Origin of the sequence: Bradyrhizobium sp. NDS-1, assembly GCF_032918005.1 — a bacterium.
Classification (GTDB): domain Bacteria; phylum Pseudomonadota; class Alphaproteobacteria; order Rhizobiales; family Xanthobacteraceae; genus Bradyrhizobium; species Bradyrhizobium tunisiense.
On sequence record NZ_CP136628.1, the window covers coordinates 340,418 to 395,566 of the forward strand.

General features: G+C 64.7%; 57 protein-coding genes (2 of these 57 only partly in view). 26 read left to right on the forward strand and 31 right to left on the reverse strand.

The window, feature by feature from the left end:
• Positions 1–1,274, reverse strand: the 5' portion of a protein-coding gene (locus RX330_RS01620) for a malonate--CoA ligase (protein ID WP_317241857.1). It extends 256 nt beyond the left edge of the window; the window shows 1,274 of its 1,530 coding nt (coding positions 1–1,274); its start codon is at positions 1,272–1,274; its stop codon lies beyond the left edge, outside the window.
• Between the two features lie 115 nt (positions 1,275–1,389).
• Here RX330_RS01620 and RX330_RS01625 point away from each other — a divergent pair, with 115 nt between their 5' ends.
• The 4 genes from RX330_RS01625 (at position 1,390) to RX330_RS01640 (ending at position 4,708) form a co-directional block, all read left to right on the forward strand.
• Positions 1,390–2,151, forward strand: coding sequence for an SDR family oxidoreductase (locus tag RX330_RS01625; RefSeq protein ID WP_317241858.1), 762 nt, complete (start codon positions 1,390–1,392; stop codon positions 2,149–2,151).
• Positions 2,152–2,546: 395 nt separating this feature from the next.
• A complete protein-coding gene (locus RX330_RS01630; protein ID WP_212082246.1) occupies positions 2,547–3,101 on the forward strand; it encodes a fasciclin domain-containing protein in 555 nt (184 codons plus the stop codon).
• Positions 3,102–3,282: 181 nt separating this feature from the next.
• The gene (locus RX330_RS01635; RefSeq protein ID WP_317241859.1) at positions 3,283–3,912 is read left to right on the forward strand and encodes a cytochrome b/b6 domain-containing protein; all 630 of its coding nucleotides are present in this window, start codon (positions 3,283–3,285) and stop codon (positions 3,910–3,912) included.
• A gap of 13 nt (positions 3,913–3,925) precedes the next feature.
• Positions 3,926–4,708 carry a molybdopterin-binding protein gene (locus tag RX330_RS01640; protein WP_212082240.1) on the forward strand — a complete coding sequence of 261 codons (783 nt, stop codon included), beginning with the start codon at positions 3,926–3,928 and terminating at the stop codon, positions 4,706–4,708.
• A gap of 133 nt (positions 4,709–4,841) precedes the next feature.
• Here the strand turns inward: RX330_RS01640 and RX330_RS01645 are convergent, their stop codons facing one another.
• Positions 4,842–6,029 carry a YbfB/YjiJ family MFS transporter gene (locus RX330_RS01645; protein ID WP_317241860.1) on the reverse strand — a complete coding sequence of 396 codons (1,188 nt, stop codon included), beginning with the start codon at positions 6,027–6,029 and terminating at the stop codon, positions 4,842–4,844.
• Between the two features lie 245 nt (positions 6,030–6,274).
• On the opposite strand from RX330_RS01645, the gene leuB reads away from it, so the two are divergent.
• Together leuB and RX330_RS01655 are read left to right on the forward strand one after the other, a co-directional pair.
• Positions 6,275–7,387: a 3-isopropylmalate dehydrogenase gene (gene leuB / locus RX330_RS01650; RefSeq protein WP_212082233.1), complete on the forward strand. Its 1,113-nt coding sequence runs from the start codon at positions 6,275–6,277 to the stop codon at positions 7,385–7,387.
• 164 nt (positions 7,388–7,551) lie between these two features.
• Positions 7,552–8,187 carry a DapH/DapD/GlmU-related protein gene (locus tag RX330_RS01655; protein ID WP_212082231.1) on the forward strand — a complete coding sequence of 212 codons (636 nt, stop codon included), beginning with the start codon at positions 7,552–7,554 and terminating at the stop codon, positions 8,185–8,187.
• 181 nt (positions 8,188–8,368) lie between these two features.
• Here RX330_RS01655 and RX330_RS01660 read toward each other — a convergent pair whose 3' ends face one another.
• Positions 8,369–8,758 (reverse strand): hypothetical protein, encoded by a 390-nt coding sequence (locus RX330_RS01660; protein WP_212082228.1) that lies wholly within the window; start codon positions 8,756–8,758, stop codon positions 8,369–8,371.
• Between the two features lie 156 nt (positions 8,759–8,914).
• A complete protein-coding gene (locus RX330_RS01665; protein WP_317241861.1) occupies positions 8,915–9,703 on the reverse strand; it encodes a hypothetical protein in 789 nt (262 codons plus the stop codon).
• Positions 9,704–9,819: 116 nt separating this feature from the next.
• Here RX330_RS01665 and RX330_RS01670 point away from each other — a divergent pair, with 116 nt between their 5' ends.
• Positions 9,820–10,854: an aspartate-semialdehyde dehydrogenase gene (locus tag RX330_RS01670; RefSeq protein ID WP_212082221.1), complete on the forward strand. Its 1,035-nt coding sequence runs from the start codon at positions 9,820–9,822 to the stop codon at positions 10,852–10,854.
• A gap of 54 nt (positions 10,855–10,908) precedes the next feature.
• On the opposite strand, the gene RX330_RS01675 is transcribed toward RX330_RS01670, so the two are convergent.
• A complete protein-coding gene (locus tag RX330_RS01675) occupies positions 10,909–11,547 on the reverse strand; it encodes a carbonic anhydrase (protein ID WP_317241862.1) in 639 nt (212 codons plus the stop codon).
• Positions 11,548–11,649: 102 nt separating this feature from the next.
• Here RX330_RS01675 and RX330_RS01680 point away from each other — a divergent pair, with 102 nt between their 5' ends.
• Entirely contained in the window at positions 11,650–12,531 is an 882-nt protein-coding gene (locus RX330_RS01680) for an HpcH/HpaI aldolase/citrate lyase family protein (RefSeq protein ID WP_317241863.1), read from the forward strand.
• 64 nt (positions 12,532–12,595) lie between these two features.
• Here the strand turns inward: RX330_RS01680 and RX330_RS01685 are convergent, their stop codons facing one another.
• A complete protein-coding gene (locus tag RX330_RS01685; protein ID WP_317241864.1) occupies positions 12,596–13,567 on the reverse strand; it encodes an AraC family transcriptional regulator in 972 nt (323 codons plus the stop codon).
• 468 nt (positions 13,568–14,035) lie between these two features.
• Here RX330_RS01685 and RX330_RS01690 point away from each other — a divergent pair, with 468 nt between their 5' ends.
• On the forward strand, positions 14,036–15,712 hold the full coding sequence (locus RX330_RS01690) for a PAS domain-containing methyl-accepting chemotaxis protein (protein ID WP_317241865.1): 1,677 nt from the start codon (positions 14,036–14,038) through the stop codon (positions 15,710–15,712).
• 81 nt (positions 15,713–15,793) lie between these two features.
• Here the strand turns inward: RX330_RS01690 and RX330_RS01695 are convergent, their stop codons facing one another.
• The 4 genes from RX330_RS01695 to RX330_RS01710 form a co-directional block, all read right to left on the reverse strand.
• The gene (locus RX330_RS01695; protein ID WP_212082187.1) at positions 15,794–16,213 is read right to left on the reverse strand and encodes a DUF6455 family protein; all 420 of its coding nucleotides are present in this window, start codon (positions 16,211–16,213) and stop codon (positions 15,794–15,796) included.
• Positions 16,214–16,342: 129 nt separating this feature from the next.
• On the reverse strand, positions 16,343–17,128 hold the full coding sequence (locus RX330_RS01700) for a hypothetical protein (RefSeq protein ID WP_317241866.1): 786 nt from the start codon (positions 17,126–17,128) through the stop codon (positions 16,343–16,345).
• A gap of 113 nt (positions 17,129–17,241) precedes the next feature.
• A complete protein-coding gene (leuD, locus tag RX330_RS01705) occupies positions 17,242–17,847 on the reverse strand; it encodes a 3-isopropylmalate dehydratase small subunit (RefSeq protein WP_027573022.1) in 606 nt (201 codons plus the stop codon).
• A 152-nt stretch (positions 17,848–17,999) separates the two neighbouring features.
• Complete coding sequence (locus tag RX330_RS01710) at positions 18,000–18,398, reverse strand: metallopeptidase family protein (protein WP_317241867.1); 399 nt, start codon at positions 18,396–18,398, stop codon at positions 18,000–18,002.
• Between the two features lie 157 nt (positions 18,399–18,555).
• Between RX330_RS01710 and RX330_RS01715 the strand changes: the two genes are divergently transcribed.
• Together RX330_RS01715 and RX330_RS01720 are read left to right on the forward strand one after the other, a co-directional pair.
• On the forward strand, positions 18,556–18,837 hold the full coding sequence (locus tag RX330_RS01715; RefSeq protein WP_212084544.1) for a hypothetical protein: 282 nt from the start codon (positions 18,556–18,558) through the stop codon (positions 18,835–18,837).
• Positions 18,838–18,871: 34 nt separating this feature from the next.
• Positions 18,872–19,129, forward strand: coding sequence for a hypothetical protein (locus RX330_RS01720; protein ID WP_317241868.1), 258 nt, complete (start codon positions 18,872–18,874; stop codon positions 19,127–19,129).
• Between the two features lie 4 nt (positions 19,130–19,133).
• Here the strand turns inward: RX330_RS01720 and RX330_RS01725 are convergent, their stop codons facing one another.
• Complete coding sequence (locus tag RX330_RS01725) at positions 19,134–19,430, reverse strand: DUF1330 domain-containing protein (RefSeq protein WP_317241869.1); 297 nt, start codon at positions 19,428–19,430, stop codon at positions 19,134–19,136.
• 178 nt (positions 19,431–19,608) lie between these two features.
• On the opposite strand from RX330_RS01725, the gene RX330_RS01730 reads away from it, so the two are divergent.
• Complete coding sequence (locus RX330_RS01730; RefSeq protein WP_317241870.1) at positions 19,609–20,178, forward strand: hypothetical protein; 570 nt, start codon at positions 19,609–19,611, stop codon at positions 20,176–20,178.
• Positions 20,179–20,338: 160 nt separating this feature from the next.
• Here the strand turns inward: RX330_RS01730 and RX330_RS01735 are convergent, their stop codons facing one another.
• The 7 genes from RX330_RS01735 to ffh form a co-directional block, all read right to left on the reverse strand.
• On the reverse strand, positions 20,339–20,539 hold the full coding sequence (locus RX330_RS01735) for a hypothetical protein (RefSeq protein WP_212082163.1): 201 nt from the start codon (positions 20,537–20,539) through the stop codon (positions 20,339–20,341).
• A 94-nt stretch (positions 20,540–20,633) separates the two neighbouring features.
• Entirely contained in the window at positions 20,634–22,040 is a 1,407-nt protein-coding gene (leuC, locus tag RX330_RS01740; protein ID WP_317241871.1) for a 3-isopropylmalate dehydratase large subunit, read from the reverse strand.
• Between the two features lie 325 nt (positions 22,041–22,365).
• Positions 22,366–22,746, reverse strand: coding sequence for a 50S ribosomal protein L19 (rplS, locus tag RX330_RS01745; RefSeq protein WP_092233923.1), 381 nt, complete (start codon positions 22,744–22,746; stop codon positions 22,366–22,368).
• A 110-nt stretch (positions 22,747–22,856) separates the two neighbouring features.
• A complete protein-coding gene (gene trmD, locus RX330_RS01750; protein ID WP_317241872.1) occupies positions 22,857–23,612 on the reverse strand; it encodes a tRNA (guanosine(37)-N1)-methyltransferase TrmD in 756 nt (251 codons plus the stop codon).
• Between the two features lie 126 nt (positions 23,613–23,738).
• The gene (rimM, locus tag RX330_RS01755; protein WP_317241873.1) at positions 23,739–24,296 is read right to left on the reverse strand and encodes a ribosome maturation factor RimM; all 558 of its coding nucleotides are present in this window, start codon (positions 24,294–24,296) and stop codon (positions 23,739–23,741) included.
• A 9-nt stretch (positions 24,297–24,305) separates the two neighbouring features.
• Positions 24,306–24,638, reverse strand: a complete 333-nt coding sequence (gene rpsP / locus RX330_RS01760; RefSeq protein WP_212082134.1) for a 30S ribosomal protein S16 — start codon at positions 24,636–24,638, stop codon at positions 24,306–24,308.
• A gap of 85 nt (positions 24,639–24,723) precedes the next feature.
• Entirely contained in the window at positions 24,724–26,271 is a 1,548-nt protein-coding gene (gene ffh / locus RX330_RS01765) for a signal recognition particle protein (RefSeq protein WP_317241874.1), read from the reverse strand.
• Positions 26,272–26,612: 341 nt separating this feature from the next.
• Between ffh and RX330_RS01770 the strand changes: the two genes are divergently transcribed.
• On the forward strand, positions 26,613–27,677 hold the full coding sequence (locus RX330_RS01770; RefSeq protein ID WP_317241875.1) for an MBL fold metallo-hydrolase: 1,065 nt from the start codon (positions 26,613–26,615) through the stop codon (positions 27,675–27,677).
• 162 nt (positions 27,678–27,839) lie between these two features.
• Here RX330_RS01770 and RX330_RS01775 read toward each other — a convergent pair whose 3' ends face one another.
• Together RX330_RS01775 and RX330_RS01780 are read right to left on the reverse strand one after the other, a co-directional pair.
• The gene (locus RX330_RS01775; protein ID WP_317244037.1) at positions 27,840–28,556 is read right to left on the reverse strand and encodes an SIMPL domain-containing protein; all 717 of its coding nucleotides are present in this window, start codon (positions 28,554–28,556) and stop codon (positions 27,840–27,842) included.
• 5 nt (positions 28,557–28,561) lie between these two features.
• Entirely contained in the window at positions 28,562–29,353 is a 792-nt protein-coding gene (locus tag RX330_RS01780) for a GyrI-like domain-containing protein (protein ID WP_317241876.1), read from the reverse strand.
• Positions 29,354–29,590: 237 nt separating this feature from the next.
• On the opposite strand from RX330_RS01780, the gene dapF reads away from it, so the two are divergent.
• Both dapF and mtaB read left to right on the forward strand, forming a co-directional pair.
• On the forward strand, positions 29,591–30,466 hold the full coding sequence (gene dapF / locus RX330_RS01785; RefSeq protein ID WP_212082118.1) for a diaminopimelate epimerase: 876 nt from the start codon (positions 29,591–29,593) through the stop codon (positions 30,464–30,466).
• Positions 30,466–31,719: a tRNA (N(6)-L-threonylcarbamoyladenosine(37)-C(2))-methylthiotransferase MtaB gene (mtaB, locus tag RX330_RS01790; RefSeq protein ID WP_317241877.1), complete on the forward strand. Its 1,254-nt coding sequence runs from the start codon at positions 30,466–30,468 to the stop codon at positions 31,717–31,719. The genes dapF and mtaB overlap by 1 nt, the downstream gene beginning before the upstream one ends.
• A 215-nt stretch (positions 31,720–31,934) precedes the next feature.
• On the opposite strand, the gene RX330_RS01795 is transcribed toward mtaB, so the two are convergent.
• Together RX330_RS01795 and RX330_RS01800 are read right to left on the reverse strand one after the other, a co-directional pair.
• Positions 31,935–33,044 (reverse strand): DUF2336 domain-containing protein, encoded by a 1,110-nt coding sequence (locus RX330_RS01795; RefSeq protein WP_317244038.1) that lies wholly within the window; start codon positions 33,042–33,044, stop codon positions 31,935–31,937.
• Between the two features lie 220 nt (positions 33,045–33,264).
• Positions 33,265–33,966: an RluA family pseudouridine synthase gene (locus RX330_RS01800; RefSeq protein WP_317244039.1), complete on the reverse strand. Its 702-nt coding sequence runs from the start codon at positions 33,964–33,966 to the stop codon at positions 33,265–33,267.
• 47 nt (positions 33,967–34,013) lie between these two features.
• Between RX330_RS01800 and ftsY the strand changes: the two genes are divergently transcribed.
• From ftsY to RX330_RS01815, 3 genes are all read left to right on the forward strand, one after another.
• A complete protein-coding gene (gene ftsY, locus RX330_RS01805) occupies positions 34,014–34,958 on the forward strand; it encodes a signal recognition particle-docking protein FtsY (protein ID WP_317241878.1) in 945 nt (314 codons plus the stop codon).
• A 2-nt stretch (positions 34,959–34,960) separates the two neighbouring features.
• A complete protein-coding gene (locus RX330_RS01810) occupies positions 34,961–35,563 on the forward strand; it encodes a septation protein A (protein ID WP_317241879.1) in 603 nt (200 codons plus the stop codon).
• 226 nt (positions 35,564–35,789) lie between these two features.
• Complete coding sequence (locus tag RX330_RS01815) at positions 35,790–36,986, forward strand: hypothetical protein (protein ID WP_317241880.1); 1,197 nt, start codon at positions 35,790–35,792, stop codon at positions 36,984–36,986.
• 64 nt (positions 36,987–37,050) lie between these two features.
• Here RX330_RS01815 and RX330_RS01820 read toward each other — a convergent pair whose 3' ends face one another.
• From RX330_RS01820 to ccmA, 5 genes are all read right to left on the reverse strand, one after another.
• Complete coding sequence (locus tag RX330_RS01820) at positions 37,051–37,644, reverse strand: DsbE family thiol:disulfide interchange protein (protein ID WP_317241881.1); 594 nt, start codon at positions 37,642–37,644, stop codon at positions 37,051–37,053.
• Positions 37,641–37,823: a heme exporter protein CcmD gene (gene ccmD / locus RX330_RS01825; RefSeq protein WP_317241882.1), complete on the reverse strand. Its 183-nt coding sequence runs from the start codon at positions 37,821–37,823 to the stop codon at positions 37,641–37,643. Before ccmD ends, RX330_RS01820 begins: the two co-directional genes overlap by 4 nt.
• A complete protein-coding gene (locus tag RX330_RS01830; RefSeq protein WP_317241883.1) occupies positions 37,820–38,614 on the reverse strand; it encodes a heme ABC transporter permease in 795 nt (264 codons plus the stop codon). The genes ccmD and RX330_RS01830 overlap by 4 nt, the downstream gene beginning before the upstream one ends.
• A 106-nt stretch (positions 38,615–38,720) precedes the next feature.
• Positions 38,721–39,389, reverse strand: coding sequence for a heme exporter protein CcmB (gene ccmB / locus RX330_RS01835; protein WP_061880182.1), 669 nt, complete (start codon positions 39,387–39,389; stop codon positions 38,721–38,723).
• Positions 39,390–39,669: 280 nt separating this feature from the next.
• Entirely contained in the window at positions 39,670–40,272 is a 603-nt protein-coding gene (gene ccmA / locus RX330_RS01840; protein ID WP_317241884.1) for a heme ABC exporter ATP-binding protein CcmA, read from the reverse strand.
• A gap of 242 nt (positions 40,273–40,514) precedes the next feature.
• On the opposite strand from ccmA, the gene acnA reads away from it, so the two are divergent.
• From acnA to RX330_RS01855, 3 genes are all read left to right on the forward strand, one after another.
• Positions 40,515–43,235, forward strand: a complete 2,721-nt coding sequence (acnA, locus tag RX330_RS01845; RefSeq protein ID WP_317241885.1) for an aconitate hydratase AcnA — start codon at positions 40,515–40,517, stop codon at positions 43,233–43,235.
• A gap of 234 nt (positions 43,236–43,469) precedes the next feature.
• On the forward strand, positions 43,470–44,246 hold the full coding sequence (locus RX330_RS01850; protein ID WP_317241886.1) for a DUF1223 domain-containing protein: 777 nt from the start codon (positions 43,470–43,472) through the stop codon (positions 44,244–44,246).
• A gap of 586 nt (positions 44,247–44,832) precedes the next feature.
• On the forward strand, positions 44,833–45,201 hold the full coding sequence (locus RX330_RS01855) for a DUF2794 domain-containing protein (protein WP_212082082.1): 369 nt from the start codon (positions 44,833–44,835) through the stop codon (positions 45,199–45,201).
• A gap of 113 nt (positions 45,202–45,314) precedes the next feature.
• On the opposite strand, the gene RX330_RS01860 is transcribed toward RX330_RS01855, so the two are convergent.
• From RX330_RS01860 to RX330_RS01875, 4 genes are all read right to left on the reverse strand, one after another.
• The gene (locus tag RX330_RS01860; RefSeq protein WP_212082080.1) at positions 45,315–45,842 is read right to left on the reverse strand and encodes a GNAT family N-acetyltransferase; all 528 of its coding nucleotides are present in this window, start codon (positions 45,840–45,842) and stop codon (positions 45,315–45,317) included.
• A gap of 227 nt (positions 45,843–46,069) precedes the next feature.
• Entirely contained in the window at positions 46,070–46,861 is a 792-nt protein-coding gene (locus tag RX330_RS01865; RefSeq protein WP_212082078.1) for a Bax inhibitor-1/YccA family protein, read from the reverse strand.
• Between the two features lie 280 nt (positions 46,862–47,141).
• The gene (locus RX330_RS01870) at positions 47,142–49,712 is read right to left on the reverse strand and encodes an ABC transporter permease (protein WP_317241887.1); all 2,571 of its coding nucleotides are present in this window, start codon (positions 49,710–49,712) and stop codon (positions 47,142–47,144) included.
• Complete coding sequence (locus tag RX330_RS01875; protein WP_212082074.1) at positions 49,709–50,428, reverse strand: ABC transporter ATP-binding protein; 720 nt, start codon at positions 50,426–50,428, stop codon at positions 49,709–49,711. Before RX330_RS01875 ends, RX330_RS01870 begins: the two co-directional genes overlap by 4 nt.
• 55 nt (positions 50,429–50,483) lie before the next feature.
• Here RX330_RS01875 and RX330_RS01880 point away from each other — a divergent pair, with 55 nt between their 5' ends.
• The 5 genes from RX330_RS01880 to sucC form a co-directional block, all read left to right on the forward strand.
• Positions 50,484–51,128: an arylesterase gene (locus tag RX330_RS01880; RefSeq protein ID WP_212082072.1), complete on the forward strand. Its 645-nt coding sequence runs from the start codon at positions 50,484–50,486 to the stop codon at positions 51,126–51,128.
• Positions 51,129–51,301: 173 nt separating this feature from the next.
• Positions 51,302–51,838 (forward strand): RNA 2',3'-cyclic phosphodiesterase, encoded by a 537-nt coding sequence (thpR, locus tag RX330_RS01885; protein WP_194405433.1) that lies wholly within the window; start codon positions 51,302–51,304, stop codon positions 51,836–51,838.
• Positions 51,839–52,047: 209 nt separating this feature from the next.
• Positions 52,048–53,232 carry a cell division protein ZapE gene (zapE, locus tag RX330_RS01890; RefSeq protein ID WP_212082063.1) on the forward strand — a complete coding sequence of 395 codons (1,185 nt, stop codon included), beginning with the start codon at positions 52,048–52,050 and terminating at the stop codon, positions 53,230–53,232.
• Positions 53,233–53,482: 250 nt separating this feature from the next.
• Positions 53,483–54,451, forward strand: coding sequence for a malate dehydrogenase (gene mdh / locus RX330_RS01895; protein ID WP_008145224.1), 969 nt, complete (start codon positions 53,483–53,485; stop codon positions 54,449–54,451).
• 205 nt (positions 54,452–54,656) lie between these two features.
• Positions 54,657–55,149 carry the start of an ADP-forming succinate--CoA ligase subunit beta gene (gene sucC, locus RX330_RS01900; RefSeq protein ID WP_212082061.1) on the forward strand. Its footprint extends 707 nt past the window's final position, so the window shows 493 of its 1,200 coding nt (coding positions 1–493); it begins with the start codon at positions 54,657–54,659; the stop codon falls past the right edge of the window.

Below are 55,149 nucleotides of genomic sequence, written 5' to 3' on the forward strand. Positions count from 1 at the left end.
ATGGCGTCAATCTCGCTCTCGATCTCCTTGGGATAGACGTTGAAGCCGCCCGATATGACCAGATCTTTGCCGCGTCCGAGAATGTGGACGTAGCCCTTGGTGTCGATCTTGCCGAGGTCGCCCGTGATGAAGAAGCCGTCGTCGCGGAATTCGGCCTTGGTCTTCTCCGGCATGCGCCAATAGCCCTTGAAGACGTTCGGGCCCCTCACCTCGATCATGCCGATGTTTTCGCGCGGCAGCTCCTTCCCCGTCTCGGGGTCGGTCACGCGCACGGAGACGCCGGGCAGCGGAAAGCCGACGGCGCCGGGTACACGCTCGCCGTCGTAAGGGTTCGACGTGTTCATGTTGGTCTCGGTCATGCCGTAGCGCTCGAGCACCGCATGCCCGGTGCGCGCCGACCATTCGCGATGGGTCTCGGCCAGCAGCGGCGCCGAGCCCGAGATGAACAGCCGCATGTGTTTGGTGGTGTCGCGCGACAGTGCGGGATGTTGCAGAAGTCGCGTGTAGAAGGTCGGCACGCCCATCAGCACGGTGGCGCGCGACATCAGCTTGATGATCAGATCCGGATCGAGCTTCGGCAGGAAGATCATCGAGGCGCGTGCGAACAACGTCACGTTGGTCGCCACGAACAGCCCGTGGGTGTGATAGATCGGCAGCGCGTGGATCAGCACGTCCTTGTCGGTGAAACGCCAGTAGCCGACGAGCGAGAGCGAGTTCGACGCCAGATTGTCGTGGCTTAGCATCGCGCCCTTGGAACGCCCTGTGGTGCCCGAGGTGTAGAGGATCGCGGCGAGATCGTCGTTCGCCCGCGCCACGGTCGCGAACTCGTGGCTGGCCTTGTCGGCGGCCTCCGTCAGCGAGCCTTTGCCGTCCGGCCCGAGCGTCTCGACCCTGGCCTTCACCTTGGCGGCGATCGGGGCGAGCCCTTCCGCCTTCGAGGGATCGCAGACCACGAGTGACGGCTCCGCATCGCCGATGAAGTAGTCGAGCTCGTTCAGCGTGTAGGCCGTATTCAGCGGCAGATAGACCGCGCCGGCCCTGACCGTGCCGAGATACAGCACGATGTTGGCGACGGACTTCTCCACCTGCACCGCGACGCGGTCGCCCGGCTTCACGCCGCGCGCGACCAGCACATTCGCCATCTGCCCCGCCCGCGCGATCAAATCGCCATAGCTGATATGAGCGCCGTCATGCGTCTCGATCGCGAGGCGCCTTGGATCGTCCAGGCCGTCGAACAGGCGGGAAAACAGATTGGCGTTAGCTGCAGGGTTCATGCAAGATTTCCTCGACCGCAGGGACTTGTACGACAAGGCTTGTTGGACAAGGCCGGTCAAAACCGAGGGCTGGATTAGCAAAAACCGCCCCGACGAAGCAACGGAGACAGTTTGCATGACCAAGAACGGGAAACGCGTGGCCTGGGTGACGGGCGGTGGCAGCGGGATCGGGGAGGCCGGCGCCGAGGCGCTGGCTGCCGACGGCTGGACGGTGGTGGTCTCGGGCCGGCGAAAGGACGCCCTGGATACCGTGGTTGCGAAGATCACCAAGGCCGGCGGGGCGGCCGAGGCCATTGCGCTGGATGTGTCCAACGCCAGTGCGGCCCAGAAGGCCGCCGATCAGATCGTCGCAAGGCACGGCCGCATCGACCTCCTGGTCAACAATGCCGGCATCAATGTCCCCAAGCGGAGCTGGCAGGACATGGAACTGGAGGGCTGGGACAGGCTGGTCCAGGTCAATCTCAATGGCGTGCTCTACTGCATGCGCGCGGTGCTGCCGACGATGCGCAAGCAGCAGGACGGCGCGATCATCAACGTCTCGTCCCGGGCCGGCCGCCACGTCTCCAAGATGCCGGGCCCGGCCTACACCACGACCAAGCATGCGGTGCTGGCGCTGACCCATTCGTTCAACATGGACGAATGCGTCAACGGCCTGCGCGCCTGCTGCCTGATGCCGGGCGAGGTGGCGACGCCGATCCTGAAGCTGCGTCCGGTGGTGCCGAGCGAGGACGAGCAGGCCAGGATGCTGCAATCCGAAGATCTCGGCCGCACCATCGCGTTCATCGCCAGCATGCCGGCGCGCGTTTGCATCAACGAGGTGCTGATCAGCCCGACGCATAATCGCGGTTTCATTCAGACGCCGAACAACAGGGATTGAGGCGGGCAGATCCCTCGTCAAACTCTATTCGTCGTCCCGGGGCGCGACGCAAGTCGCGAACCCGGGACCCATAACCACAGGGAGAAGTCGTCGCACACGACGGGTCACTCCGAGTCTTCGCCAAACATTTTCCTGTGGTTATGGGTCCCGGATCTGCGCTGCGCTTGTCCGGGACGACGGCTGAGCGCGCCGCGCGCTCGCCCGCGTCACACGAACACGCCGGCCCATAGTTTCACGCATCACAAAGAATTTTTCTCCGAAACCGCATCGCGAACCCTCTCGTAGTTCGGTCCAACGACGGCACTGCTGCATCACTCCTCAACTGTCGCAGTCGCCGTTGTTGCCCCAACTCAACGCCGGCGATCGCCGGCGCCAATTCAATCGGGAGATCCTCCATGTCGAAGCGCATTGCCTATCTCGCTGCCGCCGCCTTCAGCGCCCTGGCCATCACCGCGACCGTCGTCGCGCCCGTCAGCGCCGAGGAGAAGACCGTCATGGTCGGCGGCGCCGCGATGTTCCCGTCCAAGAACATCGTCCAGAACGCGGTCAACTCGAAGGACCACACCACGCTGGTCGCGGCGGTCAAGGCCGCGGGCCTGGTGCCGACGCTGGAAGGTAAGGGTCCGTTCACGGTGTTCGCGCCGACCAACGCCGCCTTCGGCAAGCTGCCGGCCGGCACCGTCGACAATCTGGTCAAGCCCGAGAACAAGGCGACTCTGACCAAGATCCTCACCTACCATGTCGTGCCCGGCAAGCTCGCGGCCTCCGACCTCACCGAGGGCAAGAAGCTGAAGACCGCCGAGGGGGAGGAGCTGACGGTCAAGAAGATGGACGGCAAGACCTGGATCGTCGATGCCAAGGGCGGCACCTCCATGGTGACGATCTCCAACGTCAACCAGTCCAACGGTGTCATCCACGTGATCGACACCGTGCTGATGCCGGCGACGTAACCCCGCGCGATCCCGTTTCATCCCCGACAGGATGCTTCGAGACGGCGAGCCGGGGGTGCCCGGCTCGCTTTTTTGTGACCACGATGGCCTCACGGTATCGATTCGATGCCGGACAGGGCGTAACGAAAGCCGGAATATCGGCGTATAATTGCCGTCACACGACGTTCAGGACGGAACCACCATGGCGAGCCTCACAGTCTCCGACGAGCAGGTCAGGGCGACCCCGGCCAAAGTGATCCAGCCGGCCTGGGTCCGCATCATGCACTGGGTCAACGCGTTTGCCATGATCCTGATGATCCTGTCGGGCTGGCAGATCTACAACGCCTCGCCGCTGTTCGGCTTCACCTTCCCGCGCGAATACACGCTGGGCGGCTGGCTCGGCGGCGGCCTGCTCTGGCACTTTGCGGCGATGTGGCTGCTGATGATCAACGGCCTCGCTTATCTCGTCACCGGTTTCGCCACCGGCCGCTTCGCCAAGAAACTGCTCCCGATCACACCGTCAGGTGTGCTCCACGACGTCAGGGCGGCCCTGACCTTCAAGCTCGGCCATGACGATCTCACCGTTTACAATTACGTGCAACGCCTTCTCTATGCCGGCATCATCGTGGTCGGCGTGCTGATCGTGCTGTCGGGCCTTGCGATATGGAAGCCGGTGCAGCTCTATTATCTCGTCATGCTGTTCGGCGACTATCCGGCCGCGCGCTACGTGCACTTCTTCTGCATGGCCGCGATCTGCGCTTTCCTTGTCATCCACGTCCTGCTCGCGCTGCTGGTGCCGAAGAGCCTGCGTGCGATGATCATCGGTCGTTGAGCGGAGAAGAGCCATGGCCAAGCGTTCATTTCTGATCCCCGGCGTCGACAAGCGGCTCCTGATCAAGGATTCCATCAAGACCATGCCCGACGTCACCCGCCGCCGCTTCATCGCGGGCGGCGCCAGTCTGGGGGCGCTGACCCTGCTCACCGGCTGCGACGTGATTGATTCCTCTTCGGCGGAAACCATGCTGGCGAAGGTCTCGAAGTTCAACGACGCGGTGCAGGCCTTCATCTTCAATCCCGACGCGCTGGCGCCGACCTTTCCCGAAAGCGCGATCACGAAACCGTTCCCGTTCAACGCCTATTACGATCTCGACGACGCGCCCGACATCGACGGCAAAGACTGGAAGCTCGAGGTGCGCGGTCTCGTCGACAACAAGAAGTCATGGACGCTGGACGAGCTCCATAAGCTTCCGCAGGTCACGCAGATCACGCGTCACATCTGCGTCGAGGGCTGGAGCGCGATCGGCAGCTGGACCGGCACGCCCATGCGCGATTTCCTCAATCTGATCGGCGCCGACACGCGCGCCAAATACGTCTGGTTCCAGTGCGCCGACAAGGACGGCTACAATTCGCCGCTCGACATGCGCAGCGCGCTGCATCCGCAGACCCAGATGACGTTCAAATATGCGGGCGAGATTTTGCCGCGCGCCTACGGCTTCCCGATGAAGATCCGCGTGCCCACGAAACTCGGCTTCAAGAACCCGAAATACGTGGTCTCGATGGAAGTCACCAACGACTACAAGGGCGGCTATTGGGAAGACCAGGGGTACAATTCGTTTAGCGGGAGCTGATTGAGGCAGTCATTCCGGGGCTCGCGAAGCGAGAGCCCGGAATCCATCGGGCCGCAGTACCGGTGGATGAATGGATTCTCGGATGCGCAATTGCGCATCATAGTTCGCGCTACGCGCGCCCCGGAATGACAACCTAGCCCGGCCCCACCTTCCGCTGGCACAGCGCCGCCACCGCGCCGAGCGCCAGCAGTGCCGCCGAGACATTCAGCGCGTAGCTAAGGCTCCCCAGTGCATCCGTGATTGCGCCGACCGCGATCGGTCCGAGCGTCTGGCCGACACCGAACGAGATCGTCATCGCCGCGATTGCGGTCGGCCACACCTCCGGCGGGTAGTTGAAGCGGACGAAGGCGGTGGTCGAGCCGACCACGGCGAAGAAGGCGACGCCGAACACCACCGCGGAGATCGCGAGCAAGGCCGGCGAATGTCCTAACATCGGCAGGGCCGCACCCAGCGCGTTGGTGCCGAGAATGATGGCCGTGGCAAGCCCGCCGCGATCGAGCGCCAGCACGCCGCGCCAGGCCCAGGGCGTGACGAAAGCGCTGAGCCCGATCAGGCCCCAGAACGCGGCCTGCGCCGCGGCCCCACCGCCGCCGTCGCGGACATAGGCGATCATGAAAGTCATGTAGGCAATGTAGCCGGCGCCGAACAGGAAGTAGGCGGCCAGATAAATCAGCACCGGCAGGATCGCGAACGAGGCGTTGCTGCCTTCGGAAAAGCGGACGCTGCTCTCGATGCGGATCAGAAACAGCGGGATCGTCATCGCGACAGACAGCAGCGTCAGCGCCCACCACACGATCCACCACGAGCCCGGACCGAAATATTGCAGCGTGAACGGCGCGATCAATCCGGAGGACAGAATCCCGATGCCCGGCCCGGCATAGAACAGGCTCAGCAGGAAATTGGCCCGCGCGGGCTGCGACTGCGCAATGGTGGCGGCCAATGCGCCGCCGGCGACGAAACCGGCCGCGGCGCCGAGACCCAGCACCAGGCGCGCCAGGCTCAGCGCGACGAAATTCCCGGTCAGCGCGCAGGTCGCGAGCGCGGCGACGCAGGCCACGGTTCCCAAGCGGATGGCCGCCGCCCAGCCGACGCGCTGGATCAGGCGGGACGCGATGAGCGCGCCCACGAGATAGCCGACGGCATTGATGGTATTCATGAATCCGGCCGCCGAGTAGGACCAGCCGAGGTCCTCCCGCATGTCCGGCAGCACCAGGGCATAGGCAAAACGGCCGATACCGAGCCCAACGGTGGCGGCCAGCGACAAGGTCAGGATCAGCCGCGCGGGATGCGCCTGTAGCGGGGGGCGGTCAGGGGCGTGCAAGGGAGGTACTCCGGCGGCTCGCAGTGTGGCAGGCCCCGCTCGCCTTGCACAGCCGCGCGGCGGCAATGGTGTCTTGCCAAGCGCGCAACGCCGCTCTAGCACTCCGGCCGAACCGTCATTCCGGGGCGCGCGAAGCGCGAGCCCGGAATCCATTTCCCCGCTTGCGCTGTGGCCTGATGGATTCCGGGCTCGCTCGCTTTGCTCGCGCCCCGGAATGACGAGAGAGGATCGAAAAGGAAACGACCATGGCGACCCACAAACTGCTGCTGCTTCCCGGCGACGGTATCGGCCCCGAGGTGATGGGCGAGGTGAAGCGGCTGATCGACTGGCTCAATTCGGCCGGGATCGCCAGGTTCGAGACGGATAGCGGCCTCGTCGGCGGCTCCGCCTATGACGCGCACAAAGTGTCGATCTCCGAGGGCGACATGGCCAAGGCCAGGGACGCCGACGCCGTGATCTTCGGCGCGGTCGGCGGCCCGAAGTGGGATGCGGTGCCTTACGAAGTGCGTCCCGAAGCCGGCCTGCTGCGCCTGCGCAAGGATCTCGCTCTGTTCGCGAACCTGCGCCCCGCCGTGTGCTACCCGGCGCTGGCCGAGGCTTCGAGCCTGAAGCGCGAGGCGGTCGAAGGCCTCGACATCATGATCGTGCGCGAGCTCACCGGCGGCGTCTATTTCGGCGAGCCCAAGACCATCACCGATCTCGGCAACGGCCAGAAGCGCGCCGTCGATACCCAGGTCTACGACACCTATGAGATCGAGCGCATCGGTCGCGTCGCCTTCGAGCTTGCCAGGAAGCGCAAGAACAAGGTGACGTCGATGGAGAAGCGCAACGTCATGAAGTCGGGCGTGCTCTGGAACGAGGTCATGACCCAGGTCCACAAGCGCGAATATCCCGATGTCACGCTCGAGCATCAGCTCGCCGATTCCGGCGGCATGATGCTGGTGAAATGGCCGAAGCAGTTCGACGTCATCGTCACCGACAATCTGTTCGGCGACATGCTGTCCGATATCGCGGCGATGCTGACGGGATCGCTCGGCATGCTGCCCTCGGCTTCGCTGGGCGAGGTCGACGTCAAGAGCAAGAAGCGCAAGGCGCTGTACGAGCCCGTGCACGGCTCGGCGCCCGATATCGCCGGCCAGGGCCTCGCCAATCCGATCGCGATGATTTCGTCCTTCGGCATGGCGCTGCGCTATTCCTTCGACATGGGCGATCTCGCCGACAAGGTCGATGCCGCGATCGCCGCCGTGCTCGCCAGCGGCCTGCGCACCGCCGACATCAAGTCGGAAGGCACCACTTCCGTCTCGACCACGCAGATGGGCGAGGCGATCCTGAAGGAATTGCAGAAGCTGCACGCGTAGCCACAAGCACCGCTATCGCAGGGTGGGCAAAGCGACTTGTCCGGCGTAGCTCGAAGAGCGAAGACGGAAGCGTGCCCACGCATTTCTAGCGATCGAGAGAGATGGTGGGCACGGCGCAAGCGCCTTTGCCCACCTTACGGCATCCGCTCTTGGAGTCTCGCCTCATGGACACGCCCCGCCCCAAGATCGCGGAAACCATCGTCCATGAAACGGTGCGGCTGCGCGAGGCGCAGATCGGCCGCCGCTGCGAGGTGCTCGCCAACACCCGCGTCGAATATGCCTCGCTCGGCGACTATTCCTATCTCGGCGAAAATTGCGACGTCGCCGACGCCGTGATCGGCAAGTTTACGGCGATCGCCAATGCGGTGCGCATCGGCGCGCCGAATCATCCGATGGGCCGTCCGTCCCAGCACCGCTTCACCTATGTCCCGGAATATTACGAGACGGGCGTGACGCGCGACCGCGACTTCTTCGCGGACCGCCGCGGCGACCGCGTGATCGTCGGCAACGACGTTTGGATCGGTCACGCCGCCATCCTGTTGCCGGGCGTGAACGTCGGCGACGGCGCGGTGATCGCCGCAGGCGCAGTCGTCAGCCGCGATGTCGCGCCCTACACCATCGTCGGCGGCGTTCCGGCGCGTCCGATTCGCAAGCGCTTTGACGATGCCGTCGCCGAAAGCCTGCGCCGTATTGCCTGGTGGGATTGGCCGGACGAGTTGATCTTCGAACGCCTCGCCGATTTTCGCTCCGAGGCGATCGACGATTTTTGCCGGCGCTATGACCCGGCAGCCAACGCGTAGCCTCAAGCCGTCATTGCGAGGAGCGAAGCGACGAAGCAATCCAGAATCGGTCCGCAGAGAGATTCTGGATTGCTTCGCTGCGCTCGCAATGACGAGGGAGAGGCAGGTGCCCTACGGCACCTCGCAAAAATAAAAAAGGCCGGGCGAGAGCCCGGCCTTTTGATTCGAAGATATGTCCGCCTCAGTACAGCGGGAAATTCTGCGGATAGCCCCCGACATCCTGCGGCGGCGAGAGCGGCTGGCGGTCGATCGGGCGGTTGAGATTCTCGCGGGCGAAGGACGGGTAGCCCACGGCCGGCGGGAAGGCATAGTCGGTGAACTTGCGGTCGCCCGGATTGACCTCGGTGCCGCCGTCGAGCCAGGAGCGCTTGCTGACATAGATGCGGGTGCGGCCCTGCTGGTACACCGCGTTGGGTCCGCTCGGGCCGTAATAGTGCCGGCCGCGCTCGTCAAAGCGCTTGGTCTTGGTATCGGCGGAGGCCGGCGTCGCCAAACCAATGGCAGAGGACATGGCAATCACAGCGCCTGCTGCAAACAAGGTCGCCAATTTGGCAGAGAATTTCGAGCTCATCACGTCCCCTTCAAGCGGCGCACCGCCAGTCGATTTCACCCCATACTAGCCCGGCCGGGGTGAGCGCAACTAGGTCTATTGGGTCACACCAGCTCGGAATAATCGAGCGCGGGGGCAAAAGTTGCATCAATACCAGCCACTTGGGCTTGATGCGGCTCAAAGCGCCCCGCGCAATTGCGCGTTCGCGGCGCCCAGCAGCCAGTCCGGCGACCCCGCGAGGTCGCAAGCACGGCGCTTCAGCTCGGCACGGGCGAACAGGTCCGCCAGCTTCGGCTCGTTGCCCGAGACCAGCAGCGTCAGCCGGTTCAGCGTGCAGGCAATCGCCGCGCGCCGGGCGGGCAAGGTGTCGCCTTGGCAGGAGAATCCGGAGATCTGCAATGCGGGCTCCTCGCTGCGCTTGAGGTAGCCGAGGCACGCCCGCGCTCCCTCCGTTGCGGCGACCGGCCGGAACAGGGCGACGGGGCCGAATTTTGTCTCGATCAGGCCGGCTTGCTCAAGCGGAGTGGCCGCGCTCAGGCCCATCTGCACGGCGAGGTCCGCGGTTGCCGGACGTGTGACGTCGAATTCGCTGCCTTCCCGGTAAATCTCGAGCTCGGCCAGCACCAGCTCCGCCGCGCCCGTCCAGCGCATGATGTCCCTGCGGCCGCCCTCGGGGTGCCTGAGAATAGTGTAAGATACTGTTTTCTCTGAAGAATCGAGCCTTCTGAGGGCGAAAGCCGGATGAGAGCGGTCGGCTGCGCTCCAGCCCGGTCTCGGCGCCGGCTCATCGCCGCGCCACTCAGGCAGTTGGCCGAGCGCCGCAAGGCCGAGGATGGAAAGCAGGGCGAGCGCCCCCACATAAGCGAACAGGCGCGCCAGCGTGCCGACGACCTCGTCGGCGAAGGCTGCAAGCGCCAGATGGATCTGGGTGGGGCTAACGGCCGTGCTGGCCTCAGGCGACTGCATCCACGTCCCTAAGGAATGGTCCAACGTTGTCTTGAGGCCGGTTCTCGCATAGAAGCGCTGCTCTTCCTGTTTAAGCGTCAGCTTCAGGAACGGGCTTTTTCGTCGGAGAGTGAACGATGGGTTACAAAGTCGCAGTCGTCGGCGCGACCGGCAATGTCGGACGGGAAATGCTCAACATCCTGGATGAGCGCAAATTTCCCGCGGACGAGGTCGTGGCCCTGGCATCACGCCGCAGCATCGGCGTCGAGGTCTCCTATGGCGACCGCACCCTGAAGTGCAAGGCCCTCGAGCACTATGACTTCTCCGACGTCGACATCTGCCTGATGTCGGCGGGCGGCGAGGTGTCGAAAGAATGGTCGCCCAAGATCGGCGCCGCCGGCGCCGTCGTCATCGACAACTCCTCCGCCTGGCGCATGGACCCGGACGTGCCGCTGATCGTGCCGGAAGTGAACGCGGGCGCGACCGAAGGCTTCAAGAAGAAGAACATCATCGCCAACCCGAACTGCTCGACCGCGCAGCTCGTGGTCGCGCTGAAGCCGCTGCACGACAAGGCGACCATCAAGCGCGTTGTGGTCTCGACCTATCAATCGGTGTCCGGCGCCGGCAAGGACGGCATGGACGAGTTGTTCTCGCAGACCAAGGCCGTCTACACCAACCAGGAGCTGGTCAACAAGAAGTTCCCGAAGCGCATCGCCTTCAACGTCATCCCCCACATCGACGTCTTCATGGAGGACGGCTACACCAAGGAAGAGTGGAAGATGATGGCGGAGACCAAGAAGATCCTTGATCCCAGGATCAAGCTCTCCGCCACCTGCGTGCGCGTGCCCGTGTTCGTCGGCCACTCCGAGGCCGTCAACATCGAGTTCGAGAATCCGATCAGCGCGGACGAAGCCCGCGACATCCTGCGCAAGGCGCCCGGCTGCCTCGTCATCGACAAGCAGGAGCCCGGCGGTTACGCCACGCCGTACGAGGCGGCCGGCGAGGACGCCACCTATATCAGCCGCATCCGCGAGGATGCGACGGTGGAGAATGGCCTCGTGCTGTGGTGCGTGTCCGACAATCTGCGCAAGGGCGCCGCGCTCAACGCGATCCAGATCGCGGAAGTCTTGATCAACCGCAAGCTGATCAGCGCGAAGAAGCAGGCGGCGTAAGGCAGGCGAATAGGGAGTAGCGAATGGCGAATGGGGATTTCCACTCGTCCTTCGCTATTCGCGCACGCTCCTGAATTCCTTCGCGACCTTGTCCAGCACGAACAGCGATCCCTCCGCGACGCCGAAATAGGCGCCGTGGGTCTGCATCTGGCCGCTCTCCACGGCCTTGCGCACGAACGGGAAGGTCATCAGGTTCTCGAGGCTGCGGAACACGGCGGCCTTCTCGATGCGCTCGACGAACTGCGCCATCGTTTCGTGGTCGCGCTGCTCCACCACCTCGCCCGGCTTGATGAACATCTGCATCCATTTGCCGATGAAGTCGCCGGGCGTGAGCGGCTCGATCTTGTCGACGAAGGCGCGGATGCCGCCGCATTGCGCGTGGCCAAGCACCACGATGTGCTTCACTTTCAGCACCGTCACGGCATATTCCAGCGCCGCCGAGACACCATGGGCGGTGCCGTCGGGCTGATACACCGGCACGAGGTTGGCGATGTTGCGGACCACGAACAATTCGCCCGGGCCGACGTCGAAGATCACCTCGGGCGAGACGCGGCTGTCGCAGCAGCCGATCACCATCACTTCCGGCGACTGCCCCTTCACCGACAGCTCGCGAAAGCGGGTCTGCTCGGTCGGCAGCCGCTGGGTGGCGAAGGCCTTGTAGCCTTCCAGCAAATGCTTCGGGAATGTCATCATACCTATGCCTAATCATAGACCGCTTGGGCGAACAAGCCTTTCGAATGGGCAGGCCGGATGCTATCGGCTGGGCTCGGAATATTGACGAGGAAGGAACGCAGCATGACCCGCCCGCGCCGCAGCCATCTGTTCATGCCCGGCTCAAATCCCCGCGCGCTGGAAAAGGCCCGCAATCTTGCCGCCGATGGCCTGATCCTCGATCTCGAGGATTCCGTCGCACCCGACGCCAAGGCGGCGGCACGCGACGGCATCGCCGCCGCGATTGCGGCCAAGGGTTTTGGCAGGCGCGAGATTTTGATCCGCACCAACGGCCTCGATACGCCGTGGTGGGCCGATGACGTCGCGATGGCCGCCAAGGCGTCGCCGGACGGCATCCTGGTTCCAAAAGTTTCAAGTATCGAAGATCTCGATACGATCGGCTTCCGTCTCACCGAGCTCGGCGCGGCGCCGACGGTGAAGGTCTGGGCCATGATCGAGACCGCGCGCGCCGTGCTGCATGCGGAGGAGCTGGCCGAGGCTGGGCGCGATCCATCGCGGCGTCTTTCCGGCTTCGTGTTCGGACCCAACGACATTTCGCGAGAGACCCGCATCAAGATGCTGCCCGGCCGTGCCGCGATGATCCCGATGATCACGCATTGCATCCTGGCGGCGCGCGCTCATGGCCTCGAAATTCTCGATGGTCCCTACAGCGACATCGCCAATTCCGACGGCTTTGCCACCGAATGCGCGCAAGGACGCGATCTCGGCTTCGACGGCAAGACGCTGATCCACCCCTCGCAGATCGACGCCTGCAACGCGATCTTCACCCCGCCCGAGGAGGAAGTCGCGCGCGCACGAAAGATCATCGCCGCGTTCGAGCTGCCGGAAAACGCTTCGCGCGGCGCGATCCGCCTCGACGGCGCCATGGTGGAGCGCCTGCACGCCGACATGGCCCGCCGCACCATCGAGATCGCGGACGCGATCGCCGCGATGGCGAAGGGCTGAGGTGGGCACCAGCCCCGGCTGCGCTGCTACGCTTGCGCCATGTTGCGGGACGTCGATGGCACTCTCATTGCCTTCGTCTCGCATTCTTCAAGGTCTCGGACGGCAGCTCACCGATGGCCTGACGGTATTCGGATGCGAACCGACCTAGATTGTTGAACCCGCATTTGAAGGCAATGGCGAGAACGCTGGTCTGCTCGTCCGCCTGTCGCAGAAGCTCTGCCGCCCGCTGAAGCCGGACGCGGCGCGCGAACTGGCCGGGCGAACCCCGTCCGGCATCGGAGAATTCCCGGAAAATCGTCCGCACGCTCACATTGGCGACCTCGGCGATCCTTTCCAGGTCGAGCGGTTCGTCCCAATGCGCCTCGATGTAGGACTCAACCGTGTCGATCACGGTCCGGTTGGCGCTCGGAGCGGAAAGCAGAAGGCGGTCGGAGAAATTGTGCCGATGCGCCAGCAGAATCCGGACCATCAGCGAACGCTCAAGCTCGGCAATGGCGATGGATGAGTAATCCTGCCCAAATCGATCCAGCTCTTCTGCGAGCCTGAAGACTTCCCGGCGCAGATGCGTCATGACCGCGGGATTGGCTGCGCCCGCGCCGAAATGCAGCTTCATGTCGCTGTGGTCGCCGAGAATGCTCTTCAGCAAGCGCCCCAGCGCGGCGGCATCTATCCTCAGCACCAGCTGGCGATAGCCCGGCGCAAAGTCGAGATCCAGCCTGGAGTCGCCGGAGATCATCGGGCTCCATGCCTCGATCGGCTGGCTATCCCATTTCGTTCGGAAACCCGCAGACCCCTGGATGGAAAAGAGCTGGCGGAGAATGTCGGATTCAGGAAAGGAGAGCGATGCCGCGCCATCATAGGCACAGAAGGCGAGGCCGAGGGAATTCAAGCGAGCAAGATTGGCTCCTATGCCGAACTCATCGTCATGCTTGTCGAACCGATCCGCGCCATAGACCGCAAACAGGCGGTCGCGCGCGAAATCGCTGTCGCGCGTCCGGATCAAGGCATAGCGGTCAAGGTAGGTAACGGTGCCCAAATCAGTATCCCCCCGCCGTGCAAACTACCGTATCCCCTCCGCGGGGCTACCAATTCGAGATTGAATGCAACGGTTGCCGGGCGTGACCGGATCACTCAATGAGGCATGAACGCACTCATCGCGGCTGCGACGAAATGCCCGGACGCGGGCTGCGGCTGCGAACGACATCGTCTTCGCTCATTGGTTCGCAGCGAGCGCGATGCCGACGGTAAGCGAATGCTAGCTGCGAGCGCTTTGCCAGATTGCGATACTGATTTTAGGACCGCGTTTGCAAGTTCAAGGCCCATACCGCCGCGGTCCCGTCGCGTGTCATTGTCACGTTAATCGCCCTGGCAAAATCCGGCCATTGTGTCTTCGATCGGACAAACACTCTGATAATTCGACTCGGATATCTGAGGATTCGTGGATCGCATCGCGAGCAGAAGCCCGCCTCGACGTGCGCGCAACTTAATCGATATTGGAGAGATCATGTTCAAGCGCAAGTCGAGCTCCGACGCATTGACGTTGCAGGCGGCGAAGGTCGTGAGTGCCAATCTGATGATCGCGGATAACGATCTCAAGATCGTCTACATGAATGACGCGGTGACGGACTTGCTTCGCGCGGCCGAGAGCGATCTCAAGAAGGTGCTGCCGCACTTCAACGTGGATACGCTCGTCGGCACCAACATCGACGTGTTTCATAAGAATCCGCAGCATCAGCGCAAGATGCTCGCGAGCCTCAGCAGCGTGCATCGTGCGACGATCCAGATCGGGAATCGGAAATTCGACCTCGTTGCAACGCCGGTGAAGCGCAGCGACGGCAGCCGGACGGGAGTCGTGGTGGAATGGTCCGATGCCTCGGTCCGTCTCCAGAACCTCGACTTCGGGGCTCAAGTCGCCGCTGCGAACCGCTCGCAGGCGGTCATTGAGTTCAACATGGACGGCACTGTTAGCAACGCCAATGAGAACTTCCTGAATACGCTCGGCTACACCCTGGACGAGATCCGGGGCAAGCATCATAGCATGTTCGTTGCGCCTGCCGAGCGAGACAGCGCTGCCTATCGCGAGTTCTGGGCGGCACTCAATCGTGGTGAATATCAGGCGACCGAATACAAGCGCATCGGCAAGGGCGGCAAGGAAGTCTGGATCCAGGCCTCGTACAATCCAATCTTCGACGAGAAGGGCAGGCCCTCCAAGGTGGTGAAGTTCGCGACCGACGTCACCGCCCAGAAGCTGAAGAGCGCCGATCTCGCCGGCCAGATCGCGGCGATCGACAAGGCCCAGGCGGTGATCGAATTCAACATGGACGGCACCATCGTGACGGCCAACGCCAACTTCCTGGGCGCGGTCGGCTATTCCCTGGCCGAGATCAAGGGCAAGCATCACAGCATGTTCGTCGATCCCGGCGAGCGCGACAGTACGTCCTATCGCGAGTTCTGGGCCGCGCTCAACCGCGGCGAATACCAGGCGGCCGAATACAAGCGCATCGGCAAGGGCGGCAAGGAAGTCTACATTCAGGCCTCCTACAACCCGATCCTGGATCTCAATGGCAAGCCTTTCAAGGTCGTGAAATACGCCACCGACACCACCAGGCAGGTGCTGGTCCGCATGGGCAACGAGCGCGTCCGCGGCATGATGGAATCGGTCGCCGCCGGCTCGGAGGAGCTCAACGCCTCGGTGCGGGAGATCTCCGAAGCCATGACCAAATCGCGTGAAACCGCGACCAGTGCGGTGGAACAGGTCTCGGCTGCCGACGCGCAAGCCCAACGCCTCACCGAGGCTGCACAGGCGATGAGCGGCATTGTCGAGCTGATCAACAACATCACGGGGCAGATCAACCTGCTCGCGCTTAACGCCACGATCGAATCCGCGCGCGCCGGCGAAGCCGGCCGCGGCTTCGCCGTGGTCGCTTCCGAGGTCAAGAGCCTCGCCAACCAGGCCAAGCAGGCGACCGACAAGATCGGCCAGGAGATCGGCAGCCTCAACAGCATTTCCGGCGACGTCGTCAACGCTCTGAGTGCGATCAAGCAGGCGATCAACAATGTCAGCGAGTACGTGACGTCGACCGCCGCCGCGATCGAGGAGCAGAGCACGGTGACGAATGAGATGTCGACCAGCATGCAGCGCGCTGCGGCCGAGGCCGCTGCGATGGCCCATCGGGCTTGATCAGGCGGCCTGCTGCGTCGGCGCGTTCTGCTACGCAAATGGAGAGATGACGTTTGCGGTCGGAAAATCCGTTGCGCCGCCTCAGCGCGGCGCGACGTCGGCGCGGTTGAGCGACTCCAGCGTCGAGGCGTTCGCGCAATAGCCGTGGTAATTCTCCGCGGCGGTGCCGTCGGCGAGATCGCGGTCGCACTGTCCTTTGTGACCGCAGAGCGAGCAGACCCGCTCCATGTCGCGAAGCAGCAGCGGCTGCGCGCGGCCGAGGCCTTCGGCGTTGATGCCGAGTTGTTCGAGCATCTTCGGCAGCTCGTCGGCGGCATGCCGGCCGTGACGGACCAGCTCTTCCAGGTCGTCAGGTGCGATCCTGAGGTCGCTCGCGATCCGGTCGAAATCGGCGCGATCGAGCTGCCGGATCTCGTTCATCTCGCGGCGATGCTTCAGCCAGCCGGCGAAGGACTCGATGAGATCCTGGACGATGGGATAAGGTCTGCTTGCGGTGCTCATGGAAAGCTCCTTCGGACGGCGGAATTGGAGCGAATTAAGCACAATGATGCAGGAGCGCGTTGCGCTGGATCAAATTGGGAAGCGGCATCCAATCCGGTCTTGTGCCGCGTCCGGGACACGAGCGGAGAATTACGAAAACCGCTCCGCAGCCCAGGCATACAGGCTGCCCGGAATCGGCTTCTCGCCGCCGCGGCCCTTGGGCGAGATGTGCAGGCCGATGATCTCGGGATTGGTGATGAGGCCGAGATAGCTCGAGGGATCGAAGAACAGCTTTGGTTCAGCGTGCACGGCATAAAACGACTGCTTGGGCAGCGCGCGAGCCAGCTCGCCGGTGCGGCGTGCGAGCGCGGTGAGCGCTGCGGGTCCGTAGATCGCGACGCGGATATCCGCGAGGCGGCCCGAGCCGCCGCGCAGGCGGCGCATCATGAAGGTGATGCGGTGGCGCACCGACAGCCAGTTCGGCGTCAGTTCCTCCTGCTCCATCAGCTCCTCGAAGGCGGCTACGATGCCGTGCTCGGGCGGCAGGTAGATCACGGAATTGCCGAGCTGACGCGGCCGCTCCCAGGCGAAATAGGGCTTTGCCGGATCGATCTCGACCGGTTTGAGCAGCAGCACGTCGGCGTCGAGCCAGAGCCCGAGATTCTTCGCCATCAGCTTCATGCGGAAGAAATCGCTGAACTGAAGCGTGGTCCAGTCGCGCCAGCTTCCGTCCGGCTGCGGTGGCCGCAGGCGCTCGGAGAATGAGTGCGGCAGGATCGCTTCCGCCTCCGCGTTTGCGACGCCGGCGGGAAGGCCGGGAATGGTGTCGAAGCTGTAAACCGTGACCTTGTGGCCGGCCGCCAGCTGCGAGCGCAGACAGGTCTGGCGCAACGCGTCCATCGGGCCATGCCAGAAGGTGACGATCTCGGGCAGCATGCGTGCAGCTATACGCGATGAGCAGGGCAGAGAAAAAGCCCCGGCGCTGACGGCACCGAGGCTCGAATGAAAACTAGAGCATGATCCGGAAAGATCATGCTCAGTACATACGATCAGGCCCAGGCGCGTTCGCGCTTGAGCTTGTCCTCGTAGCTGTCGATCGAGGCCTTCTTTTCCATCGTGAGGCCGATGTCGTCGAGGCCGTTGATCAGGCAGTGCTTGCGGAACGGATCGATCTCGAACTTGACCTTGCCGCCGTCGGGACCGCGGATCTCCTGGTTCGGCAGGTCGATCGTCAGCGTCGCATTGGCGCCGCGCTCGGCATCGTCGAACAGCTTGTCGAGGTCTTCTTGGGACACGCGGATCGGCAGAATGCCGTTCTTGAAGCAGTTATTGTAGAAGATGTCGCCGAACGAGGTCGAGATCACGCAACGGATGCCGAAGTCGAGCAGCGCCCAGGGGGCGTGCTCGCGGCTCGAGCCGCAGCCGAAATTGTCGCCGGCCACCAACACCTTCGCGTTGCGATAGGCGGGCTGGTTGAGGACGAAATCCGGATTTTCGCTGCCGTCGTCCTTGTAGCGCTGCTCGGAGAAGAGCCCCTTGCCAAGGCCGGTGCGCTTGATGGTCTTGAGGTACTGCTTCGGAATGATCATGTCGGTGTCGACATTGATGATCTTCAGCGGCGCCGCGACGCCTTCCAGCGTGGTGAACTTGTCCATGGTTGCGCTTTCCGGGGTGGATCAGGGAACCGGTATTTATCGCGTCCGGAGCGGAAATCCTAGGCCGAATTCGGCAGATCCAGTCTGCCCTGGTCGGGGGCAAGCCTCCCCGCAAGCGGGAGAGGGAGCGAACCGCCCCTTGTGGCGACGCCCTACTCCGCCTGAGCCTCGATCGCTTCCATATCGTCGTCCGACAGCCCAAAATGGTGGCCGATCTCGTGGATCAGGACGTGGCGGACGATGTGGCCGAGGCTCTCGTCGTGCTCGGCCCAGTAGTCCAGGATCGGCCGGCGGTAGAGCCAGACCATGTTGGGCAGCCGCGCCACGTCGCCAAGGCTCTGCTGCGGCAGGCCGACGCCCTGGAACAGGCCGAGCAGGTCGAACTCGCTCTCGCATTCCATCTCGTTCAGCACTTCCTCGGTCGGGAAGTCGTCGACGCGGATGATCACGCCCTCGCAGAGGGTGCGAAACTCCGCCGGCAGGCGCTCGAAGATCTCGTGCGCAGTAGCTTCCATCTCGGCCAGCGAGGGCGCTTTTAATTCCGTCCACATAGGCTTGTCTTAGCGCGGGTTCCTTGGCGATGCATCCGGCTTTATAACCGGGGCGAGGTTGACGGGCGCTTCCAAAACGGGGAGCGTGGGACCTCGAATGGGACGGTTCAGGTGGGCGGAAAAAATGCGAGCGAAAACAGCGCTGACGCTACTGTGCATGGGGTTGTTTTCGCTATTTTGCGTTGAGGCCGAGGCGCAGACTGCAAGTTCCGGAATCCGGACAGCCCAGGCGGTATCGCCGGACGATGTCCCCCCGCCACGCAAGCGGCCCCCGGCGCGCTTGCGCGTCACGCCCTATTACAGCCCTGACGGCGTCTATCCGCGCTATAATCCGGGTCCGAACGCAGTCCGCGTGTGCAACGCGACCTATGTGCAGGAATTCCGGCCGAGCGGCACGGTGATCGTGCCGCGCGTGAGCTGCTACTGGCGCCCGGGCTGACGCGGCGCCCGGCGTTGGAGCCCTTGAGGTGATCATGGGGAGATGGATTGCAGGGGCCGTTGCCGTCGCGCTTGCCGCCGGTCTGCCTCGCGCCTCCGCGGCGCCTAGGACGGCGATTCCGGAGGCCTCGGCCGGGATTGCCGTCTTCGATGCGCGACGGCCCGCGCGAGCCTACGTCGTGCCGCCCCTCGTGCGCCGGGATCCCCGCTACTATGCGCGGCCCGTGCACTATCGTCCCTATCCCTACGGCGTGCCGGCACCCTTCGTGTTCGGCTACGGGCCGTTCTGGTGACGCGCTAGCTCGGCGTAAATCCCTTGACCAGCAGCACGGTCGCCTCTGCGCCGGCTTTGCGGTCGCGGGAGATCTGCTCGTAGTCGGGTGAGTTCGAGAAGGCGAGGAAGGCCGTCTCGTCGGGAAACGACATCATGACGAGCTTGTCGTGCGGCCATGCGCCTTCGAGCACGCGCGGGCGCTCGTCGGCGGCGAGCAGCCGGCCATTGTACTTCCTGAACACATCGAAGAACCGCGCCTGGTAGCGGTCATAGGCCGCGCGGTCGGTCATCTTCAATTGTGCAATCGCATAAACGGTCATCTTCAAAACTCCTCTTCGTCGCGGCACTGCGTCGCATCGCAGAGCCCGGCGCCGTTCATTCATGGGGCGTTCACGTCACCCCCCCCAATTTAATCTTGGGAGCGACCGTCATTGAACAGCGATGGCGCGGCCGAGACGTCGCGTCGCAACTTCGCTGTAGAGATTCAGGGAGAATTCCATGTTGAGGAGTTTGGGTCTCAGGGCAGGCCCGATTCGACTGCTCGGGATTGCGGCCGCCGCAACGCTGATGCTGTCGGCCGGCACCGCGCGCCGTGCTGAAGCGCTGACCTTGATCAATCCGGCGACGTCACCTGCGACGAAGGCTGCGGCCGACGACCTCGTCACGCAGGTTCGTGGCGGGCCCGGCGGACATGGCGGCCACTTTCACGGTGGAGGTTTCCGCGGTGGCGGCTTCCACGGCGGCGGCTTTCGCGGTGGTCATATCGGCGGCGGTGGATTTCATCGCGGTCATATCGGCGGCTTCCGCGCCGGGCCGGCTATTCACCGTCATGTCGGCGGCCATCACCATGGCGGCTTTCGCTACGGCGGATATGGCGGCTACCACCGCCACTGGGGCCATCATCATCGTCCCCATTTCGGCCATCGTCACTTCCACCGGCGCTATTATGTCGGCGGCTACTATCCCGCCTACCACTATCCGCGCCGCTGCCGGATCATCTTCACCTATTACGGCCCGCGCCGCGTCTGCCACTGGCCGCGCTGGCACTATCCGTACCGGTATTGGTGATGTGAGCTGCTAGCTCCGCATTCGTCATGGCCGGGCACAGCCATCCGAAGGACGGCGTCGCTTCCGCTCGCCTATGTCCCGGCCATACACGTTCTTGGAGCGTGAACGAGAGGCCCCTGGATGCCCGGGACAAGCCCCCGGGCATGACGGAGCGCCAAAGCTAATCTCTCAGCTTCCACGATGCGGATCTCCACCGCATCAGATTATCCAGCTTCCATTGCTTGAACAGCGCCGGCGGCCAGTGGCTGAGCTTCGAGGTCTCCTCGACCTCGGGCCTGGCGACGACGCGCAGCGGCGCTGCGCGCCGGTGCTGGCGCGTGGCCTCGCTGATCAGGTCGACATATTCCGGCTTGTTGGCCATATGCAGCGTCCTCGCGAAACCCTCGCGAGGACGAGAATGAGACGCCGCAGATTAAGGGCGGTTTGACGCGATCGCTACAATTGCAGGAACGGGCTTAACGCCAGTCCCTGACGTCGACGAAATGACCTGCGATCGCCGCTGCCGCCGCCATCGCCGGCGATACCAGATGCGTGCGGCCCTTGAAGCCCTGGCGGCCTTCGAAATTGCGGTTCGAGGTCGAGGCGCAACGCTCTTCCGGGGCCAGCTTGTCCGGGTTCATCGCGAGGCACATCGAGCAGCCCGGCTCGCGCCATTCGAAGCCGGCCTTGATGAAGATCTTGTCCAGACCCTCAGCCTCGGCCTGTTCCTTCACGAGACCGGAGCCCGGCACGACCATGGCGTTGACATGCGCTGAAACGGTCTTGCCTTCCGCAATCTTGGCCGCCGCGCGCAGATCCTCGATGCGGCCGTTGGTGCAGGAGCCGATGAAGATGCGGTCGACCTTGATGTCGGTGATCTTCGTTCCCGCCGTCAGGCCCATGTATTTCAGGGCGCGATGCTTGGAGAGACGCTTGGCCTCGTCCGCGATCTTATCGGGATCGGGCACGATGCCGGTCACCGAGATGACATCCTCCGGGCTCGTGCCCCAGGTCACGATCGGCGGCAGCTTGGCCGCATCGAGGCGCAGCTCGTTGTCGAAATGCGCACCGTCGTCGGAGCGCAGCTTCTCCCAGTAGCGCATCGCTGCGTCCCAGTCCGCGCCCTTCGGCGCCTTCGGGCGGCCGCGCAGGAAGTCGAACGCCTTCTGATCGGGCGCAACGAGACCGGCGCGGGCGCCGCCTTCGATCGACATGTTGCAGACCGTCATGCGGCCTTCCATGCTGAGCGCGCTGATCGCATCGCCGGCATATTCCAGCACGTAGCCGGTGCCGCCCGCGGTGCCGATCTCGCCGATGATGGCCAGGATGATGTCCTTGCCGGTCACGCCGTCGGGCAATTTGCCGTCGACGGTGACGCGCATGTTCTTCGCCTTCTTCTGGATCAGCGTCTGCGTCGCCAGCACGTGCTCGACCTCGGAGGTGCCAATGCCGTGCGCGAGCGCGCCGAAGGCGCCATGCGTCGAGGTGTGGCTGTCACCGCAGACGATGGTGGTGCCGGGCAGCGTAAAACCCTGCTCGGGGCCGATGACGTGGACGACGCCCTGGCGCTTGTCGAACTCGTTGTAATATTCGATGCCGAATTCCTTGGCGTTCTCGGCCAGCGCCTTGATCTGGTCGATGCTTTCGGGATCGGGATTCGGCTTGGTGCGATCGGTGGTCGGCACGTTGTGGTCGACGACGGCGAGCGTCTTCTCCGGCGCGTGGACCTTGCGGCCCGTGGCGCGCAGCCCCTCGAACGCCTGCGGCGAGGTCACCTCGTGCACCAGATGACGGTCGATGTAGAGCAGGCAGGTGCCGTCCTCGGCTTCGTGCACCAGATGGTCGTTCCAGATCTTGTCGTACAATGTGGTGGGCTTGGACATGAGCGTCAGCTCCGAAAAACGTTGGTAACGGATGTGCGCGGTCACGCGCGGGGCAACAGGCAGTCTTCAGCGCAGCTTTTAGGCTGCGCGCGTAAGCTCTGACGTTGCCGAGGTCGCGAAGCGTCCGAAGAACCGTCCAGGCAGCCGCGAGCGATCGTCGATGACGATGCGTTTGATGGGCTCCATGCTGGTCCGATCTGGAAACATTCTACGAATATATAGCAGGCCGAACCGGAATCGCGAGGGCTTTGACGCGCGCGGCTGACGCAACAAAAAAGCGCGGGGTTTTGCCCCGCGCTTTTGGAAACTCGGCTGTAAGCGGAGCTTACTCGTTGACGGCCTTGGCGTGCTCGGTCTTCTCGACGATGCGAGCCGACTTGCCGCGCAGATTGCGGAGATAATAGAGCTTGGCGCGACGCACCTTGCCGCGGCGCACCACCTTGATCGAGTCGATCATCGGCGACATCACCGGGAACACGCGCTCGACGCCCTCGCCATACGAGATCTTGCGCACGGTGAAGCTCTCGTTGAGGCCGCCGCCGGAACGGCCGATGCAGACGCCTTCATAGGCCTGCACGCGGGTGCGGTCGCCTTCGACGACCTTCACGTTGACGATCACGGTGTCGCCGGGACCGAATTCCGGAATGTCCTTGCCGGCGGACAGCTTGTCGAATTGCTCTTGCTCGAGCTGCTTGATCAGGTTCATGGGTAAATCTCCATCGGCGCGCCCAGCCCTGGAAGCGGGGGGCTGCGCAAAATTCGTCTATCCAGCCATTGCGGATTTGGCCGCTGCTATAAGGCAAGCCGGAGCGTTTGTCACCCGTCTGTCTTGTTTTTTGGTGTTTTTTGGCGACCGGCTCGATTCGGAGGCTTGCTCGGGATTTGAGCCCACAAATCCGGCCGCCGGGCCTTGGTGAGGGCCTCGGATTGCGCCCGCCGCCAGCTCGCGACCCTGGCATGGTCGCCGGAAGTCAGGATGTCAGGGATCGGAGCCCCCTCGAAGAGCTGCGGACGGGTGTATTGGGGGTACTCCAGAAGGCCATCCGAGAAGCTTTCCTCGGTTCCCGAGGCCTCCTTGCCCATCACCCCCGGCAGCAGCCTGACGCAGGCGTCGATCAGCGCCAACGCAGCTATTTCGCCCCCGGAGAGCACGTAATCCCCGATCGAGACCTCCTCCAGGCCTCGCCCGTCGATCACCCGCTGGTCGACCCCCTCGAAGCGCCCGCAGACGATCAGGGGGCCGGGACCCTTCGCCAGTTCCAGGACACGGGCCTGGGTCAATGGCCGACCGCGTGGGCTCATCAGGAGTCTTGGCCGTTCCGGGCTGATCGCGGCAGCATCGATCGCGGCCGCCAGAACGTCCGCCCGCAGCACCATGCCCGGGCCGCCGCCGGCCGGGGTGTCGTCGACGCTGCGGTGGCGGTCGGTGGCGGAGGCCCTGATGTCCCGGGCCTCGATCTCCCAGAGTCCTGACGCCAGCGCCCGCCCGGCGAGGCTCACGCCGAGCGGTCCCGGAAACATCTCCGGAAACAGCGTCAGCACCGTCGCGCGCCAGGGTGAGGGATTGGTCATCGTATCTCAGTTGTTGTCGTGCCGGACAAGCGTGCCGAAAGCGCGCGCAGATCCGTGACCCATATCCACCGCAGCTTGCTTTGCGATGGCTGGAGCCGCCAGCTTAGCCAAAACCACGGCCTGTGGTTATGGGTCTCCGCGTTCGCGGGGACGACTCGCGGAGAGAGCTTCGCCTCGCTCCTCCCCCTCGACCTCCTGCGGCAGCGCGATCACCACGCGGCCGCCGGCAATGTCGACCTCCGGCACCACCGCGTTCGTGAACGGCAGCAGCATCGTCGTGCCGCTGGGCGGAGCGATCTCGATGATGTCGCCGGCGCCGAAATTGTGAATCGCGAGCACGCGCCCGAGCGCATCGCCGTCGGTGGTGACGGCGGCGAGCCCGATCAGATCGGTGTGGTAATATTCGTCCGCGTCCGTCGCAGGCAATTTTTCGCGCGCGACATAGAGCTCGATGCCGTTGAGGCGCTCGGCCTCATCGCGGGTCGTGACGCCCTTGAACGTCGCGACCAGATGATCCTTTGCCTCGCGCGCCGTTGCGACCTCAAACTGGCGCTTGCCGTCTTTCGACAGCAGCGGACCGTAGCGCCTGACGGCAAAGGGATCTTCGGTGAAGGTCCATAGTTTGACCGCACCGCGCACACCATGCGCGGCGCCGATCCGCGCGACGCAGACCAGCGCCGACATGATCCGGCCTTAACCCTTCGCGGCGGCTTCGGCCTGCGCTTTGCGCTCCTTGCGCGGCACGGCCTTCTCGGGGTTGTTGCGGGCTTCGCGCTTCTTGACGCCGGCGGCGTCGAGGAAACGGGCCACGCGGTCCGAGGGCTGCGCGCCCTTGGCGAGCCAGGCCTTCACCTTGTCCATGTCGAGCTTGAGGCGGGTCTCGTTGTCCTTCGGCAGCAGCGGGTTGAAATGGCCAAGACGCTCGATGAAGCGGCCATCGCGCGGAAAGCGCGAGTCGGCGACGACGACGTGATAGACGGGACGCTTCTTGGTGCCTGCACGGGCGAGGCGGATAACGACGGACATTCAGTTCTCCTTCAAAGTACGGTTTGTTCGGTTGATTGGTATTCCGCGTTGCGCGGGACGCTCGCGATCCCCCGCGACGAATTCCTCATTTCTTCTTGCCGGGGAAGCCGCCGAGGCCCGGAAGGGTCGGCTTGCCGCTGAGGCCCGTAAGTCCCGGCAAATTCGGTAGACCCGAGCGAAGACCCGGCGGCAGTTCCTTCGGCAGGCTGGGCAGACCTTGTCCACCGCCGGCCTGCATCTTCTCCTGCATCGCCTTCATCTCTTCGGGCGAAGGCATCTTCATGCCGCCGCCGAAGCCCATCGCCTGGGCGATGCCGGCGAGCGGGCCGCGCTTGCCGGAGCCCATCGCCTTCATCATGTCGGCCATGTTCCGGTGCATCTTGAGCAGCTTGTTGACCTGTTCGACGTTCTGGCCGGAACCGGCGGCGATGCGCTTCTTGCGGCTGGCCTTGAGCAGGTCGGGATGACGGCGCTCGTCGCGCGTCATGGAATCGATGATCGCGACCTGGCGCTTCAAGATCTTGTCGTCGATGCCGGCGGCCGCGATCTGGTTCTTCATCTTGGAGATGCCGGGCATCATGCCCATCAGCCCGCTGATGCCGCCCATATTGGCCATCTGCGATAGCTGCTCGCGCATGTCGTTGAGGTCGAACTGACCCTTGCGCATGCGCTCGGCAGTGCGCGCGGCCTTTTCGGCGTCGATATTGGCGGCCGCGCGCTCGACCAGCGACACCACGTCGCCCATGCCGAGGATGCGGCCGGCGATACGGTCGGGATGGAAATCTTCCAGGGCATCGGTCTTTTCGCCGGTGCCGATCAGCTTGATCGGCTTGCCGGTGACGGCGCGCATCGACAGCGCGGCGCCGCCGCGGCCATCGCCGTCCACGCGGGTCAGCACGATGCCGGTGAGGCCGACGCGCTGGTCGAACGAGCGCGCGAGGTTGACGGCGTCCTGACCGGTCAGACTGTCGGCGACCAGCAGCACTTCATGCGGATTGGCTGCAGCTTTGATCGCGGCCGCTTCCGCCATCATCTCTTCGTCCAGCGTGGTGCGGCCGGCGGTGTCGAGCAGCACGATGTCGTAGCCGCCGAGCTTGCCGGCTTCCAGTGCGCGCTTCGCAATCTGCGGCGGCTGCTGCCCCGCGACGATCGGCAAGGTGGGAATATCGAGATCGCGGCCGAGCACGGCCAGCTGCTCCATCGCCGCCGGACGATAGACGTCGAGCGAGGCCATCAGCACCTTGCGCTTGTCGCGCTGGACCAGGCGGCGGGCGAGCTTCGCGGTGGTGGTGGTCTTGCCCGAGCCTTGCAGGCCGACCATCATGATCGGCACCGGCGGCACGGAATTGACGTCGATGGTCTGGCTTTCGGCGCCGAGCGTGTTGATCAGCTCGTCATGGACGATCTTGACCACCATCTGGCCGGGTGTGACCGACTTGACGACGGTGGCGCCGATCGCCTGCTCGCGGACGCGCTCGGTGAAGCTGCGGACCACCTCGAGCGCGACGTCGGCTTCCAGCAGCGCGCGGCGCACCTCGCGCATCGCGGCATCGACGTCCTTTTCGGTCAGCGCGCCGCGCCCCGTCAGACGATCGAGAATGCCACCAAGCCGTTCCGACAGATTGTCGAACAATGAAGTTGTCCTGTTGCTGTCCCCCGCCTTCGCGGGGGATGACCACTTCCTTGGCCAAACGATCTTCCAAACACCTTTGCGCCCGAGGGCGCACAGCGCTGTCGGGCGTTGACCTCCGGCCCCGAGGGCCGGTCGGCGGGTCGAAAAGAAAGCCTTTCCGAGAAAGTGGCGGGGTTAAACGCCGCTCTCGCCCAAAAGTCAAGGAAAGTTAGGGCGTCGGGGTGCCTTTGCCTGGTCAAGGCCCTGAAACTAAGAACCTTTTTTCGACCGGTTCTTTTTTCTCTGGGTTCCGCCCATATAGAGGTGATGACCCGCCTCCGTTACCATCGCTGAAGCCCGCCGTGCCGATCACCCGCCGCCGCCTGTTTGGACTGCTTGCCGGGGCCGGCGCCTTGGTCGGCGTGTCCTCCCTCTGGATGTCCCGCATGAAAACCTATGACGGTCCCGCCTCCGATCATTTCGACGGCCTGACCTTTTTCGATCCGGACGGCGCGCCGCCGAAATCGCTTCGCGAGGTGCTGCGCTGGCAGCTCGGCGGCAAGCGGCAGCGCGCCACATGGCCGGACTGGGCTCCCAGCCCCCACGCCGATACCCCGCCGGCGCGGGTCGATGGCGGCAACGTGCGGCTCTCCTTCGTCGGCCACGCCAGCTGGCTGATCCAGACCGGCGGCCTCAATATTCTGGTCGATCCCGTCTGGTCGGAGCGAGTCTCGCCGGTCGCCTGGGCCGGGCCGAAGCGGCACAATGATCCCGGCATCGCGTTCGAGAAGCTGCCGAAGATCGATGTCGTGCTGGTCTCGCACGGGCATTACGATCATCTGGACATTGCGACGCTGTCGCGGCTCACGAAGAATTTCGCCCCGCGCGTGGTCACCCCGCTCGGCAACGACGTGACGATGCGCAGCTGGGATTCCACGATCAGGGTGGAAGCCTTCGACTGGCACGACCGCGTCGAGCTCGGCGGCGGCGTCGCCGTGCATCTGGTGCCGACGCGGCACTGGACGGCGCGCGGCATGTTCGATCGCAACAAGGCGCTATGGGCGAGCTTCGTGCTGGAGACACCGGCCGGCAAAGTCTACGTTGTCTGCGATTCCGGCTACGGCGACGGCACGCATTTTCGGCGCGTCGCCGAGAAGCATGGACCGCTGCGCCTGGCGATCCTGCCCATCGGCGCCTACGAGCCGCGCTGGTTCATGCGAGACCAGCACATGAATCCGGCGGATGCGGTGAAGGCGCTGGCCGATTGCGGCGCCGAGGCCGCGCTCGGGCATCACCACGGCACGTTCCAGCTCACGGACGAAGCAATCGATGCGCCGGCGAAGGCGCTGGTCGAAGCGCTGGATGCGGCGAAAATTCCGCAGGAGCGGTTCGTGGCGATGATGCCGGGGCAGGTGGTGGAGATTTAACGCTCTACGCGCGCACTGCTCGTGCCCCGGACGCAGCGCAGCGCTACTTCAGCGGTGCGCTGCAGAGCCGGGGCCCATGCCACAGCAATGTACGGTGCCGCTTCCTGGGTCCCGGCTCTGCGCAGCGTCACTGCGTGCCGCAGCGCGTCCGGGACACGAGACCTATTGCTCTTTGGCCTTGATCGCCCAGCTCACATTCACCGTGACGGACAGCGTCTCCTCGCCCGGCGCGACGGCCGCCTGCGGCGCTGCCGCCATCGGCGCCGCCATGCGGCCCTTGAACAGCGGCACGGGGCCGCCGCCTTCGATGACACTGAGCGGCGCGCCCAGCGTGACGCCGGTGGCCCTGGCGTAAACTTCGGCCTTGCGCCGCGCATCGGCCACGGCCTGCTCGCGTGCGTCGTCGAGCAGCTTCGACGCCTGCGTCACCTCGAACGAAATATTGCCGATGTCGTTGGCGCCGGCGCTCACCAGCGTGTCGATGATGCCCGCGACCTTGGTCACGTCGCGGATCTTGACGGTGACGCGGTTGGAGGCGCGGAACCCGACGACCGGGGACGCGCCGGTGGATTTGTTCTGGCCGTATTGCGGCTGCAGCGACAGGCGCGAGGTTTGGTAATCCTTCTCGGCAAGGCCCGCGCCCTTGAGCGCGAGCAGCACCTTGCCCATGGCCGCGTTGTTGGCGTCGGAGGCTTCCTTCGCCGTCTTGGCGTCACTGGCAACGCCGGCATCGATCTGCGCGAGATCCGGCGCTACGGAAACATTGGCTTCGCCGCTCACCGAAATGGCGGACGGGAAATCATCGGCGAGCGCAGGCGTTGCCAGCAGCGTGGCGAAAACGGTGGCGAGGGAAGTAACGACTACGGCAGGCTTATTCATCATTCTCACTTCAGTGGCACGAAAACGTTGATCACGAGCTTGTCCTCAGCGGTCTTCAGGGGATCGGTGAGGTATTCCTCGATGAAGGTGTCCTTGGCTTCGAGTCTCTTGTCGTCGAGGTGATTGGTGATCGCCTCATAGGTGTTGTCCATGTTGTCGTAGGAACCGCGATGGACGAATTTCAGGGCCTTGCCATCCGGCGATTTGCCGATGCTCATGTCCTTGGGCAAGCTCTTGGGATCCTGATCGACCGGGATCTCGGCGAGGAAGGTGAAGCCGGTATCGTCGGTCGAGGTGTAGACGATCATCGAATTGCCGGCTTGCTTGATGCCCTGCTTGTCCAGCAGCGTGTTCAGCGCCTTGAAGGCATCGACCAGCGTGTCGAAGGCCGAGTCCCAATTGGCGGTGCCCTTGACCATCACGACTTTTCTGGATTCGAGCGTGGTCTCGAGGCCAAACGGATCGGCGGTCTGCACCGGAGCGGGCGTTGTGGCGGCGGCAGGCGGCGGTGCCGCCGGGCTGGGTGAGGCGCTGGCTGCGGGCGAGGGCGACGTCGCCGGGGCAGGCGAAGCGCTGGCCGCAGGCGATGGCGCCGGTGAGGGCGTTGCCGCAGGCGCAGGCGAGGCACTCGCGGCCGGGGAGGGGGAAGCCGATGGGGCCGGCGAGGGACTTGCCATGGGACTTGCCGAGCCGGCCGGTGCCGGGCTCGAGGTTTGCGCCAGAGCGCCAGGCAGGCCAAACGACAAGGCTGCTGCCGGGATCAGCGCGGCCAGAGCGAGACGACGAAACCTGAACATTTTATTCTCCCCAAGGCCTTAACGCTAAGGTCTTATCGACCAAGGCCTAAATCCGTCTTTGCGCCCAGTCGCGCCCCGGCTCGCGCGAGCGCGCCGTTCTAACACGCGAGCGCCGAATTCGTCCCATGACAGATGCGTCATGGCAGGCCTCCCGACAGCCCCCTGGCGACCGGCGGCAAGACACTGGCCAAGCCGGCAAGGATCGCCATATAAGGCAGGCGAAATTCGGGAATTTTCATGAGCGCGCTGGCCAACCACGCATTTGCCAAGATGAACGGCATCGGCAACGAGATCGTCGTTGTCGACATGCGCGCGTCCACGGCAAAGGTGACGCCGGACGACGCGCGCGCGGTGGCGTCCGCGAAGGGCGGCGTGGCCTATGATCAGCTCATGGTGCTGCAGAAGCCGCGGCTGGACGGCACCGAAGCCTTCATCCGCATCTACAACAATGACGGCTCGGAGGCCGGCGCCTGCGGCAACGGCATGCGCTGCGTGGTGCGCCGCATCTTCGAAAAGACCGGCCAGACCACTGCGACTTTCGAGACGGAAGCGGGACTGCTCAATGCCTGGCAGGGTCCCGCGCCGGATCTCTACACCGTGGACATGGGTGCGCCGAAGTTCGGCTGGCAGGACATTCCGCTGGCGGAAGAGTTCCGCGACACCCGCTACATCGAATTGCAGATCGGGCCGATCGACAATCCGATTCTGCATTCGCCCTCGGTGGTGAGCATGGGCAATCCGCATGCGATCTTCTGGGTGGACGACGTCAATGCCTACGATCTCGAGCGCTTCGGTCCGCTGCTCGAAAACCATCCGATCTTCCCGGAGCGCGCCAACATCACGCTCGCCCATATCGTCGATCCCCAGCACATCACGATCCGCACCTGGGAGCGCGGTGCCGGCCTGACCAGGGCCTGCGGCTCGGCGGCCTGCGCCACGGCGGTTGCCGCGGCGCGCCTGAAGCGGGTCGAGCGCAATGTCGAGATCACGCTGCCCGGCGGCAAGCTCGGCATCGAATGGCGCGAGCGCGACGACCACGTGCTGATGACGGGCACAGCGACGTTCGAATATGAAGGCAAATTCGATCCTGCGCTGTTCGCGCAGGCCGGCTGATGGCCGTCGACATCGTCACCTTCGGCTGCCGCCTCAATGCCTTCGAGGCCGAGGTGATCCGCCGTGAGGCAGAAGGTGCGGGCCTTTCAGATACGATTGTCATCAATAGCTGCGCCGTCACCAACGAGGCGGTGGCGCAGGCGCGGCAATCGATCCGCAAGCTGAAGCGCGAACGTCCCGGTGCCCGCATCGTCGTCACCGGCTGCGCGGCGCAGACGCAAAGCTCGATGTTCGCCGATATGACCGAAGTCGATCGCGTCGTCGGCAACGACGACAAGATGCGCTCGTCTGCGTGGCGGGAGACGCGCAGCGCTTTCGACCTCGGCGCCAGCGAGAAGATCGCCGTCAGCGACATCATGGCCATCAGGGAGATGGCACCGCATCTCGTCGACGGCTACGCAAGCGGCCTGCCGCGCGTGTTCGTGCAGGTGCAGAACGGCTGCGACCATCGCTGCACCTTCTGCATCATTCCCTACGGCCGCGGCAATTCGCGCTCCGTGCCGATGGGTGCGGTGGTCGAGCAGGTGCGGACGCTGGTCGAACGCGGTCATGCCGAGATCGTGCTGACCGGCGTCGACCTCACCAGCTATGGCACTGATCTGCCCGGCGCACCGAAACTCGGCATGCTGACGAAGCAGATCTTGCGGCACGTGCCGGAGCTGAGGCGCCTGCGCATCTCCTCGATCGATTCGATCGAGGCGGATGACGATCTGCTCGATGCCGTCGCTGATGATGCGCGGCTGATGCCGCATCTGCATCTGTCGCTGCAATCCGGCGACGACATGATTCTGAAGCGCATGAAGCGGCGGCATTCGCGGCAGGATGCGATCGCATTCTGCGACCAGGTGCGCCGCTTGCGCCCGGATATCGCCTTCGGCGCCGACATCATCGCGGGCTTCCCGACCGAGAGCGAGGAGATGTTCTCGCGCTCGCTCGATCTCGTCGACGAATGCGGCCTGACCTTCCTGCACGTCTTTCCCTATTCGCCGCGCCCCGGCACGCCGGCCGCAAAGATGCCCCAGGTGGCGGGGGCCCTCATCAAGGAACGCGCGAAGCGGCTGCGTGCCGCAGGCGAAGCGGCATTGCGCAAACGGCTGCAAGCCGAGATCGGTGCAGCGCGCGAGGTGCTGATCGAGAGCGAGGCGCAGGGGCGGACGGAGCACTATCTGCCGGTGGCGATTGCGGGCGAGCGCGTGGGAAGCGTGGTGCCGCTGCGGATCGTCGGCAGCGATGGCGAGCGGCTGACCACATAATCAGCCGCGGTGAATTGCGCCGCGCTATATCCCCGCCATCCCCGCCGTCGTCCCTGCGCACGCAGGGACCCATACCGCGTGATTTATCGCCTGCGGACGGTCGAAGTACCGAACGACGAATCTTCGCCAAACTGCTTCCTGTGGTTATGGGTCCCTGCGTGCGCAGAGACGACCCCGGGGGTGGGATGCAGTGTGTTCCAAAACCAGCACGCGCCTTACGACGCCCGCACCTGCCAGAATCGCAGCGTGCGCCGCGCATTATCCAGTGTCATGTGCGCATAGTGAGCTTGCGCGCGCGCGAGATCCGCCGGCTTCATGGCTCCGGTCGCAAAGCGGCTTTCGAGTACGGCGGTGGTGGTTTCCCAGTTGAGCTGCGCCGCCTTGCACGCCACCAGCAGGCCGTCATCGCGCAGGCTCTGCATCAGCGGGCGAATGACCTCGACGGTCGATCCGGACAGCGCCGCCAGGGCGGCGGCGGTCTCCTCATAGCGTCGCTGCGTGGCGAAGCCGAACAGCGTTGCCTCGCTCAGTTGGCCGGTTGCCTTGAGCATGGCAATCGCACGCTTGGCACCTTCGAAATCGCGGACGGCCGACATCTCGCGCTCGACGCCGACGGCGGTGGCCGCGATCGCGCTCTGGATTTCCTCGAACAGATGAGGCGGCGCGCGCGACAGCAGGCGGGCGCGCACGGCATCGGTCGCCGAGTGCAGCAACCGGCGGCGCAGCTCCGACGGCAGGTCCACGCGGACGCCGACGCTGACGGCAAGTTCGGGATCCGACTCGGCCTGGGCGACCATGACGGCGAAGCCGTTTCCGGAGACGCGCGCGCCGGGATTGGCGGCGAGCCGCCGGCTGACACTGGGGTAGCGGCGCGCCAGCAACGCGTCGGTGACGATCTCCTTCAGCCACCAGCGGCCGGCCATCGCGAGCAGATGCGGCTCGCCCTTGGATGATGCGATCTTCACCAACTCGCCGTCGTCGAGACGGGCGGATTCTTGCAGCACGGGACCGGCGATGCGGATCTCGTCATTGCTGGCGAGGCGGCGGACCACCGAGGGCGGCGCCTGTGCAATCGGCGCCAGTTGTGCGCTGATCTCGGCGAGCGCGATCCGTGCACCCATGTCGGCAAGCGCCCGCAGCTCGATGGTGCCGATCAGGCGCTCGAGCACCTCGTCGAACAGCGCGATCTGCTCGTCGTCGAAACTGCCGGCGGAGGACAGGAACAGAGCGGTGACGCGCCGGGCGGTCTCCAGGCCCTTTTCCGCCGAGCCTGCTCGAATGGCGGATTCGACCTCGTCGATGATCGATAGCTCGGCCTTGGACATCACGCCTCGCTCGTCCTGAGCGGTTACGGAAGCTTGTTCTAAGCAACCGCAATCATTAGAGGCGAGCACTGAAGGTTTGGTAAACCATGGACCGGTAGCCGGGCACTGCGCACTCCCCCCGACCACTGCTCCTCATGCCGAGGAGGCCGGCGAAGCGGGCGTCTCGAAGGATCGCCACAGGCGCTGACGCGCCCCTCACCATGAGGGTTGGGCGGCTGGGCTATTCCCCGTTCCACCCGCAGGCCCTGAGCTTTTCGTGCATGTGGGGCGGGGCCGGCGCTACGACGCGGACGGGTTCCTTGTTCCGGGAGATCGGCACCACGATCTCGCGGGAATGCAGGTGCAGCTTCGGCTCGCCGAAGCGCGGGCCGTTGCCGTAGATGTTATCGCCGAAGATCGGCCAGCCGGTCGCGGCCGAATGCACCCGCAATTGATGGGTCCGGCCGGTGACCGGTTCCATGGCGAGCCAAGTCAGACCGTCGCCGCGGCCCATCACCTTCCAGTTCGTGATCGCCTTCTGCCCCTCCGGATCGGGCTTTTGCCACCATCCGCGCTCGGCGTTGAGCCGGCCGAGCGGCATGTCGATGATGCCCTCGTCCTCGGCGGGGCCGCCCTCGACCACGGTCCAGTAGGTCTTGCCGATCTTGCCGTGCTTGAAGAGCAGGCCGAGCGAAGCGGTGGCCTTGCGATGGCGGCCGAGCACGAGGCAGCCCGAGGTGTCCTTGTCCAGCCGGTGAGCCAGCACCGGCGGCCGCGGCAGGCCGAAACGCAATGCGTCGAACGAGGCCTCCAGATTGGCGCCGCCCTTCGGGCCGCGATGCACCGGCAGGCCCGACGGCTTGTCGATGACCAGCATCAGCCCGTCGCGATGGAGCACGCGCGACAAAATCTCCTCGGCGGTCAGTTCGGGAACATCGAGCAATTGCAAGACTTTCGTTTAATCGCCGGAACGGCTAACACACCCCCGCCATGAACGATACCTCCGAGACCCCCAAGCTGAGCTGGTGGCGCCGCCTGTCCAACGGGCTGAAGCGCACCTCGTCCTCGCTCGGGACCGCGGTCGCCGACCTCGTCACCAAGCGCAAGCTCGACCGCGCCATGCTCGATGACATCGAGGACGTGCTGCTGCGCGCCGATCTCGGGACCTCCGTCGCGGTCCGGATTGCCGATGCCGTCGGCACCGGCCGTTATGACAAGGCGATCTCGGCGGACGAGGTCAAGGACGTGGTTGCGACCGAGGTCGAGAAGGTGCTGGCGCCGGTGGCGAGGCCGCTCGAGATCGACACGGCCAGGAAGCCGTTCGTGATTCTGGTGGTCGGGGTCAACGGCTCCGGCAAGACCACGACCATCGGAAAACTCTCGCAAAAATTTGCCTCCGAAGGCCGCAAGGTGATGCTGGCCGCCGGCGACACGTTTCGCGCCGCAGCCATCGAGCAGCTCAAGGTGTGGGGCGAGCGGACGAAGACGCCCGTCATCGCCGGCGCGCAGGGCTCGGATTCGGCGAGCCTTGCCTTCAACGCGCTGACGGCGGCGAAGGAGCAGGGCATCGACGTGCTCCTGATCGACACCGCCGGGCGGCTGCAAAACAAGGCCGAGCTGATGAACGAGCTCGAAAAGGTCGTGCGCGTCATCCGCAAGGTGGATGACACCGCGCCGCATGCGGTGCTGCTGGTGCTCGACGCCACCGTCGGCCAGAACGCGCTGTCGCAGGTCGAGGCCTTTCACCGCACTGCCGGCGTCACCGGCCTCGTGATGACCAAGCTCGACGGCACCGCGCGCGGCGGCATTCTGGTGGCGCTCGCGGAAAAATTCAAACTGCCGGTGCATTTCATCGGCGTCGGCGAAGGCGTCGACGATCTCGCGCCGTTCACCGCGCGCGATTTCGCCCGCGCCATCGCCGGAATCGAAAGCTAGAGATGGACAAGACCCAGCCGCATCCGCTGTTCAAGCTGGCGACCGAGCTCGGTCCGCTGCTCGTGTTCTTCTTCGTGAACGCGAAGTTCAATCTGTTCGCCGCGACCGGCGCCTTCATGGTGGCGATCGTGGCGGCGATGGCCGCGTCCTACATGGTGACGCGCCATGTCCCGATGATGGCGATCGTGACGGGTGTGATCGTGTTGGTGTTCGGCACGCTGACGCTGGTGCTGCACGACGAGACCTTCATCAAGTTCAAGCCGACCATCATCTACGGCCTGTTCGCCGCGATCCTCGGCGGCGGCCTGCTGTTCGGCCGTTCCTTCATCGCCGTGATGTTCGACCAGGTGTTCAATCTGACGCCGCAGGGCTGGCGCATCCTGACGCTGCGCTGGGCGCTGTTCTTCGCCGGCATGGCGGTGCTGAACGAGATCATCTGGCGAACCCAGAGCACGGATTTCTGGGTGAACTTCAAGGTCTTCGGCGTCCTGCCGCTGACCGCCATCTTCGGCGTGATTCAGATGCCGCTGATCAAGCGCTATCATCTCGAACCGGCGTCGCTGGAGGCGAGCGAGGCCGAGGCGGGGGACGTCACGAAGGGGTGACGCCAACTCCGGGCTGAGCCCGTCGGCCGGCCCGCATATTCACGCTGACATGCACTTCGCGCGGTCTGCTGGTCGCCGCCGACCGGGTTGAGCGACGAAGCCGACGGGGTTCTTCATTGCTCTGTAACCGCAAGCTGAGATTGTTCAGCTCTCTACCTTGCCTGAAAGATCGCAGGCGATAGCCTTTTGGTCGTGAAGAGATGATGGCACGCCGGAGGGCCCGGTGGTGAGCGCAAAACAGGATCACGCGGCTGAACACCTGATTCAGTACCTCCGGCAACTCGCTCCGCAGGTCCGGCGCCGCCTGCTTGCCGAACTGGAACGGCTGCATCTCCTCGGCGAGGACATTCCGCATTCCGAGCCATTGGTGGCGGCGCTGCGAGCCGAGTTTCGCAACACGGGCCAGAACCATTATCGCGTCGGAAATCCCTCGCGCTACTTCTTCGAGCCGCTCGAGCCGGTTCTGGTGGACGGCGCGCCGGAACGGGCCAATAGCGGCCAGATCGCCCGTGGATCGCTCGCGCCGATCTGGAGTCTCGTGACCGAGCAATTGCTGCGCAGCATGGCGGCGGACTACGTCGCCAGTGCGACGAAGGCCATCTCTGCCGGCAAGCAGCCCGAGGCGCGGCAGATGGCCCAGGCGTTCCAGAAGAAGGTTCTGACCTCTCTCAACGGCCAGCTGGGTTCTGCCGAGGGCGCAGCCGGCATTCGCGATGGGCTGATGGCCTATACCAGCTCGCATGCGACATTCGACGACCTCAAGAAGATGCTGCGCTACCTCGAACTGCAGCGGGAGCTCGAGGATTTTGGCCGTGCCCTTGCGCCGAAGATTGCCCGGCTCGAGGGCGCCGGCCTCGACAAGGCGCTCGGTCTGTTGAGCGCGCTCAAGGCCAGGCGCGTCGATGCCGTGCCGTTCGCGCTCACAATCCTCGCAAAGCGTCTGGAATCCCCCTGGGAGCTGCTGTCGGTCGCGACCGCTCCGGCCGACGACCGGGCTGCGGCGCGGATCGCGGAGGGGCCCTTCGCGCTTGCGGTTTCGATGGTGCTCGATCAGGTCGAGGAGAAGCGTCTCCTCCTGCTGTTTGCCCTCAGGAACAACCGCCCGGTGCGGGCCAAGGAGATCGTCGGCGAGATCTATCGGATCGAGGAGGCGCTGAGAACGCAGATCGAGCTTCAAGGGTCCGGCTGGGCCCAGCGTCTGGATGACCTGATGGCGGCCGTCCAGGCTGCCGTCACCGCGGAGATCAACAGCATTCCGGGCGACCACCGGCACCTGACGCACATTCTGGAATCGCCGCGGTTGCGACCCGGCCATTCCTTCGGCCACAAGGTCGGCCATATCTTCGAGAAGGGCTGGGACGCCGTGGCCGGCCTGCTCGCAGGCAACGCGAACTCAAGCGATCGTCGCGACAAGGTGTCGTGAACGCGTCCGCGGAGCGGCTTGTCCGCCCCGCTAGAGCGTGATCCAGAATCTCGTCGCGCTCGAGTCAGCCTCCTGTCTTGAGCGCCTTCTCCAGCTCCGGCATCAGCACGGTCTTGAGGTTCTGTGGCGTGACCGGGCCGACCAGCTTGTAGACGATGGTGCCTTCGCGCCCGACGACGAAGGTCTCCGGCACGCCGTAGACGCCCCATTCGATCGAGGCGCGGCCGTTGGCATCGACGCCGACGCGGCTGAACGGGTTGCCGTAGCGGCCGAGGAAGCGGCGCGCATTGTCCGCGGCGTCCTTGTAATTGATGCCGACCAGCTGGAAGCGCTCGTCCTTGGCCAGTTCGGTCAGGAGCGGGGCCTCGTCATGGCACGGCACGCACCAGGACGCCCAGACATTGACCAGGCTGACCTTGCCCTTGAAGGCGGCGGGATCGAGTCCCGGCACCGGCGCGTTGTCGGCCTGCAATCCCTCGAGTGGCGGCAGCACTGTCTGCGGTACCGGACGACCGATCAGCGCGGACGGAATTCGCGAGATATCGCCGCTGCCGAGCCGGAACCAGAACAGCAGCGCGAGGGCAATGAAGGCGATCAGCGGCAGCACCATCAGGAAGGTGCGGCGCTGCGGCGGCGCGGAGGTCGATTGATCGCTCATGACGCATCCACCGCGCTGCGGCCGGAGCGGCGGGTGATGCCGCTGCGCTCGAGCTCGCGCAGCCGCTGCGCCTGGTTGCGATAATCGAGCACGATCCAGCCGATCAGGATCGCGACCACGACGGCCACTGCGGCATAGGACGTCACGATGAAGGATGCATAGGGACCGAGCGACATCATCCTGCGGCCCCAACTTCTTTCGATGCGCTTTGTCCGCGCGAACCGGAGCCCGCCTCGCTCGAGAACGCCACACGGCTCGCCTGCATCATCTGCAGGGAGCGGACCCGGCGGCGCAGGATCTCGTTGCGCATCGCGGCCAGATGCAGCGTGACGAACAGCAGCGTGAATGCGAGCGCCATCACCAGCAGCGGAATCAGGAACGATTTGTCGAGGGCCGATCCGCCCATGCGCATCACCGAGGCCGGCTGGTGCAGCGTGTTCCACCAGTCGACCGAGAACTTGATGATCGGCAGGTTGATGGCGCCGACCAGGGTCAGCACCGCGGCGGCGCGTGCCGCGCGCGAGGGATCGTCGACCGCGCGCCACAGCGCCATCAGGCCGAGATACATCAGGAACAGGATCAGCACCGAGGTGAGCCGCGCATCCCATTCCCAATAGGTGCCCCACATCGGCCGGCCCCACAGCGAGCCCGTGAGCAGCGCGAGGAAGGTGAAGGCGGCCCCGATCGGCGCTGCGGCTTTGGCGGCGACGTCGGCGAGCGGATGACGCCACACCAGCGTGCCCAGCGATGCGATGCTCATCACGCCCCAGACGAACATCGACAGCCAGGCATTGGGCACGTGGATGAACATGATCTTGACGGTCGCGCCCTGCTGATAGTCGTCCGGCGCGTAGGCTGCCTGGTAGAGGCCGATCGCGAGCAGGATGACGGTCGCGGCCGCGAGCCACGGCAACACCCGCGCCGTCAGCGCGAGGAACCGGGTCGGGTTGGCGAGGTCGATCAGTGACATGGTACCCTGATAATCATCGGTGGCCGCTCAGGCAATCAGCACGAAAGCGGGGGACGAAAGTTGATCGGGGTCAAGGTCAGCCGAGCCCCTCTCAATCGAGCCCATCTCAGTCAAGTCCATGCCGCAGGCTCGCTGCGGCTGCGAAGGGGCCGACCACGAGGCTGACCAGGGACAGCGCGCACAGGATCGAGAACGGCGCGCCGAACGTCATGGGGCCGACGATGACGGCCTGTGAGGCCGCCACGCCGAAAATCAGGACGGGAATCGACAGCGGCAGCACCAGCACGGCCATCAGCAGCCCGCCGCGGTGCAGCGTCACCGCCAGTGCCGCGCCGATCATGCCGGTAAAGGTCAGCGCCGGCGTTCCTGCGAGCAGCGTCAGCGCCACCGCGCCGGTCGCGACCATGTCGAGGTTGAGCAGCAGGCCGAGCACGGGGGTTGCGACAATCAGCGGCAGGCCGGCGGCCAGCCAATGCGCCAGCGCCTTGGCGGCGCAGGCGAGTTCCAGTGGCGTCCGGCTCATCGTGATCAGGTCGAGCGAGCCGTCCTCGTGGTCGGCCATGAATAGCCGGTCGAGGGTGAGCAGGCTCGCCAGCAGCGCGCCGAGCCAGAGAATGGCCGGCCCCAGCCGCGACAGCAGCGCCAGATCCGGCCCGACCGCGAACGGCATCAGCACCACCACGGTCAGGAAGAACAGGACGCCGATCAGTGCCCCGCCGCCAACGCGGAGCGCGATCCGGATGTCCCGTCGAATGAGGGCGGACAGGGCGGTCATGAGGCGGCTCTTCCTGCGGTGCGGTCATGGAGATCGGGCTGACGCCGCGAGGACGGTGCGCTCCCTCCCCCCTTGCGGGGGAGGGCGGGGGACAGGGGTAGCCCCGGGCGAGATGTCCGCCTGTGGAGGTCTTCCCAAGTGCTTGAATCGAGAGAGCGCGTCGTGTGGCACACCCCTCCCTGATCACGAGAGCGAGCCTTGCTCGCCTCGGACCCCGCAAGGGAGGAGGGAACGGACAGGGCGGGGCCCGGCCGCTTGGAAAGCTGAGGGTCGTGCCACGTCACGCCACACCCCCGATCCGCAGCTCCCGGGCCTCGATCCCGAGTGGAGCATGAGTCGCCGCCACGATCATCCCGCCACGGGCGAGATGCTCCTGCATCAGGCCGCCGAACATGTCCTGGCCGGCCACGTCGAGCGCATTGGTCGGCTCGTCCAGCAGCCAGACCGGGCGGCGGACGGTCAACAGGCGGGCCAGCGACAGTCGACGGCGCTGGCCGGCGGACAAGAAGCCGGCGGGCAGATGGGTAGCATGGTCGAGCCCGACGATGGCGAGACTCTCGGCCGCGTCAAGGCGCTCGCCGCCGAGAAAATCGGCCCAGAATACCAGATTTTCCGCCACGCTGAGGGCCGGCTTCAAGGCATCGCGATGGCCGAGATAGTGGCACTGCTCGGGCAGCGTCAGCTCGCCATCGCCGCCCTCCAGCGCGATCGTCCCGCCGGCCGGAACGAGCAGGCCCGCGATCAGCCGCAGCAGCGAGGTCTTGCCCGATCCGTTGCGGCCGACGACCGCCACGGCCTCGCCCGACATGGCCGCGAAATCGAGCCCGGCAAACACCTCGCGGCCGCCGCGCACGCAGGCAACCCCCTGTCCGGAGAGCTGCATCTCGCCTCGTTTCAAGTCACTCAAAGCCGGGCCTCAGGAAAACTTGGGGTAGCGCATGGGAATTTTTGGCTCGCGAATTGCTGCGGCACGATTGTGGCTGTGGCGGCGCGGTTAGAAAGCTTCTATAAGCCCGGAACTACTTGATGCAGCAACTCAACCTGCCCCTGCAAGCGGCCCAGCCTAGATGCGCTGACGGTGTTAAAATACCCTGCCGGGTATAACTAACAATTGGGATTTCCTACATGACCTCGCTCGACAGCTTCAAATGCAAAAAGACCCTCAAGGTCGGCGCCAAGACCTATGTCTATTACAGCCTGCCCACGGCCGAGAAGAATGGTCTGAAGGGAATTTCCAAACTTCCCTATTCGATGAAGGTCCTGCTCGAGAATCTGCTGCGCAATGAGGACGGGCGTTCGGTCAAGAAAGAGGACATCCTCGCCGTCTCGAAATGGCTGCGCAAGAAATCGCTGGAGCACGAGATCGCGTTCCGTCCGGCACGCGTGCTGATGCAGGACTTCACCGGCGTGCCCGCGGTGGTGGACCTTGCCGCGATGCGCAACGCGATGCAGAAGCTCGGCGGCGATGCCGAGAAGATCAATCCGCTGGTGCCGGTCGACCTTGTCATCGACCACTCCGTGATCGTGAATTTCTTCGGCGACAACAAGGCTTTCGGCAAGAACGTCGCCGAGGAATACAAGCAGAACCAGGAGCGCTACGAGTTCCTGAAGTGGGGCCAGAAGGCGTTCTCGAACTTCTCCGTGGTGCCGCCCGGCACAGGCATCTGCCACCAGGTCAATCTCGAATATCTCTCCCAGACGGTCTGGACCAAGAAGGAGAAGATGACGGTCGGCAAGAAGACCGGCACCTTCGAGGTTGCCTATCCCGATTCGCTGGTCGGCACCGATTCCCACACCACCATGGTCAACGGTCTCGCCGTGCTCGGTTGGGGCGTCGGCGGCATCGAGGCGGAAGCCTGCATGCTCGGCCAACCGCTGTCGATGCTGCTGCCCAACGTCGTCGGCTTCAAGCTGAAGGGCGCGATGAAGGAAGGCGTCACCGCGACGGACCTCGTGCTCACCGTGACGCAGATGCTGCGCAAGCTCGGCGTGGTCGGCAAGTTCGTCGAGTTCTTCGGCCCCGGCCTCGACAATCTCTCCGTCGCCGACAAGGCGACGATCGCCAACATGGCGCCCGAATACGGCGCGACCTGCGGCTTCTTCCCGGTCGACGCCGCCGCGATCGATTACCTGAAGACCTCCGGCCGCGCGGCGCCGCGCGTCGCGCTGGTGCAGGCCTATGCCAAGGCGCAAGGGCTGTTCCGCACCGCCAAGTCGCCCGATCCGGTGTTCACGGAAACGCTGACGCTCGATCTTGCCGACGTCGTGCCGTCGATGGCCGGTCCGAAGCGCCCCGAAGGCCGCATCGCGCTGCCGTCGGTCGCCGAAGGCTTTTCGCTCGCGCTCGGCACTGAATACAAGAAGGCCGAGGAGCCCAACAAGCGCTTTGCCGTCGAGGGCAAGGACTTCGAGATCGGCCACGGCGACGTCGTGATCGCCGCCATCACCTCCTGCACCAACACCTCGAACCCGAGCGTGCTGATCGGTGCGGGCCTCCTGGCGCGCAACGCCGCGGCGAAGGGCCTGAAAGCAAAACCGTGGGTGAAGACCTCGCTCGCCCCGGGCAGCCAGGTCGTCGCGGGCTATCTCGCCGATTCTGGCCTGCAGAAGGATCTCGACAAGGTCGGCTTCAACCTGGTCGGCTTCGGCTGCACCACCTGCATCGGCAATTCCGGTCCGCTGCCCGAGGAGATCTCGAAGTCGATCAACGACAACGGCATCGTCGCCGCCGCCGTGCTTTCGGGCAACCGCAACTTCGAAGGCCGCGTCTCGCCTGACGTGCAGGCGAACTATCTGGCCTCGCCGCCGCTGGTCGTCGCCCACGCGCTCGCGGGCAGCGTCACCAAGAACCTCGCGGTCGAGCCGCTCGGCGAGGGCAAGGACGGCAAGCCGGTGTACCTGAAGGACATCTGGCCGACGACCAAGGAGATCAACGCCTTCATGAAGAAGTTCGTGACCGCGTCGATCTTCAAGAAGAAGTATGCCGACGTGTTCAAGGGCGACACCAACTGGCGCAAGATCAAGACCGTCGAGAGCGAGACCTATCGCTGGAACATGTCTTCGACCTACGTGCAGAACCCGCCCTATTTCGACGGCATGAAGAAGGAGCCGGAGCCGGTCACCGATATCGTCGAGGCGCGCATCCTCGCCATGTTCGGTGACAAGATCACGACCGACCACATCTCGCCGGCAGGCTCGATCAAGCTCACCTCGCCCGCGGGCAAATATCTCAGCGAGCATCAGGTGCGTCCCGCCGACTTCAACCAGTACGGCACGCGTCGCGGCAATCACGAAGTGATGATGCGCGGCACCTTCGCCAACATCCGCATCAAGAACTTCATGCTGAAGGGCGCCGACGGCAACATTCCGGAAGGCGGTCTCACCAAGCACTGGCCCGACGGCGAGCAGATGTCGATCTACGACGCCGCGATGAAGTACCAGCAGGAGCAGGTGCCACTGGTGGTGTTCGCCGGTGCCGAATACGGCAACGGCTCCTCGCGCGACTGGGCTGCCAAGGGCACGCGTCTGCTCGGCGTGCGCGCCGTGATCTGCCAGAGCTTCGAGCGCATCCATCGCTCCAACCTGGTCGGTATGGGCGTGTTGCCGCTGACCTTCGAGGAAGGCACCTCGTGGTCGTCGCTCGGTCTGAAGGGCGACGAGAAGGTCACGCTGCGCGGCCTAGTCGGCGACCTCAAGCCGCGCCAGAAGCTGACCGCGGAGATCGTCTCCGGCGACGGTTCATTGCAGCGCGTTTCGCTGCTCTGCCGCATCGATACGCTGGACGAGCTCGACTACTACCGCAACGGCGGCATCCTGCACTATGTGCTGCGCAAACTCGCGGCGTAAGCGCGGATTTGTGAACCATGGCTCACTGCGAAGTGAGTAGAAGGTTAGATGAAGGCGGCCTATCACAAGGCCGCCTTCGTGCGTTTGCGGCATGCTCCAGATGGGCCCGCCCGGCGGAAAACCTCCCTTTGGCGGTTGGCCTGGACGGTCGAGTGTACCGCGCCCCGTAAGACTACGGTGACCATCCGGCGATAAGATCTCCCTTTCCACGAGCAATGGTGTGCGGCGTTCGACATGACAACAATGACGGCTTCTCATCTGGTTTCACGTTGGTCCGGTGCCCTCTGGTCGGGAGCTATCGGCATCTGTGCGATCGTCGCCGTCATCCGTCCTGCACAGGCTGATCCCCGCGCCGTTGTCGAATTGTTTACCTCACAGGGCTGCTCCTCATGTCCGCCCGCCGACCAGATCATCGGTGATCTGTCCAAAGACCCGTCGATCATCGCGCTGAGCATGCCGATCGATTATTGGGACTATCTCGGTTGGAAGGACACGCTGGCGGATTCGCGCTTCTCTGCACGCCAGCGTGCGTATTCGCGCGTGCGCGGTGACCGCGAGGTCTACACGCCGCAGGTCGTGGTCAACGGCTCCACCCATGTCGTCGGCAGCGATCGTGCGGGCATCGAGAACGCGATCCGCAAGTCCGACCCGGGTAAGGGCGTGATGAGCGTGCCGGTGACGATGTCGCTCGCCGGCAAGCAGATCAACGTGTCGGTGGCCGCGAGCAAGGAGCCGGCAGTCTCGCAGGGCGAGGTCTGGATCTGCTCCATCGCCAAGTCGGTGCCGATCGCGATCACCCGCGGCGAGAATCGCGGGCAGCAGGTCACCTATCATAATGTGGTGCGCAACGTGCTCAAGGTCGGTGACTGGACCGGGCGTTCGGAAAGCTGGACGGTACCGATCGAGAACCTCACGCGCGACGGCGTCGATGGCGCGGTGGTCTATATCCAGGACGGCACTCGGGACAGGCCCGGCCCGATGCTGGGCGCGGCGTACACGTCGCTGCACTGATTTTCTGATCAGCGCATTCTGCTCTCGACCCTCATGGTGAGGAGTGCGCCCTTGCGCGCGTCTCGAACCATGCAAGGCCCCGCAGATGCAACCGGGCCTTCCATCCTTCGGGACGCCGCGCGAAAAGCGCGGCCCTCAGGATGAGGGGAGACAGTCTTCGGGCTTCCCGGAGAAAAGGTGCGTTGGCAGGAACATCCGACACAAACAAAAAAGGACCAACTTGCGTTGGCCCTCCTTGTTGCGCGTACAGACCCGATCCTGTTCGACCCCGGGGGGCTGGGGGCTGAGGAATCCGGAACCGAAAGGACCGGGTCAACGCACCTCAGTCTTTTCGCAATGCAGGGCGGCAGTCGCTGGGCGGAAAAGCGGCGAGAGTATGATTCCTGCTAACGATCCCGTGACGGTTTGCCGCGAGGAAGTTCCACTCCTGCGTGTGCCCGATTCCGACAAGTTGAGCAGGCGAGTTCCATCAACAGGTCTTGCGGCGGGGAACGGTTGGCGCAATCATATCACCGTCATGATCCGCGGCTCCGGGGACGGTTTTCGCGGACGCGATCATGCCGTGCGACGAGGAGGCGCGCTTCCCATGAGTCTGTCGGAGGATGCTGATCCGAGCGAGCAGCGGGCGGCGGCGCGTCCCGCCGCTGCGACGACGCAACTGAACCGAGTGACGTTCAACCGGCTCGAGCTGCACCGCATTCTCAATCTCTACGGCCGCATGGTCGCCGACGGCGAATGGCGCGACTATGCCATCGACTTCCTCAGGGACCGTGCCGTGTTCTCGGTCTATCGCCGTGCCTCGGAAGTGCCGATCTACCGCATCGAGAAGGATCCGCGGCTGGCGCGCAAGCAGGGCATGTACAGCGTGATCTCGGCGACCGGCCTGATCCTGCGCCGCGGTCACGAGTTGGAACGCGTGCTGCTGGTGATCGATCGCAAGCTGGCGGTGGTGTGACGTCTCGAGTGGCGACGTAGGTGGGCAAAGGCGCGACGCGCCGTGCCCACGTCCTTTCTCTATCGCAGCGATGGTGGGCACGCCTACGCTTTGCCCACCCTACGAGAGCGCAGCTATTTCGGCACCGTGCTTGCGCCCTCGCCGAGGTCGCGCTGCATCATCACCGTGTCCAGCCAGCGGCCGAATTTCAACCCGACATTGGGATGCGTGCCGATCATCTTGAAGCCGCCTTTGGTGTGCACGCCGATCGAGCCGGCATTGGCGGAATCGCCGATCACCGCGATCATCTGGCGGAAGCCGCGCGCCTCGCATTCCGTGATCAGCCGCTCCAGCAGCTTTGAGCCGACACCGCGGCGATGGAAGGAGGGATCGAGATAGATCGAGTTCTCGACCGTGAAGCGATAGGCCGGGCGCGGACGGTAGGCACCGGCATAGGCATAGCCGGCAACGCGTCCTTCCAGCATGGCGACGAAATAGGGATAGCCGCCCTCGATCAGCACGCGATAGCGGCGCGTCATCTCTGCGAGGTCGGGCGGCTCCAGCTCGAACGTCGCGGTGCCCTCGCGGACGGCCTGCTGGTAGATGGCGGTGATGGCGGGAAGGTCGGCCTCGGTCGTGGGCCTGATTTCAGGTGCGGACATGGAGGCGAGATTAGAGCCTTCCCGCGGCGGCCGGAAGGGGCCTCGGCGCAACCCCATACCCCGTCATTGCGAGGAGCTCTCGCGACGAAGCAATCCAGGCTGTCTCCGCGGAGGCACTCCCGGATTGCTTCGCTGCGCTCGCAATGACGGTGTCTGAGGCAACCGTACCCCAAACAAAAACCCCGGCCTCTCGGCCGGGGTTCATGTCGTTCACTCTGATCCGTCGCTTACTCGCGCTGGCCGAGGAGCTGCAGCAGCAGCGTGAACAGGTTGATGAAGTTCAGGTACAGCGACAGCGCGCCGGTGATGGCTGCACGCTCCGCGACCTCACCGCCGGCCGAGGAATAGCCGTAGATGTAGTCGTTCTTCAGCCGCTGCGTATCCCAGGCGGTGAGGCCCGAGAACACCAGCACGCCGACCACCGACACGATGAACTGCAGCATCGAGCTCGCCAGGAACAGGTTCACCAGGCTGGCGATGACGATGCCGATCAGGCCCATGAACAGGAACGAGCCCATGGCGGTCAGGTCACGCTTGGTGGTGTACCCGTAGAGGCTGAGCGCACCGAAGGTCGCCGCGGTGATGAAGAACACCCGCACGATCGAGGTGTGCGTGAACACCAGGAAGATCGACGACAGCGAGATACCCATCAGTGCCGCGAACACCCAGAACAGGATCTGGGCGGTCGAAGGCGCGAGACGGTTGATGCCCGCCGAGATCACGAACACCATCGCGAGCGGCGCCAGCATGAACAGCCACTTGAGGGGGCTCACGAACATCGCATAGCCGAACGGCGTCAGGAACAGCTTGCCGACGCGAACCGCGTCCGCCGTCGGAACGTCGGTCACGGCGGCCATGTAGACGCCGAGCGCGGCCAGGCCGGTGATGGCCAGGCCAATGCTCATGTAGTTGTAGATGCGCAGCATATAGGCGCGCAGGCCGGCATCGACCGTCGCGGCGTCAACACGCCCGGCGGCCCTGCCGAAAGGAGAAGCGTAGTTACGGTCTAGGTCCGACATGGTCGAATTCCCGTTGGTTGGTCCGTCCGGCATGAGGGTCGCCACGCCGCCGGTTCGTCAAATTCTATCTCGGATACCGATGCAAACCGACTAAATTCTGGCTAACAATCGGGGCTCCGAACCCACTCGATATGTGGGAAACTAACACATTCGCTGCAACCTTCCACGCGCGGCTGAATGTCGCCCTCCGCGGCAATCCTGACGCGAGCCTGACGAGCAGTCGTGGTTAATCCCGGGAATCGTGCGATTCCGCGCCCCCGCGGCCAGCCGCTTCAATTTGTCACAAATTCCGCAACACCGTCGCGGGCTTTTTGTTCAATGCCAGCAGCGTGCCGGCGAGCCCGAGCCCGACGGTGACGACCAGGGCAGCCATCACAACGCCCGCCGCGCTGCCGGCCTGCCAGACGAAGCTCAGCGTCATCACCCGCGTCACGATCATCCAGGCCGCGATGCTGCCGGAGATCACGCCGAACAATGCGGTGGCGAGCCCGATCAGGAGATATTCGAGCGCATAGGCGCCCAGCAGCCGCAGTCGCGTCGCGCCCAGCGTCTTCAGGATCACCGCATCATAGACCCGGTGGCGATGGCCGGCGGCGAGCGCCCCGCCCAGCACCAGGATCGCCGAGATCAGGGTCACGGCGCTCGCGCCGCGAATCGCCAGCGCCAGATTGGTCACCACCGAGCCGACCGTCTCCATCACCTCGCGCACCCGCACGCTCGTCACCATCGGGTAGGCGTCGGCGACCTGCTTGATGATCTTGCCGTCGCCTGCCGCATTGCCGCCGGCTTCGGTCAGGGTTGCGATATGGGTATGCGGCGCGCCCTTGAAGGCGTTCGGCGAGAACACGAGAACGAAGTTGATGCCGAGTCCCTGCCAGTCGATGGTGCGCAGATTGCCGATTTTGGCCGGAATGTCGCGGCCGAGCACATTGACCACGATCTCGTCGCCGAGTTTGAGGCCCAATCCGTCGGCGATCTTCTTCTCCATCGAGACCAGCGGCGGGCCGGAATAGTCCGCGCTCCACCATTCGCCCTCGACCACTTTGGAACCCTTCGGCAGTTCGCCGGTGTAGGTCAGGCCGCGATCGCTCTGCAGCACCCACTCGGAATCGGTGGTCGGCTTGAGCTCCTCGGCGCGAACGCCGCGCGCCGCGACGATTCGTCCGCGCAGCATCGGCACGTCCTCGACCTTCGCCCCCGGCGCGATCTGGCGCAGATAGAGGTCGAACTGCTCGGCCTGCGGGCTCGGGATGTCGATGAAGAAGAACGAGGGCGCCTGATCGGGGAGGGCTGCGAGGAACTGCCGGCGCAGATTGCCGTCGATCTGCGTGATGGTGACGAGCACCGCGAGCCCGAGGCCCAGCGACAGCACGACCGAGGGCGTCAGCGCGCCCGGGCGGTGGATGTTGGCGATCGCAAGACGCAGCATCGGCAGCCGCGTTCGCGGCAACCGGCGGGCGGTTCCCATCAGCAGGACGGCGATGCCGCGCAGCAAAGCGAACACGACGACCGAGGACGCCACGAACACCGCGGCGATGCGCTTGTCGAACGAGAGCCCGATCACGACCGCGACGAGCAGCGCGATCACGACGCCCATGAATACGAGGTAACCCAGGCGCGGCCGGTGCCATTCGGAGCTGATGGTGTCGCGGAACAGGGCGGCCACCGGCACGTCATGCACCCGTCCGAGCGGCCACAGGCCGAAGGCGAGCGCGGTCAAAAGGCCATAGACGAAGGACAGCGCGAGCTCGCCGGCATGCACGGCCGGCACCACCGGCAGCGGCAGCAGCTTGCCGAACAGGCCGACGATGGCGAAGGGCATGGCGGCGCCGAGCGCGAGGCCGATGATCGAGCCAATGCCTGCCAGCAGGAGAACCTGCGCCAGATAGATGCCGAACACGTCGCGCCCGGTGGCGCCGACAGCCTTGAGGGCCGCGATCACTTCGAGCCGCCGGTCGATATGGCTCTTTACGGCATTGGCCACGCCGACACCGCCGACCAGCAGCGCGGCGAGGCCGACCAGGGTCAGGAACTCAGTGAACCGGCTGATGTTGCGCTCGAGCTGCGGCGACGCGTTGGAGCGGCTGCGGATCTCCCAGCCGGCCTGCGGCGCTGCGTTTCGCGCATCCGCGATGAAGGCTTCGGTGGCGCGCTCGCTGTTCGTGGCATCAGGCAGCTTCACCCGGTACACCCAGCGTACCAGGCTGCCGGGCTGGATCAGGCCGGTGGCGCGCAGGCCCGCCTCGCTGATCAGGAAGCGCGGTCCGAAGCCGATGCCGCCGGCCAGCTTGTCCGGCTCGGCTTCGACCGTGCTGCGGATCTGGAAGGTCGCTGCGCCGATGGTGACGCGATCGCCGGTCTTCAGCGACAGCCGCGCCAGCAGCGTCGGATCGGCGGCCGCGCCGAAGGCGCCGTCACGTTCCGCAAGCAGATCGGGCATCGCCAGCTGCGGCGCAAGCTTGAGCTGGCCGAGCATCGGATAGGTGTCGTCGACCGCCTTCATCTCGACCAGCGCGAGCTGGCCATCGGCCGCGCGCGCCATGCCGCGCAAGGTGGCGGCGGTCGACACCGTGCCGCGCGAGCGCAGGAAAGCGACCTCCTCAGGTTTCGCTTCGCGCTGGAACAGCACGAAGGAGACGTCGCCGCCGAGCAGCGTGCGGCCCTCGCGGGCAAGGCCGTCGGAGAGGCTGGCCGACACCGAGCCGACGCCGGCGATTGCCATCACGCCGAGCGCGATGCAGGCGATGAAGACATAGAAGCCGCGCAGGCCCCCGCGCAATTCGCGCAGCGCATAACGCAGCGACAGCGCGACGCCGCCCGGCTTGGCGAAGGGTTCGGCCGCCGTGCTCATGCCGGCGCCGACTGCGTGTCGATGCGGCCCGAGCGTAGCCGGATCACGCGGTCGCAGCGATGCGCGAGCGAGGAATCATGCGTGACCAGCACCAAGGTCATGCCGCGCTCGGCATGCTTGCTGAACAGGAGGTCGACGATCTGCTTTCCCGTGGCCTCGTCGAGATTGCCGGTCGGCTCGTCCGCGACGAGGATGGCGGGATCGGGCGCCAGCGCGCGGGCCAGCGCCACGCGCTGCTGCTCGCCGCCCGAGAGCTGCGTCGGATAATGATGCAGGCGATCACCGAGCCCGACCGATTGCAGCTCCTGTGCCGCGCGCTTGGCGGCGTCCGGATTGCCGGCGAGTTCGAGCGGCACCGCGACGTTCTCCAGCGCCGTCATGGTCGGAATCAGATGGAAGGACTGGAAGACGATGCCGACCTGGCGGCCGCGGAAGCGGGCCAGCGCGTCCTCGTCGAGGGCATTGAAAGGCGTGCCAGAGACCACCACCTCTCCGCTATCAGGACGCTCCAGCCCCGCCATCACCATCAGCAGCGTGGATTTGCCCGAGCCTGACGGGCCGATCAGCCCGATCGTCTCGCCCGAGGCGACCCGCAAGCTGATATCCTTGAGGATGTGAACGCGTGCCGCGCCCGTACCCAATGAGAGATTGACGTTGGAAATGGCGATGGTGTCCGCGGCAGCGGCGAGCGAAGAGGGTTCGATGCGAGTGTCCATGGTCCGGTCATATGGCAACTCCGATAGCGCGGTCGAGAGGCGTTACGGATTGTTCATGCACATAGCCGTGTTGATGCTCGCTTTGATGACGATTGCGACAGGCGCGTCGGCACAGGCACAGCCGGCGGCCAAGCCGATCAAGTTGGTGGTTCTCGGCGATTCCTTGAGTGCCGGTCTTGGCCTCCCGGCCCAGGAGGCGTTCCCCCAGAAACTACAAAAAGCCTTGAAAGCCAAAGGCATAGCCGTCGATATGACCAATGCCGGGGTGTCCGGCGACACCACCTCCGGCGGCCGCGACCGGCTCGACTGGTCGGTGCCCGAGGGAACCGAAGGCGTCATCGTCGAGCTCGGCGCCAACGATGCGCTGCGCGGCATCGATCCCGATTTGACGCGGGCCGCGCTCACCGACATCATCCAGCGGCTCAAGGCGCGCAAGATCGCGGTGATGCTATGCGGCATGCTGGCGCCGCCCAACTACGGCGCCGATTATGCCGCGCGCTTCAATTCGATTTATCCGGAGCTCGCGCAGAAATTCGACGTGCCGCTCTATCCGTTCTTCCTCGATGCCGTCGCCGCCGATGCCAAGCTCAACCAGCCTGATGGCATTCATCCGACCGCTGAAGGCGTCGACATCATCGTTGGCAGGATCATGCCCACCGTGGAGGCATTCATTGGCACGATCGCTGGGCAACGAAGTTGAAACGCAGGCAGCGCCAACCTTCATACCCAGGGTTTTACCGGGGTAGGGCGTGCGATGCTTCGCAGAGTCACACAACTGCGATAGGAATCAGGGTACCGGTGATTCGTCGCCGGCTCTAATTTGGATATGATCCTGCTCGAAGGATCGTACCCAAGCATCGGGAGTGCGAAACGATGCCGCGTTTGTTCACGGGTCTGGAAATTCCGGCCGAGATCGGCCAGTCGCTTTCCAACTTGAGGGGTGGCCTTCCCGGCGCCCGGTGGATCGATCCCGAAAATTATCACGTCACCCTGCGCTTCATCGGCGATATCGACGGCGTCTCCGCCAACGAGATCGCCTCGATGCTGTTTCGCGTCGATCGCAAGCCGTTCGAGGTGAAGGTGCAGGGGCTGACGAGTTTTGGCGGCCGCAAGCCGCGCGCAGTCGTTGCGACCATCGCACCGAGCAAGCCGCTGATGGAGTTGCAGGCCGAGCTCGAACGCATGATGCAGCGGATCGGTCTCAACCCGGAGGGGCGCAAGTTCATCCCGCACGTCACGCTGGCCCGGCTGCACGATGCCACCGACCGCGACGTCGCCGATTATCTCTCGCTGCGCGGCTACTTCCCGAGCAAGGCGTTCATGGCGGAGCGGTTTGTGCTGTTCTCATCGCGGGCTTCCACCGGCGGCGGGCCGTATGTGGTCGAGGACGCCTACGAGCTGTGTGAGTAGCGCTGCTCTTGTGCCCCGGACGCAGCGCCACGACGTGGTGCGCTGCTGAGCCGGGGCCCATCGCTCCACGGAGGCGATGAACGAAACGATGGGTCCCGGCTCTGCGCAGCAGCGCAAGAGCGCTGCAGCGCGTCCGGGACACGAATGCGCATACCCCGTCCCCCAATTGACGGCTTGCAATTTCCGTCCGTCTCTGGCGGTAAAGGGCCATGCTCTCGACCCCAAGTTCCCCATTCAGCGAAGCCTATCAGGCCCAGATCGCTTCCGGCGCGATCGAGCCGGATGCCGCGCAGGCCGAGGTCGCCGAGGCCTATGCGGTGCTCGACCAGCGGCTCGCAAGCTATACGCCGCAACGCAAGCAGGGCCTGCTCGCCCGCCTGTTCAGCAGCGACAAGGACGAGGCGCCGCGCGGGCTCTACATCCATGGCGAGGTCGGCCGCGGCAAGACCATGCTGATGGACCTGTTCTTCCAGCACTCCACCGTCGAGCACAAGCGGCGCGCGCATTTCCACGAATTCATGGCCGACGTGCATGAGCGCATCTACGACTATCGCCAGGGCATCGCGCGCGGCGAGATCGCCGACGGCGACGTCATCGCGCTGACCGCGAATGCGATCTTCGAGGAGAGCTGGCTGCTCTGCTTCGACGAATTCCACGTCACCGACATCGCGGATGCGATGATCCTCGGGCGCCTGTTCGCCAAATTGTTCGAGCTCGGCACCGTCGTGGTCGCGACCTCCAACGTCGCCCCCGACGATCTCTACAAGGGCGGCCTCAACCGTTCGCTGTTCCTGCCCTTCATCAGGCAGATCACCGACCACATGGACGTTGCGCGGCTCGATGCGCGCACCGACTTCCGGCTGGAGAAGCTCCAGGGCGTGCCGATGTGGCTGACGCCGGCGGGCGCTGATGCGGACGCAGCTCTCGACCGGGCCTGGTCGCGGATGTCGGGCGGCGCCAAATGCCGCTCGCGCGATATTTCGATCAAGGGCCGGATCCTGCACGTGCCGTGCTCGGCTCACGGCGTGGCGCGGTTTTCGTTCGCCGATCTCTGCGAGAAGCCGCTGGGCGCATCCGACTACCTCAGGCTGGCGCACGATTACCACACCATCCTGGTCGACCATATTCCAGTGATGGATCTCTCCCAGCGCAATGCCGCCAAGCGCTTCATCACGCTGATCGACGCGCTCTATGACAATGCCGTGAAGCTGATGGCGTCGGCCGACGCCAATCCGATCTCGCTCTACCTCGCCCATGAGGGCGTTGAGGCCATGGAGTTCAAGCGCACCGCCTCGCGCCTGATCGAAATGAGCTCGGAATCCTATCTGGCGCTGGCTCACGGCCGCAAGGATTCCACCGCGAGCGGCTCCACCAAGGGTCTGGTGGAGACTTAAGTCCTATTTGCCAGCGCTGTCATTCCGGGGCGTCGCGAAGCGACGAGCCCGGAATCCATTGATCAGCGCGCTCTGCCGCCCGATGGATTCCGGGCTCGCGACTTTCGTCGCGCCCCGGAATGACAGGGCTGCGTGCCCGAGGCCGCGCCAAGCCCGACAAATGGGCATCCGGCGACTTGAACGGGGGAGGCGAAAGGGATAACCACCCTCTCAGTTTTCCCCTCCTTACGTGTCTAAAGGACAGGCTCACATGGCGCGCGACAAGATTGCTTTGATTGGCTCCGGTCAGATCGGCGGAACGCTGGCTCACCTCATCGGCCTGAAAGAACTGGGCGACGTCGTGATGTTCGACATCGCCGAGGGCGTGCCGCAGGGCAAGGCGCTCGACATCGCGCAGTCATCGCCGGTCGACGGTTTTGACGCGCATTACACCGGCGCCAATTCCTACGAGGCGCTCGACAATGCCAAGGTCTGCATCGTCACCGCCGGCGTGCCGCGCAAGCCTGGCATGAGCCGCGACGACCTCCTCTCCATCAACCTCAAGGTCATGGAGCAGGTCGGCGCCGGCATCAAGAAGTACGCGCCCGACGCCTTCGTCATCTGCATCACCAACCCGCTCGACGCGATGGTCTGGGCGCTGCAGAAGGCTTCCGGCCTGCCGCACAAGAAGGTGGTCGGCATGGCCGGCGTGCTGGATTCGGCGCGCTTCCGTTACTTCCTCGCCGACGAGTTCAACGTCTCGGTCGAGGACGTCACCGCCTTCGTGCTCGGCGGCCATGGCGACACCATGGTGCCGCTGGTGAAGTATTCCACCGTCGCCGGGATCCCGCTGCCCGACCTCGTCAAGATGGGCTGGACCTCGCAGGCGCGTCTCGACGAGATCGTCGACCGCACCCGCAACGGCGGCGCCGAGATCGTCAACCTGCTCAAGACCGGCTCGGCCTTCTACGCCCCGGCCGCCTCGGCGATCGCGATGGCCGAGAGCTATCTGCGTGACAAGAAGCGCGTGCTGCCCTCGGCCGCGTACCTGAACGGCGAATACGGCGTGAAGGACATGTATGTCGGCGTGCCCGTGGTGATCGGCTCCAAGGGCGTCGAGCGCGTCGTCGAGATCGAACTCGCCGGCAAGGACCGCGAGGCCTTCGACAAGTCGGTCGGCGCGGTGCAGGGTCTGGTCGACGCCTGCAAGAAGATCGCCCCCGATCTTCTCGGTCGCTAAGGCGCAACAATCCCCGCCGAAGACCGAAACCCGGTCTTCGGCGGTTTCATTTCCGGGGCCCGGTTGTCCGGACAGGTCCCGGTTCGGCAGTCCAGAGATCGATGTCAAAGAATCCGGGTTGCAGTTCCTGTGGTATATGGTATGCCAGCCACAAGACTGAGGTGGGCCCAAGAGGTCACCGCCCGCGGGTTCAGGGAGCGACCATATGAATATCCATGAATATCAGGCCAAAGCGCTGCTGCATGAATTCGGCGTTCCGATTTCGCGCGGCGTAGCGGTTCTCAAGGCCTCGGACTCCGACGCCGCCGCAAGACAGCTTCCGGGCCCGGTCTGGGTGGTGAAGAGCCAGATCCATGCCGGCGGGCGCGGCAAGGGCAAGTTCAAGGAGGCGTCCGCGGGGGACAAGGGCGGCGTCCGCATCGCCAAGTCGGTCGAAGAGGTCAACGAATTCGCCAAGCAGATGCTGGGCGCCACGCTGGTGACCGTGCAGACCGGTCCCGCCGGCAAGCAGGTCAACCGTCTTTACATCGAGGACGGATCGAACATCGACAAGGAATTCTACCTCTCGATCCTGGTCGACCGCGAGACCTCGCGCGTCTCCTTCGTGGTGTCGACCGAAGGCGGCGTCAACATCGAGGACGTCGCACACAACACGCCCGAGAAGATCGTCACTTTCTCGGTCGATCCCGCCACCGGCA

Bases quoted from the DNA above. Each gene is read 5' to 3' on its own strand.
- RX330_RS01625 (WP_317241858.1), top strand. From the start codon at position 1,390: ATGACCAAGAACGGGAAACGCGTGGCCTGGGTGACGGGCGGTGGCAGC.
- RX330_RS01630 (WP_212082246.1), top strand. From the start codon at position 2,547: ATGTCGAAGCGCATTGCCTATCTCGCTGCCGCCGCCTTCAGCGCCCTG.
- RX330_RS01635 (WP_317241859.1), top strand. From the start codon at position 3,283: ATGGCGAGCCTCACAGTCTCCGACGAGCAGGTCAGGGCGACCCCGGCC.
- RX330_RS01640 (WP_212082240.1), top strand. From the start codon at position 3,926: ATGGCCAAGCGTTCATTTCTGATCCCCGGCGTCGACAAGCGGCTCCTG.
- leuB (WP_212082233.1), top strand. From the start codon at position 6,275: ATGGCGACCCACAAACTGCTGCTGCTTCCCGGCGACGGTATCGGCCCC.
- RX330_RS01655 (WP_212082231.1), top strand. From the start codon at position 7,552: ATGGACACGCCCCGCCCCAAGATCGCGGAAACCATCGTCCATGAAACG.
- RX330_RS01660 (WP_212082228.1), bottom strand. From the start codon at position 8,758: ATGAGCTCGAAATTCTCTGCCAAATTGGCGACCTTGTTTGCAGCAGGC.
- RX330_RS01665 (WP_317241861.1), bottom strand. From the start codon at position 9,703: ATGCAGTCGCCTGAGGCCAGCACGGCCGTTAGCCCCACCCAGATCCAT.
- RX330_RS01670 (WP_212082221.1), top strand. From the start codon at position 9,820: ATGGGTTACAAAGTCGCAGTCGTCGGCGCGACCGGCAATGTCGGACGG.
- RX330_RS01675 (WP_317241862.1), bottom strand. From the start codon at position 11,547: ATGATGACATTCCCGAAGCATTTGCTGGAAGGCTACAAGGCCTTCGCC.
- RX330_RS01680 (WP_317241863.1), top strand. From the start codon at position 11,650: ATGACCCGCCCGCGCCGCAGCCATCTGTTCATGCCCGGCTCAAATCCC.
- RX330_RS01690 (WP_317241865.1), top strand. From the start codon at position 14,036: ATGTTCAAGCGCAAGTCGAGCTCCGACGCATTGACGTTGCAGGCGGCG.
- RX330_RS01695 (WP_212082187.1), bottom strand. From the start codon at position 16,213: ATGAGCACCGCAAGCAGACCTTATCCCATCGTCCAGGATCTCATCGAG.
- RX330_RS01700 (WP_317241866.1), bottom strand. From the start codon at position 17,128: ATGCTGCCCGAGATCGTCACCTTCTGGCATGGCCCGATGGACGCGTTG.
- leuD (WP_027573022.1), bottom strand. From the start codon at position 17,847: ATGGACAAGTTCACCACGCTGGAAGGCGTCGCGGCGCCGCTGAAGATC.
- RX330_RS01710 (WP_317241867.1), bottom strand. From the start codon at position 18,398: ATGTGGACGGAATTAAAAGCGCCCTCGCTGGCCGAGATGGAAGCTACT.
- RX330_RS01715 (WP_212084544.1), top strand. From the start codon at position 18,556: ATGGGGTTGTTTTCGCTATTTTGCGTTGAGGCCGAGGCGCAGACTGCA.
- RX330_RS01720 (WP_317241868.1), top strand. From the start codon at position 18,872: ATGGGGAGATGGATTGCAGGGGCCGTTGCCGTCGCGCTTGCCGCCGGT.
- RX330_RS01725 (WP_317241869.1), bottom strand. From the start codon at position 19,430: ATGACCGTTTATGCGATTGCACAATTGAAGATGACCGACCGCGCGGCC.
- RX330_RS01730 (WP_317241870.1), top strand. From the start codon at position 19,609: ATGTTGAGGAGTTTGGGTCTCAGGGCAGGCCCGATTCGACTGCTCGGG.
- RX330_RS01735 (WP_212082163.1), bottom strand. From the start codon at position 20,539: ATGGCCAACAAGCCGGAATATGTCGACCTGATCAGCGAGGCCACGCGC.
- leuC (WP_317241871.1), bottom strand. From the start codon at position 22,040: ATGTCCAAGCCCACCACATTGTACGACAAGATCTGGAACGACCATCTG.
- rplS (WP_092233923.1), bottom strand. From the start codon at position 22,746: ATGAACCTGATCAAGCAGCTCGAGCAAGAGCAATTCGACAAGCTGTCC.
- trmD (WP_317241872.1), bottom strand. From the start codon at position 23,612: ATGACCAATCCCTCACCCTGGCGCGCGACGGTGCTGACGCTGTTTCCG.
- rimM (WP_317241873.1), bottom strand. From the start codon at position 24,296: ATGTCGGCGCTGGTCTGCGTCGCGCGGATCGGCGCCGCGCATGGTGTG.
- rpsP (WP_212082134.1), bottom strand. From the start codon at position 24,638: ATGTCCGTCGTTATCCGCCTCGCCCGTGCAGGCACCAAGAAGCGTCCC.
- RX330_RS01775 (WP_317244037.1), bottom strand. From the start codon at position 28,556: ATGAATAAGCCTGCCGTAGTCGTTACTTCCCTCGCCACCGTTTTCGCC.
- RX330_RS01780 (WP_317241876.1), bottom strand. From the start codon at position 29,353: ATGTTCAGGTTTCGTCGTCTCGCTCTGGCCGCGCTGATCCCGGCAGCA.
- dapF (WP_212082118.1), top strand. From the start codon at position 29,591: ATGAGCGCGCTGGCCAACCACGCATTTGCCAAGATGAACGGCATCGGC.
- mtaB (WP_317241877.1), top strand. From the start codon at position 30,466: ATGGCCGTCGACATCGTCACCTTCGGCTGCCGCCTCAATGCCTTCGAG.
- RX330_RS01795 (WP_317244038.1), bottom strand. From the start codon at position 33,044: ATGTCCAAGGCCGAGCTATCGATCATCGACGAGGTCGAATCCGCCATT.
- ftsY (WP_317241878.1), top strand. From the start codon at position 34,014: ATGAACGATACCTCCGAGACCCCCAAGCTGAGCTGGTGGCGCCGCCTG.
- RX330_RS01810 (WP_317241879.1), top strand. From the start codon at position 34,961: ATGGACAAGACCCAGCCGCATCCGCTGTTCAAGCTGGCGACCGAGCTC.
- RX330_RS01820 (WP_317241881.1), bottom strand. From the start codon at position 37,644: ATGAGCGATCAATCGACCTCCGCGCCGCCGCAGCGCCGCACCTTCCTG.
- ccmD (WP_317241882.1), bottom strand. From the start codon at position 37,823: ATGATGTCGCTCGGTCCCTATGCATCCTTCATCGTGACGTCCTATGCC.
- RX330_RS01830 (WP_317241883.1), bottom strand. From the start codon at position 38,614: ATGTCACTGATCGACCTCGCCAACCCGACCCGGTTCCTCGCGCTGACG.
- ccmB (WP_061880182.1), bottom strand. From the start codon at position 39,389: ATGACCGCCCTGTCCGCCCTCATTCGACGGGACATCCGGATCGCGCTC.
- ccmA (WP_317241884.1), bottom strand. From the start codon at position 40,272: ATGCAGCTCTCCGGACAGGGGGTTGCCTGCGTGCGCGGCGGCCGCGAG.
- acnA (WP_317241885.1), top strand. From the start codon at position 40,515: ATGACCTCGCTCGACAGCTTCAAATGCAAAAAGACCCTCAAGGTCGGC.
- RX330_RS01850 (WP_317241886.1), top strand. From the start codon at position 43,470: ATGACAACAATGACGGCTTCTCATCTGGTTTCACGTTGGTCCGGTGCC.
- RX330_RS01855 (WP_212082082.1), top strand. From the start codon at position 44,833: ATGAGTCTGTCGGAGGATGCTGATCCGAGCGAGCAGCGGGCGGCGGCG.
- RX330_RS01860 (WP_212082080.1), bottom strand. From the start codon at position 45,842: ATGTCCGCACCTGAAATCAGGCCCACGACCGAGGCCGACCTTCCCGCC.
- RX330_RS01865 (WP_212082078.1), bottom strand. From the start codon at position 46,861: ATGTCGGACCTAGACCGTAACTACGCTTCTCCTTTCGGCAGGGCCGCC.
- RX330_RS01870 (WP_317241887.1), bottom strand. From the start codon at position 49,712: ATGAGCACGGCGGCCGAACCCTTCGCCAAGCCGGGCGGCGTCGCGCTG.
- RX330_RS01875 (WP_212082074.1), bottom strand. From the start codon at position 50,428: ATGGACACTCGCATCGAACCCTCTTCGCTCGCCGCTGCCGCGGACACC.
- RX330_RS01880 (WP_212082072.1), top strand. From the start codon at position 50,484: ATGCACATAGCCGTGTTGATGCTCGCTTTGATGACGATTGCGACAGGC.
- thpR (WP_194405433.1), top strand. From the start codon at position 51,302: ATGCCGCGTTTGTTCACGGGTCTGGAAATTCCGGCCGAGATCGGCCAG.
- zapE (WP_212082063.1), top strand. From the start codon at position 52,048: ATGCTCTCGACCCCAAGTTCCCCATTCAGCGAAGCCTATCAGGCCCAG.
- mdh (WP_008145224.1), top strand. From the start codon at position 53,483: ATGGCGCGCGACAAGATTGCTTTGATTGGCTCCGGTCAGATCGGCGGA.